Consider the following 54,310-nt stretch of genomic DNA (forward strand, 5'->3'; position numbering starts at 1 on the left):
TGGGCGACCTACCAAAGTCACACCCCAGCCAACGAACGCCTGTAGACAGCCACCGCGATCACATCTCAGCCAACTCGGCCGCCCATGGGCGACCTTCCGAAGTCACTCCGCAGCCAACGAACGCCTGTAGACAGCCACCGCCATCACGTCTCAGCCAACTCAGCCGCCCGTGAGCGACCCACCGAAAATCACGCACGGCCGACGACTGCCCAGGGACGACCCACCAAGGTCACGCCCCCACCGACAACCGCCAGGGGCGACCCAGCAGAATTACACCCCAGCGAGCCCGAGCCCACGTCCCGCGGTCGTGTGTCCTACGTGCAGGTCCCGCGCCACGCGTCGCGCGTGCCACGTCGCGCGTGCCACGTCGTGGGCCCTGCGTCGTGGGCCCTGCGTCGTGGGTCCCGCATCGTGGCTCCCGCCTGGCGGGTCCCCGCGTCGTGGGTCCCGCGTCATGGGCCCTGCGTCGTGCGTCGTGGGTCGTGGGTCGTGCGTCGTGTCGTGCTTCGTGGGTCCCGCGTTGTGGGTCCCGTGTTGTGGGTCTCACGGCGGCGGTCGCCCGGCGTATCGGTCGAGCGTCCCGGTCCGGCGTCCTGCGTCTGGGTCCCGTGTCGCGCGTTCCGCGCCGTGGATCCCACGTCCGAGGTCCCCCGGTCGGGCGTCCTGTGTCCAAGCTCCCGTGTCGCGCGTTCCGCGCCGTGGATCCCACGTCCGAGGTCCCACGGTCGGGCGTCCTGTGTCCAAGCTCCCGTATCGCGCGTTCCGCGTCGTGGGTCCCACGTCCGGGGTCCCCTGTCGGACGTCCCGTCCGGCGCCTGATATCCCTGTCCGGCGTCCCGTCCGGCGCCTGGCGTCCCGTCCGGCGCCCGGTGCCCACGTCCGGCGTCCCGGTCAGGTGTCAGGTGTCAGCGCCTGTGGCGGAGGCGGCGGAGGTAGAGGGCCACGATCGGCTCTCGCGTCACCAGCGCCAGCCCCACATCCCGGAGTTGCCGGGCCCGATGCACCTGCGCTCGCCAGTCGTTGCCGGTGGCCCGATGTGACATCTCGACCTCGACCTCCCTGACCCGAAACTTCCTCCGCAGCAGGTCGATCGTCAGCGCCGTCTCCACCCCGAACCCGTACGCCAACGGCCGCGCCGCCTCGAACGCCCGCCTGGTCAGGCAACGCTGCCCGTTGAGCGGCTGGGTCGCCTCGAACCCGGTCGCCCGGCGGATGCCCTCCTTCGACAGCCGTACCACTAAGCCGTGCCCCCCGAGGCGCACCCTCGTCCTGAAGACGGCGATCGTCATGTCGGCCTGCCCCGCGCGTACCGGCTCGATGAGCGGTGCGGCGGCGTGTGCCGTCTCGCCCAGGTCGGCATCGAGAAAGAGCAGGTGGCGAGGGCTGCCCTCGTCGTCGAGGAGACGTACGGCCTCCGCGCCTGTCTCCATCGCGGCGGCCTTGCCCCGGTTGCTGCTGTGCCGCACCACCCGCGCTCCCGCAGCACGCGCCACCCTGCCGGTCTGGTCCGACGAGCCGTCGTCCACGACCACGACGAGATCCACACCGGGCAGCGCCGCGGCGGACTTGACGGTGGCCGCGATGCGGTCGGCCTCGTTGACGGCCGGAATGATGACCGCCGTGTCACCGCCGCTCACGCAACGTCACCTCCACCAGCAACATCGATGCCCACTGAGCGTCACCTCCGCAAGGAACACAACACCGCCCCCAGAGAGCGGATCTTGTCATGACCCCTCGGTGATGAGGAACTCGGCCGGCACCTCGTCATGCACGGTGAACACCGAGTCCAACCCCGTGACCTGCAGAATCTTGCGTACGGCAGGCCGCGGGGAGGCCACCTCGAGTGTCCCTCCCTGCTCCTTCATGCGTTTGAGTGCCGACAGCAGCACGTTCATCCCCGTGGAGTCGCAGAAATCCACGGCGGACATGTCGATGACCACCCGGCTAGGCCCCTGTTGCAGGAGCCGAGTGAACTCGGCCTGCAGGTGAGGCGCCGTGTACAGGTCGATTTCCCCGGTGATGGCAACGAGTGCGCACCCGGCATGTGATCGAGTCGAGACCTTGAGCTCCACATGGGCAGGCTAGCGGCGCAGAGCCTTCCGGTCACGTTGTCACGCCGATAGGGCAACCACTGGTTTTTGTCCTCCGTTTGGGCTCCATCAAAACGGAGAGTACGCGAAGCTTGACAGCGTGACACCACAACCGGCATCGCTGCGTGGAGGAGGGGCTGGGGCACGGCAGACGGGTCCCGCATCGATGAAAGCCGACAAACCTGAAGACGCCCAGCGCCAAGGACTCCGCGAACGCCTGGAGACCATCCTCATCCGCACGGAGAAGGCCACTCCATGGCATGACGAAGCAGACCGCCTCCGCGGCCTGGTGAACCAAGACGGCTACGTCCCCATCCGCACCCGCCTGGCGGTCGAGGACCTCGACTTCCTCTCCGAGGCCCGGAGCGAGTTGCTCAGGTTCTCGGAGCTCGGGCTGAGGCTGCTCGATCTGCACCAGCCGCGGGACGCGGGGGGCATCACCAGCGACACCGCCCACCCGATCCTGCGCTGCCGGAGCTGCATGTGGCGCTGGCCCTGCCCGACATTTCGGGCAATGTCGGAGTCGTTCGGTGCACCACACGACTCATCCGACACGACACTCTCCGAGAGCGCCTGAACTCCACCACGGAGACCGCGAAGCCACGACGGGCGCGGCAGCCCACGGACAACAACAGCCCGCGGACAACAGCCGAACACGGAGAACAGCCGCCGAGGTCGGGGAACGGCCGTCAGCTGCCGACCAGGGGAAGCCGGATCTCGAACCGGCACCCCGGTCCGTCGTTGACCACCCCGATCATCCCGTCATGCGCCTCCACGATCCCCTGCGCGATGGCCAGCCCGAGCCCCGCCCCGCCGTCGGCGGTAGGAGTACGGGCAGCCTCCCCCCGGAAGGCCACCTCGAACACCCGAGGCAGATCCTCCTCCGGAATCCCTCCACAACAGTCCGTCACCGACAAACACGCCATCCCCGCGTCGTCGTCGACCCCGGCCCGCAGCACCACGGTCCGGTCCGACGGCGTGTGCCGGATGGCGTTGACCACGAGGTTGCCCAGGGCCCGTCCCAGCGCCCCGGCGTCCGCCTCGACCGGCACCGTCGCCGCCGCCTCCGCCGTCAGCACCACCCCCTTGGCCCGGGCCAGCGGCTCGACCCCGGCCATCGTGTCCGCGACGAGGTCGGCCAGCCCGATCCTGGCCCGTGACAGCCGCAACGCCCCCGCGTGGATCCGCGACAGCTCGAACAGGTCGTCCACCATCGCCGACAGCCGCTCCACCTCCAGCTTGATCTGCCCGTGATAGCGCGCGACCGTCTCCCGGTCGGACACCACCCCGTCCTCCAGCGCCTCGGCCATCGCCCGCATCCCGGCCAGCGGCGTCCGCAGATCGTGGCTCACCCAGGCCACCAGCTCCCGCCGCGCCCCCTCCAGGGCCCGCTCGCGCGCGTACGCCTCCTCCAGGGTGTTCGCGATCGTCTGCAACTCCGCGGGCAACCCCTGAGGCGCCACGAACGGCATGTCCCGTACGGCCGCCACCAACCGCCGGCTCTCCCCCACCACCCGCTTCGACAGCACGAACGCGACCCCGAGCCCCACGATCCCGCCCACGGCCACCACACTCAGCACGAAGTCCTTGACCTCGCCCTCAATGATCATCTTCATGATGATGGCCACCACCCCGGCCAGCGTCGCCGCCACCGCGACGACCACGACCACGGCCAGCATCACCCCGATCGACCTGGTACGCAGCCACCACATCACCCCGATGCCCGCCAGCGCCACCAGCACCCCGCACCCCGCCGCCACGGCCACCACCATCGGCAGGTCCCCCATCGCCACCGCCGCGGGCGGCGACAGAGCACCCACCCCAGGCGGCGCAGAAAGGACCCCAGCCGCTCCCGGCACAGAAAGGACCGCAGCCGCCGGCATCACGAGCCGCCGTCCAGCGGCTCATACCGGTATCCGACCCCCCACACCGTCACAATCCTCCGCGGCTCCGTCGGATCCGGCTCCACCTTCTCCCGCAGCCGCCGCACATGCACCGTGACCGTCGAGGAATCCCCGAACGACCACCCCCACACCTGGTTCAGCAGCGCCGACCGGCTGAACGCCTGCCGCGGATTACGCATCAGATAAGCCAGCAGGTCGAACTCCCGGGCCGTCAGCAGCACCTCGTCCCCGCGCAGCCGCACCTCATGGGCCCCCACGTCCACCACCAGGTCCCCGTCACGCAGCACCCCCGTGCCGCCGGTGACCGAGGCCCCCCTGGCCCGCCGCAGCACGGACTGCACCCGCAGCGCCAGCTCACGCGGGCTGAACGGCTTGGTCACGTAGTCGTCGGCCCCGGTCTCCAGGCCCACCACCCGGTCGATCTCCTCGCCCAACGCGGTCAGCATGATCACCGGAACCGGCCACCGCTCCCTGAGCTTCCTGCACACCTGCAGCCCGTCGATCTTGGGCAGCATCAGGTCCAGCACCATGAGGTCCGGCGGATGCGCCAACGCCCTGCGCAGCGCCTCCACGCCGTCGCCGACGCATTCGACCTCATGCCCGTCGCGCTCCAGATATCGCGCCACGACCTCGGAAACGGTCGGATCGTCATCGACGACCAGGATGCGGGTGTTCACCCATTCACGGTACGACCGGGCCACCCACGAGTGACATGGACGTCATTGGTTCGTAAGCCTCGCGGATCACCCTCCGAGGACGTACGGTAACCCCATGGGTAGACTCGTGATGCTCGTGATAGGGGCCCTGCTGGGCCTCTTCGTGCTGTTCAACTTCCTGCTGCCGATGCTGGCAGGCCTGATCAAGATCGCGTTGATCATCGGTGTGGTCGCTCTGGTCGTCTTCATCACGGTCACCGTGGTAGGCAAGTCCCGGTCATAGTGACATCGAAGTGACCAGGTCACCATGACGCTGTTCCTGCTCGATCCGTGGCTGGTCGGGATCACCATGATGGCGATCCTGCTGCTGGCCACGTGGGCGGCCACGCTGCTGCCCATCCTCAGCGGTGAGCCGATGCGCTTCCCGCTGACCTACGCGCGCCGCTCGGCCTTCCAGCGGCAGCGCGACCCCGACGCGGCCGGCCGCGCGCGTCCCAGAGCCCCTTAAAGCGTCCCGCTTCCGGCAGGCGGGACGCGTACCCACCGGTGCCGTCCCGCTCGCATCCGAAGCGGGACGCCTCGCCGTCCCGCTCCCTTCAAGAAGCGGGGACTCCTCGGCCCGAGTGAGCCCGCCATTCATCTCACCCGGAGTAGGGGCTCATGATCGACTCTCTTGTCACGTTCGTCATCACCGTGTCCGGGGGCCACGCGGCGCTCGGCATCGTCCTGTTCACCCTGGCCGTACGCCTGCTGCTGCTACCGCTCAACGTGCGCCAGGCCCGTACCGCCAAGATCCGGGAACGCCTCGCGCCCAAGGTCCTCGAACTACGCAAACGCTACGCACGCAACCCCGAGCGGATGAGCAGGGAGGTGTCCGCCCTCTACGCCAAGGAAGGCACCTCGCCGTTCGCCGGGATCCTGCCGATGCTGGCGCAACTGCCGTTCCTGTGGCTGATGTACCGGGTGGCCACGCACCCGACGGCGCTGGCCGGGCACGGTCTGTTCGGGGCTCCGCTGGGGCAGCAGGTGGCGGGTGTCATCGCCAATTATGGTCTGATCAGTTGGCCGGTTTTGGTCTTCGTTCTGGTCATCGCGCTGGCCATGGCGGTGGCCTGGCTCTCGGCCCGGCTGAGCAAGAAACTGGCGACCCAGATGGGCGAGCAGCCGCCGCTGGTGCAGAAGATCATGCCGCTGCTCCCGTACGGGTCCGTGCTCGCCACGCTGGTGCTGCCGCTGGCCGCCGGCCTGTATCTGCTCGTCTCCACGGCGTGGGCCGTCTCAGAGCGGGCCGTACTCGCCGCCCGGACCGCCTGAAGCCCGGACCACCGAAGGCCCGGGCCACCTCAAGGCCCGGAAGGGCGTTACCCGGCCTCCCTGAGGGCCGCCACCTGCCCATTTACCGAGGCATGCGGGGCGGGCAGGATCGCCCACACCGTCGTCGTGTCCCCATCGTGCCGAACCCCCCAGCTCTCCGCCACGTATTCGACGATCCCGAGCCCCCGGCCCCCGAGCGACGACAGGGTCGGGCGGCCCGCCCGCGGCTCCGTGGCAGAACCCCCGTCGCTCACCGCCACCTCGATGTGATCATCGCTGCGCAGCCAGGCGACCCGGACCATGCCCGACGGCAGCGGATGAGCATGCCGCAGCGCGTTGCTCAGCAACTCGCTCACCACCAGCACGGCATCGTCGATCGCGGCGGTGAAGACCCCACTTTCCTGCAGGTCAGTGCTCAGACGCTGGCGGGCAACGGCGACGCTGGACGGCGCGTACGGCAGCAGCACCACGCTTGACACACCCACCTCCCCGTTACCTGTGCCCCCCGCGGGAACACTCCCCGGTACGACCGAAATGCCCCGTTACCCAACCCCAGAAACCGCATCTCGATCACAGCTTGTACACATTGGACGATAGATCAGCGCAACCGTGACCGCGTCGTTACCGCATCGGTGTGTCGGATCCGATAGTGGAAGCACACCGCAGTACGAGCCGCATCCTGGTGCCGCCTCCCGGTCGCGGATGAGCACTCACATCTCCCCCTTGTGCTCTCGCGAGGCTCCTGACGATGTAGAGTCCGAGCCCCACTCCACCAAACCTTCTTCGATCCCCGCTGTCCACCTGGACAAACCTCTCAAAGATACGCTCTCGGTCGGGAGGGGCTATACCAACCCCCTCATCGTCCACCACGGCTACCACGTTGTCGTCCTCGGGCCAGGCCTCGACCCGGATGAGCCCGCCCTTCGGCGAGTACTTGAAAGCGTTCTCCAGCAACTGCCCCAGCACGATGTCCGTGGCCAGCGCGTCCCCCAGCACCGACGGCAACCCCTCGGGGATGGACACCTCCACCCGGTGCCGGTCCGACAGCACCGGCAGCCCCAGCGTGGCCGCGTTGATCCGCTCGGCCAGGTCGAACGTCTCGATCCGCACCTTCAGCTCGTCCGCCCCCGCCCTGGAGCCCAGCAGCAGGTGGTCCATGAGCTGCCCCAGCGACCGGGAGCGCTCGGCGATCGTGTGCACGGCCGAGCGGCGTTCGAGGTCGCTCAGCTTGTCCCAGCGCGAGTCCAGCGTGCTGGCGAACCCCCGGACGATCGTGATCGGCGTCCGCAGCTCGTGGCTGGTCGTGGCCAGGAACAGGTCCTTGGCCTCCTCCAGCTCCTTGGCCGTGGTCACGTCGCGGAAGTCGATGACCACCTCGCTCGTCTCCTCGATCCGCGCGCTCACCACGTCGAGCCACCGCCCGGTCTCCATCTGGAACGTGAGCTTCTCCCCCGGCTTCGGCAGCGGGAACGGCGGCGGCCCCCCGATGACCGTCTCGGCGGAGAACGCGGTCAGCTCCACGGCGGCCGGGTTCCAGCGCACCACGCGCCCGGCCCCGTCGAGCACCGCGATCCCGTCGGCGCTCGCGTCGAACACGGCCCGCTCGTGCGCCCGCTGGCGTACCGCCTCCTGGTAGGCCACCGCGTTGCCGACCGCGATGCCCGCGTGCCCGGCCAGCAGCTCCAGCAGCTCCAGCTCCAGATGCTCCGGCGTGCGCCGGGAGAACAGCGCATAGAGAGCCCCGTACGGCCGCCCGCCGACCGCCGCCAGCCCCAGCGCGATCGTGTGCAGCCCCGGCAGCCGCGCCCACACCAGGTCGTCCAGCCCCTGCGACTCCAGCAGGACGGTCTTGCCGGTGCGTAACAACTTGTCCACCAGGCTCGTCCGCAGGTCCTTGGTGGTGCCCCTGAGCGTCTCCGGCAGCCGGTACGTGCTCACCAGCCGCAGCCGATCCTCCTCGATCAGCACGAACCCGCCCGCGTCGGCCCCGGTCAGCTCCGTGAGGCTGGCCGAGATCCGGTCGAGCACGGCGGGCAGCTCCAGCTCGGAGTTGATGTCGCCGACCACGTCGGTCAGCCGGCGGACCAGCCTGGCCCGGCGCGCCATCCGGTTCCTGACCACCTCGTCGGCCCTGGCCAGATAGTGCACGCAGACGTATCCGGCCACGGCGCTGCCCAGCCGCAACGCGCTGATGTCGACCCGGACGTCCAGCAGGGTCCCGTCGCTGCGGAAACGCTTGGTGCGCAGGGAGACCTGGCCCCCGGTGCGTACGCGCTCCAGCACGGCGTTGTGCTCGGCCACCAGCTCCTCCGGCACGATCGGCGCCCGGCGCCCGAGCATCTCCTCCGCCGACCAACCGAACAGCCGTTCGGCCTCGGCGTTCCAGACCAGCACGCGTCGGTCCCGGTCGAGCGCCACGACGGCGTTGGGTGAGCTGGCGAGCACCGCGCGAGCGATCTCGTCGTCACTACCGGCCCATTCGTCCCCCACACCTCCATAGTGCCCGTGGCGCGGTGAGTCCGTCGGGCGATCCGTCCGATACGCTGCGGGCACGGTGATTCGCGTGCGCCGCGGGCGCCGCACTACGCGACAGGAGGGTGATGGGAATGTCGAGCGGTGATCTCGATGCCCTGCTGCGCGTGACCTCCAGCACCTACCGAGGTGAGACGCCGCCTGACATCGCGTTCGGCACCTACGACGGCGCCCTGGGCAGGCTGGTGCTGGCCGTGACGGGCAAAGGTGTCGCGGCGTGCAGCTTCGAGCCGGAAAACAGCGTGTTCGAGCTGGTCACCAGGCATGTGGGCATGTTCATCGGGCCCGACCCGAGGCGGCTCGACCCGGTGCGCAGAGAGTTGGACGCCTACTTCTCCGGCCGGCTGCGCGCGTTCACCACGCCCGTGGACCTGACGCTGGCCACGTCCTTCGCCCGCACGGTGCTGCAGAAGACCATGGCCGTCCCCTACGGCACCACCACCACATACGAGGAGATCGGCCAGAGCATCGGCCGGCCGCGCGCGTTGCGGGCGATCGGCAACGCGCTGGCCTCCAATCCCGTCTGCGTGATCGTGCCCTGCCACCGGGCGGTGCGCGGGGACGGCACGCTCGGCGACTACGCCGGCGGCCCGGCCGCCAAGCAGCACCTGCTCAACGTCGAGCAGCGCGCCTCAGCCTGACTCCACCGCCCCGGCGTCGGCCGTGCGGCGCCGCCGGGGCCGGCCGACCGCCAGCGTCACCAGCCCGGCCACCAGGGCCGCGCCCAGGGCGCCGTTCATCCACGGCTGCCGGGTGAACCCGATCGCCTCCCGCACCGAATTCCACAAGGCGTCCCACGCCTCCACGGTGACGCTGGAGGTGGTCAGCCAGTACGCGACGAAGCCGAGCGCCCACGGCACCAGCATCGACCAGCGCGACGGCGCGTCCTCGCCGGTGTTCCAGCGGGAGGCGCCGCCCAGCACGAAATAGTCCACGGCGAGCACCGCGAACATCGGCACGAACACCGCCCCGATCACCGACAGGAAGGCGCCGTACGAGGTGACGTCCACGACCAGCGCGACGGCGACGGTGAGCACGCCGATCCCGGTGGAGAACACCCGCCGGTCCACCCGCGGCATCAGGTTCTGCAACGAGACCGTCGTGGAGTAGACGTTCGCGAAGGACTGGTCGGTCTCCCGCAGCGCCAGGATGCCGAAGAACAACGCGCCCAGCGGCACCGCCACGAACGGCCCGAACACCGCCGTGCTGTCGGCCTGCACCGCCGCCGCCCCGGCGATGGCCACCGCGTACACGCCCAGCCCCAGGCAGGCCACCTGCGCCAGCGTGTAACCGCCGACCACCCCCGCGAACGCGGCCCTGCTCGACCTGGAGTGCCGGGCGAAGTCGGCGGCCATCGGCACCCACGACACCGACAGCGCGATCACGTAGTCCACGGCCGGGGCGAACGCGGTCCACGAGCCGCCCGGGTGCACCGGAGCGTCGGACAGGAAGAACCAGGCGAACCAGAGCATCGACACGATCACCCCGATGGTGACGTACCGGCGCAGCAGCCGGATCGCGCCGAGTGGCCAGATCGTGAGCGCGGTGGTCAGCACCCCCGCCACGATCACCCACACCTGGTACGGCACCCCGCCGAAGATCGCGGTGGCGGCCTTGGCGATCACCCACAGCTCGAACGCCCCCCAGCCGAGCATCTGCACGACGTTCAGCACCGTGGGCACGTACGAGATCCGGGCGCCGAACAGGCCCCGGAGCAGCACCATCGCCGGCTGCCCTGTCCGCGTGCCGGGGATGGCGGACAGGCCCACCATCGCCGTGCCGACCAGGCTGCCGACCACGGCCGCCAGCAGCGCGGCGCCCAGGCCGAGCGGCGCGTTACCGAGTGGGTTGAGCAGGAACAGGGCCCCGGAGAAGCCCAGGAGGCTGACGCCCAGGTTCGCCCAGAGCGCACCCTGGTCCAGCACGCCCAGCGTCTTCGGTGGCCGTCCTTCGAGAGTCAGGGGAACTTCGTCGACGGCATGCGACATCGCACACTCCCTACGCCGGCATTATCCGGACAGGTTCAGGCGGTCGGCAGCAGCGGTATCTGCCCTCTCAGCCTGGTTGCCCCAAGCTCCCGCGACGATCTGTAATTAGCGTCCTCATCATGCCCCAATGACGGCGGAACCGCCATAGTGGGCGTCGTCTCACCTTGAAGCCGCCTCAAGCCAGGAGCCGCGTCACGCGACGCCTCACGCGACGCCTCACGCGACGAAAGGCGGCTGACCGGTCTCGCTGACCATCGGGCGCCGCGCCGACTCCCACGACTGCATGCCGCCCCCGACGTTGACCGCGTCCCGCCCGAGCTGGTTGAGCCAGGCCGCGACCTGCATGGACCGGCCACCCACCCGGCACACGACGTAGACTGTCCGGTCGCCGGGCACCTCGTCCACCCGGCCCTGGATCTGCGTCATGGGGATGTGCACGGCCTCGGGGGCGTGCCCGGCCACCCACTCCTCCTGCTCCCTGACGTCGAGCAGGTAGGCGTCGGCGGGAACGGCACTGGGGTCGATCTCAGGAACGGTCATGACCCCATCATCTCGCGTCCGGCTCCCCGCCTCGCCCATCCCCGTGTGGCCTATTTGAGCAGCCGGGACAGACGGCGGTCGGCCAGCGGCTTCCCGCCCGTCTGGCAGGTGGGGCAGTATTGCAGCGACGAGTCGGCGAAGGACACCTCGCGGATCGTGTCACCGCACACGTCGCACGGCTGCCCGGCCCTGTTGTGCACCCGGAGCCCCGACTTCTTCTCCGCCTTGAGGTCCTTGGCCGCCAGCCCGTGCGCCCGCTCGACCGCCTCCCCCAGCGTGGTGACGATGGCCTCGTGCAGGTCGGCGATCTGCGCGTCGGTCAGCGTCGCCGCGACCTTGAACGGGGACATCTTGGCCGCGTGCAGCACCTCGTCCGAGTACGCGTTGCCGATGCCCGCGATCACCTTCTGGTCGCGCAGCAGCCCCTTGATCTGGGTACGGTTGCCGCCCACGATGCGCTTGAGCGCGGCCACGGTGAACGACTCGTCGAGGGGGTCGGGGCCGAGGGCGGCGATGCCGGGCACATCGTCCGGATTTTTCGTGACATAGACGGCCAGCCGCTTCTGCGTCCCCGCCTCCGTCAACTCGAACCCCGGCGCCAGTCCCTCGTCGTCGGGCGCCAGCCGTACCCGCACCGCGAGCGGGCCCTTGCCGGGGCGGACGGGCTTGGCGCCCGAGAGGTCCTCGCGCCAGCGCAACCACCCCGCCCGCGCCAGGTGGATGACCAGGTGCAGCCCGTCGCAGTCGAGGTCGAGGAACTTGCCGTGCCGCGACACGCCGGTCACGGTGAGCCCGCCGAGCGCGGTGGCCGGCGGGTCGAACGTCTTGAGCGCCTGGAACGCGACCACGTCGACGCCCAGGATCGTACGGCCCACCGCCCGCTCGCGCAGGAAGTGGACCAGAGACTCCACTTCGGGAAGTTCCGGCATGCCACCAGAGTACGGTTCACCTCCGGCCGACCGCCTCTGACCGGCCGCCCCCGGCTGACCGCCCGGCTGTCCACAGCCTGTGGACGACGGGGCGGGAGCGGCTAGGGCACGCTCCAGAAGGCCAGCTCGTGGGCCATGCCTTCGGTGAACAGCGCCTCGGCCCGCGCGGGATCGGGATCGACCTCGTCGATCATCTGGGCGATCCGTACGGTGAGCGCCTCGAACCCGGGGTCCGCGTACGTGTCCACCCAAGCCCGAAATCTCGGCTCATCAGGCGGATTCTTTGCCAATATCTGCCCAAGGTTTGAATATCCCCACATGCACGGATAAAGCGCAGCCAGCCCCTCCCCATAGGACGCCGCCGACTCCAGCAGGAACCCCGTGTACGCCGCACACGCCGGCCCCTTCACCGCACCCTCCAGGTCGGCCCCGAACTCCGCCGACATCCTCCGGTGCAGGCTCAGCTCGTCGTGGTAGGTCGTGTGCGCCAGATCCACCAGGTCGCCGAGGTGCGCGGCGGGCGCCTGCCAGGCCAGCCGGGCGAAGACCCGCACGTAGTCCAGCAGGAACAGGTAGTCCTGCTCCAGCCACGACCTGAACACCGGCTCGGCCAGGTCACCCCGCCCGATCCCGGCCACGGTGGGATGGTCGAGCTGCTCCTGGAGCAGCGGCCGGCCGATCGCGTGCAAACGTTCCGAGACAGTCATGCCTGGGAGGTTAGTGTCAGGGCATGAGCGTGACGATCGCCGAGGAGTTCCTCCTTCTCGCGCATTCCGACCAGGACGGCAAGCAGCTCATCGACTCCATGCACCTCGACCCCGCGGTCGCGGGCGCCCTTCTCGCCGACCTCGCGATCGCCGGCCGCATCGAGCTGGCGGGCAAGAAGCTGCGGGTCGCCGACCCCTCCCCGCTCGGCCACCCCGAGCTGGACGCCACGCTGGCCCGCATCGTCCAGGAGGGCGGGGACCGCAGGCCCGCCTGGTGGGTCCACAAGTTGCAGTCGGGCAAGCTGCGCAATCGCCTGCTCACCGGGCTGGCCGAGGCAGGCGTGCTGGCCGAGCGCCACCGTAAGGTCCTCGGCGTCTTCCCCAGCACGCGCTGGCCCCAGGTGGACCCCGGCGTGCAGGCCGACGTCAGGGAGCGGGTGTCGGCCGTCCTGGCGGGCGCGGACCCCGACGCCCGCACGGCCGCCCTGATCGCGATCACGTACGCGGCCAGGTTCCACCGCAAGGCCTTCCCCGGCGCCGACCGGAAACGAATCAAGGAGATCGCCGAGGGCGTCTGGACGTCGGCGGCCGTGGCCAAGGCCATCGCGGCCATCCAGGCCGGCGTAACGGGCGCCGCCGCCGCGGGCATGGTCGCCGTAGGCGCGTCCGGCTCGTCCTGAAACGGCGCGACGGCCGCACCCCGCGAAGGCACGCGGCCGGACACCGCGAAGGCGCCCGGCCGCGTCCGGCGAAACCGGCTGTCTCAGGCGGCGTCGATGATGTCCTTCGGCACCGGCTGGTCGTTCTTCAGAGCGTTGAACAGCGCCAGCGCCTTGTCCCGCTCCCACTTGACCGCCGTGCCGCCGCTGGGCACCACCTCGTCCCCGCCGAACGGCACCACGGTCGTCACCGGGCTGTCACCCATGGCCAGCCCCAGCGACAGCATGTCGAACACGCCCGTCCCCGAGTCCACCTCGACCGCGTCCGTGGCGCTCATGGCCAGCGGGATCGACGTGAACGGGTTGATGAGCACCCCCGGGCTGGCCGCCTTCTTCACGACCGCCCCCAGGAACTGCCGCTGCCGCTTGGTCCGCTCGAAGTCGGGCAGCGCGCCGCCCTTGCGGGTGCGTACGTAGCCGAGGGCCTGCGACCCGGTGAGCGTCTGGGTGCCCTTCTTCAGCTTGAGCCCCGCCTTCGGGTCGTTCACGGCGGCCCGTACGTTGATCTCGACTCCACCGACGGCGTCCACGATGTCCACGAAGCCGGCGAACCCGATCTCCATGTAGTTGTCCACGTGCACCCCGGTGACCGTCTCCACGGTCCGGACCAGCAGCTTCGGCCCGCCGATCGCGTATGCGGCGTTGAGCTTGTCGCGCCCCCTGCCCGGGATGGTGACGGCCGAGTCGCGCGGCAGGCTGACCAGCGTCGGCTTGTCGCTGCCCTCGGGGATGTGCAGCAACATCATCGAGTCCGTACGCTGGCCGGCGGCCCGCCCCGTGGCCAGCTTCTTGCGCTCGGCGGCCGTCAGGCCCTTGCGGCTGTCGGACCCGACGAGCAGCCAGTTGGTGCCCGGGGTGTCGGCGACGCGGCCGTCGTAGTCGTCGAGCACGCCGTCGATCCCCGCCAGCCGCGAATCGATCCAGAAGAGCATGCCCACCGCCGCCACTAAGAGCACGACCAGGAATCCGGCGACGATCTTCAGGATCGTCCCGCCGGACATCCGCCGGCGCGACCCCCCGGGCGGCCGCTGGGACGGCTCCTCCGGCGACCGCAGCGGCCTGACCGGGCTCTTGCCCGAGCGCACCTTGCCGTAGACCCGTGAACCGCCCTTGGGCGGCTGCCCCTGCTGACTCCCCGGCGGCGGCTCGGGGTATTGCGGAGCGGCGGGAAGCTTGTGCGTGGGCGCCCCCGGCCCTCCGGACGGCACGCGATGGGCGGGCGCGCCTCCAGAACGCTGGCCGTCACCCGGCCGTGGAGGCAGCGGGCGGCCGTCGCCTGGCGAGCGCATGGCCCGCGTCCGGTCGTCCTCAGACACTTCGCCTTCTTCCCTTCGGTTTGCCATAAACGCTACGTCCAACCCCCCGGCAGTGAAGTCCATCCGCCAAGGTTTTCCCAGGGAAAAGTACGCGGAAGCAGCGAAGGGTCACTCCGGAAACATAGAGACCACCCGTTGTCGTTACCGTTAGAACGACCTCTATCGAAGGGATGATCGTGTCCGCTCAGGACCCGTGGAGTCCTCGCCCGTGCTCGGGCACGGGTTCCACCAAGGGCTCACTCCGGTGAGCGCCTATCTCGGCCTACTGGCCCTCATCCTCCTCACCGCCGCGACGGGCTATTTCGTCGCCCAGGAATTCGCGTTCGTCGCCGCCGACCGGGGCCTCCTCCGGGAGCAGGCCGCCGCCGGCGACACCTCCGCCGAGAAGGCGTTGCAGGTGACCTCGCGGCTGTCCTTCATGCTCTCGGGCGCCCAGCTCGGCATCACGGTCACGGCGCTGCTGGTCGGCTTCCTGGCCGAGCCCGCGATCGCCGTCATCGTACGGCCGTGGCTGGCCGACACCGGGCTGTCCGACACCATGATCACCGGGCTGTCCGTGGCCATCGGCGTGTTCGTGGCGACCGTGGTCCAGATGGTGCTCGGCGAGCTGGCGCCGAAGAACCTCGGCATCGCCCGGCCGGAGCCGGTGGCCAAGTTCCTGGCCGGTTCCACGCTCGTCTACCTGGCGGTGGCCGGGCCGGTGGTCCGGCTGTTCGACGCGGCCGCCACGGGGCTGCTCAGGCGTGTCGGCATCGAGCCGGTCGAGGAGGTCGAGCACGGCGCGACCCCCGAGGAGCTGTCCCGCATCATCGCGGAGTCCACCCAGGCGGGCGAGCTGCCGGCGAGGCTGTCGGAGCTGCTCGAACGCGCGCTGGAGTTCGGCGACCGGACGGCGGAGGAGATCATGGTGCCGCGCCCCCGCGTGGTCGTGCTGCGCTCCGCGCAGCCCATCTCCGACCTGGTCGACGTCATGCGCGAGTGCGGCCACTCCCGTTACCCGGTGCTCGGCCCCGACGGCGACGTGGTGGGCGTGACGGGCGTGCGCGAGTTGCTCTCCTCGGGCCTGGAGGAGGGCCGTATCGCCGAGATCACCCGCCCGCCCCTGCTGGTGCCCGACTCGGTGCCGCTCCCCGCGGTGCTGGACAGGATGCGGGCGGCCGGCGACGACATCGCCCTGGTCATGGACGAGTACGGCGGCCTGGCGGGCGTGATCACGGTGGAAGACCTGGCCGAGGAGCTGGTCGGCGAGCTGGTCGACGAGAACGACCCGGAGCCGCCGGAGGTGGTCGAGCGACCCGACGGCGTCTGGGAGATCCCCGGGCACCTCCGGCTTGACGAGGTGGAAAGAGCGACGGGCATGTCCCTGCCGGAGAGCGACGACTACGACACCCTCGCCGGGCTGGTCCTGGCCAAGCTGGGCAGAATGCCCGAACCGGGCGACTCGGTGACGGTCAGCGTCACCACGGACACCGACCCGTTCGCCGACGACGCCCCGGACGACCTGGCGGAGCTGACGGTCATGTCACTCAACCGCCGGGTCCCCGAATGGGTCCGCCTGGCCCCGGTCCAGCACGCGGAGGCGACCCGATGACCCTGATCGTCGTCAGCCTCGCCCTGCTGGTCTTCAACGCGCTCTTCGTGGCGGCGGAGTTCGCCTTCGTCTCGGCCAAGCGCCACCGCCTGGAGGAGATGGCCACGGGCGGCAACCGCCTCGTCAGGTTCACCGCCAAGTCGGCCGTGGGCGGCGGGCGCCAGCTCTCTCTCATGCTGGCGGGCGCCCAGCTGGGCATCACCCTGTGCACCCTCGGCCTGGGCCAGGTGACGGAGCCCGCCATCGAGCACTTCCTGACCCCGGTCTTCGCCGCGGCGGGCGTCCCGGAGGCGCTGCGCCTGCCCATCGCCCTGACCTTCGCCCTGGCCCTGGTCACGTTCTTGCACATGGTGGTCGGCGAGATGGCCCCGAAATCCTGGGCCCTGACCCATCCGGAGCGCGCGGCCCTGATCCTGACCCTCCCGTTCCGGGCGTTCACCTCGCTCATGCGCCCCCTCCTGTCGGCCCTGAACGGCCTGACCAACGCCATTCTCAAGCTCTTCGGCGTGCAGGCCAGGGACGAGCTGGCCACCACCCGCACCCCTCGCCAGCTCGCCATGCTGGTGGGCGAGTCGGGCCGGATGGGCCTGCTGGACCGGCAGGAGCACGACCTCCTCACCCGGGCCCTGCGCCTGGACGACGAGGGCATCGAACGCCTGATGATCCCCATGGACCAGGCGGTCAAGGTGCCCCGGACGGCGACCGCCGCCGAGATCAAGGAAGCGGCGGCGAAGAGCGGTCACCTCAGGCTCCTGGTCGAGGGCCCGACAGGCGTGGAGGCCGCCCTGCACGCCAGGGACGCCCTGCTGAGGCCCACCGGCACCGCCGCGGACCTGAGCCGCCCCCTGCCCCGGCTCCGCTGCACCACCCAGGTCCCCGAAGCGGTCACCAGCCTCCAGGAGGCCAGAGCCCACCTGGCCCTGGTGACGGACCAGCAAGACTCGGTAATCGGAATGGTGAGCCTGACGGATCTGCTCGGCGAACTCCTGGACACCAGACTGTGACCTAAAACACACCGCAAGCGCCCGGAAAGTCCCCTGCAAGCGTCAAGAACTATCTTCCGTAGGCGGCCCCAGCCGTTACCAACCGGTTCTCGAAAAGAAAGACCCACGACCCTTGCGATCCAAGTCGCACTTCGTCAATGTGGGTCTGCGCAACAGCACCCCAACCAAGACCAACTTGAAGGGGGCCACGCCTCAGAGGGGTAGTACCCGAAGAGCTAAGCCCCCCAAAAGGCCCGGCAATCCGTACGGCCTCTTAAAGGGGGGCACGGGGGGCAAAGCCCCCCGAAAACCCCTGGGGGTCCGGGGGTTACCCCCCGGGCAGACATGACGAGGGGCCCCGAGGGAGCATCCACCAAAGGTGAGATGCGACCAGGGGACCCCAGTCACCGAGTGGGCGAGGAGGGATTTGAACCCTCACGTCCTTTCGGACACACGGACCTGAACCGTGCGCGTCTGCCGTTCCGCCACCCGCCCTTTTGGGTGCGGAAGAACATTAGCACGGAACAGCCACTGGTACTGAACCCGGATACGATCGCATAAGACACGGGAGCGGAGGAGCTGGGCGCGACAGCCGACGAGCGCCTGGCACCGTGACGTGGAACGAGCGGAAACCGGGCGCCGGAAGCGTCTGGGGGCCGCGATCATATGCACGGAGGAAGGGAGGTACCCGGTGGGAGTCCTTCAGCGCTTCGAGCGAAGGCTCGAAGGCTTGGTTGAGGGGGCCTTTGCGCGGGCGTTCAAATCTGACCTTCAGCCGGTCGAGGTCGCCAGCGCGGTTCAGCGGGAGATGGATGAGCGTGCGGCGATCGTCGCGCAAGGTCGCACGCTCGTGCCCAACGACTTCGTGGTTGAGCTGTCCACGACCGACAGCGAACGGCTTGAGGTCTACGCCGACAGCATCAGCCATGAGCTGGCCAACCTCGCCAGGGAGTACGCCAAGGAGCAGGGCTACTCCTTCGTGGGACCGGTCCGGGTCCGATTCGAGACCGCCGGCGACCTGGCCGTGGGGCTGTTCCGCATCCGCTCGGGCGTCATCCGCGGCGCGACCGTCGAGCAGGACGAGATCCGCCAGCCGGCGAGCGACCTGCCCCCGTCACGTCCGAACGCGTTCAACGGGCGGCCCCGGCTGCTCGTCTCCACCCAGGACGATCCGCAGGGCGACCGCTCCTACGAGCTCACCACTCCGGTGACCTTGCTAGGCAGGGGCACCGACTGCGATCTTCGTCTAGTCGATCCGGGCGTCTCGCGTCACCACGCGGAACTACGCGTCGAGGGCCAGCTCGTGGTCCTCGTCGATCTCGGATCGACGAACGGCACTTTCGTCAATGGCCAGCCGGTACGCAGGATCGAGCTCCAGAACGGCACGCGAGTGACTTTGGGGCGCACGACTCTGGTGTTCCGGCGCGATTAGGGGTAGACAAACGGTCCATGTCCGAGCTCACGCTGCTGCTGATCCGGCTAGCCTTCCTGGCGGTGCTGTGGTTTTTCGTCATTGCCGCAGTCGGCGTGATCCGGACTGACTTGTTCGGTTCACGCACGGCTCCGGCAAGCCCGCGCAAGGCAGGGAAACTGGCCAAACCGGTGGCCAAGCCCAAGCCCAAGAAGGGCGAGCCACGCCAGCTCATCGTTACCGGTGGCCCCTTGCAGGGCACCACCATTAACCTCACGGAGACGCCCATCACCATTGGCCGGGCCAATGACGCCACGCTGGTAGTCACCGACGACTACGCTTCCAGCCGGCATGCCCGGCTCTTCCCCCAGGACGGTCAGTGGATCGTGGAAGATCTCGGTTCGACCAACGGCACGTATCTCGACCGCTCGAAAGTCACCCGTCCGACCCCGGTGCCGCTCGGTGTTCCGATCCGCGTCGGCAAGACAGTCATTGAATTGCGCAAATGACCATCGCACTCCGCTACGCCGCCCGCTCGGACGTCGGCCTCCTCCGCGAAGGAAACGAGGACTCGGCGTACGCTAGCGGTCGCCTGCTGGCCGTCGCAGACGGCATGGGCGGGCACGCACACGGCGAGGTGGCGAGCTCTGTCGCCATCGCCGCCATGGCCTCTCTGGAAGAGGCCCAACAGGGGGGTGACCTGCTCAACGCCATCGAGGCAGCAGTACGCGACGCCAACCGCAAGCTGCACGAAATGGTGGGGCGGGATCCCAGCCTCAAAGGCATGGGCACGACTCTCACGGCCATGCTCTGGAACGGCACCCAGGTCGCCCTGGTGCACGTCGGCGACTCGCGCGCCTACCTGCTCAGGCGCGGGGAGCTCTACCAGATCACCCATGACCACACGCTGGTGCAGCAGCTCGTCGACGACGGGCGCATCACACCGGAAGAGGCGGCCACGCATCCGCAGCGCTCGATCCTGCTGCGCGCGCTCGACGGCAGCGGTGAGGTCGATCCCGACCTGACGCTGCGCGAGGCGCAGGTGGGCGACCGCTACCTGCTGTGTTCCGACGGCCTGTCGGGGGTGGTGAGCGCGGAGACGTTGCATGCCACGCTCACCAACATCGACGACCCGGAAGAGGTCGTCCGCCAGCTCATCGACCTGGCGAACCGAGGCGGCGGGCCCGACAACATCACCTGCGTGCTGGCCGACGTGCTCGAGCTCACCGAAGGGCAGCAGGTGCCCACCGAGGCCGCCGTCGTCGGCGCCGCGGGCATGAACCGGCTGCACGGCGGCCCCCCGACAGGTGAGCAGGACGCCCCGCCGGGGCGATCCAACGCGGTGACCGCACCCCAGCCGGTGATCACCGACGACGACCCTGATGAGCCGGTCGCCAAGGCGTCCCGGCGCCAGGGCAGGCGTCGTCGCGTGTGGCCCGTGCTGGTCACCGTACTCGGCGTGGGCATGGTCGTCGTCCTCGGCGGCGGCTACTTTGGATATCGGTGGACTCAGGACCAGTTCTTCGTCGGCGCAAGGGGCGACGAGGTGGTCGTGTTCCAGGGGATCCAGAAGGAGTTGGGCCCGATCTCGCTCTTCCACGTCTCCGAGTCCACCGGCAGGCAGCTCTCCCAGCTCTCGGAGGCGGATCAGGCATTGATCAAGAGCGGGATTCCCGTGACCACCGTGGCCGAGGGCATCACGAAGATCAACGCACTGGAGTTCGCCAAGGATCAGCCGACCGACGAGGCCCAGGCGGAGACGACCGAGTCGCCCACCCCGACCGCAACCGCGACCGCGACGAGGACGAAACGGCAGCAATGAGCGAAGTCGCCGCAGAACCGGTCCCGATGCCGGCCAAACGCCGCGGGGCCCAGTTGATCATGCTCGCCCTCGCGGTGCTGATCGTCCTGGGCGCCTACGCCAACGTGGGCCTGGCGCTCGACGGCACGATTCCGGCGGGCATGCTGACGTACGGTCTGGGCCTGGGCGGCCTGGTGCTGGCCGCCTACCTGGTGCTGGCCAAGTTCGCCCCCTGGGCGGACCCGCTGATCCTGCCGCTGGTGACCCTGGTCAACGGCCTGGGCCTGGTGATGATCTACCGGCTCTCCGAGTCCGACTCGGGACTGCCCTCGGCCGAGCTCGCCTCGCCCAGCTCGCAGCTTCTGTGGACGTTCGTCGGCATCGCGTTCTTCAGCGTCACCCTGATCTTCCTGCGGGACCATCGCGCCCTGCAGCGGCTGACCTACACCGCCGGAGCACTGGGCCTGTTCCTGCTCGTCTCGCCGTTGATCCCGTTCCTCGGCCAGGAGATCAACGGCGCCCGCATCTGGATCGGCATCCCCGGGGTGGGGCAGCTCCAGCCGGCCGAGTTCGCCAAGCTCGCGCTGGTCGTCTTCTTCGCCGGCTACCTGGTGGCCAAGCGGGACGTGCTCGCCCTCGCCGGTCGGCGGCTGCTCTTCATCGACCTGCCACGGGCCCGTGACCTCGGCCCGGTGCTCATCACCTGGGGCGTCAGCCTGGGCGTCCTGGTGATGCAGAAGGACCTGGGCTCCTCGCTGCTGCTGTTCGGCACGTTCATCGCGATGTTGTACATCGCCACCCAGCGCAGCTCCTGGGTGATCATCGGCATTCTGCTCTTCGCGGGCGGCGCCATCCTGGCAGGCATGGTCTTCGACCACGTCCAGCAGCGCTTCGAGGTCTACCTCGACCCCGCCGACCCCAAGCTGTTCGACCAGGTCGGCGGCAGCGCGCAGCTCATGCAGGGCCTGTTCGCGCTGGGCTCGGGCGGCGTTCTCGGCACGGGGCTCGGCCAGGGCAACCCCGACCTGATCCCGCTGGCCTTCTCCGACTTCATCTTCAACGCCACCGGCGAGGAGATCGGGCTGACCGGCCTGATGGCGCTGCTGATGGTCTACGCGCTGATCGTCGAGCGCGGCCTGCGCACTTCGCTGGCGGCCCGCGACCCGTTCTCCAAGCTGCTGGCGGGCGGCCTGTCGTTCATCCTGGCCTGGCAGGTGTTCATCATCGTCGGCGGCGTGACCAACCTCATCCCCCTGACCGGCCTGGTCACCCCGTTCATGTCACAGGGTGGCTCAGCACTGCTGGCTAACTGGATCCTTATCGCACTCTTGGTACGCATGTCAGACGCGGCGCGGCGGCCCCCGCCCCAGGCGATCCAGAACGAAGGACTGACGCAGGTGTTCCAGCGATGAACAGCACTCTGAAGCGCGCGGCGGTGGCCTGCCTGGCCATGTTCGCGCTTCTGATGATCAATGTGAACTACCGGCAGGCGATCGCCGCCGACGAGCTGCGCAACGACGCCCGCAACCAGCGCAACTTCTACGAGCGTTACGCGATCGAGCGCGGCCGCATCACCGCCGGCGGCAAGGTGATCGCCCAGTCCGTCGAGACCAAGGACAAAAACTTCCGGTTCGTCCGTCAGTACCCGGACGGCAAGCTCTACGCGCACGTCGTCGGCTTCTTCTCGCCCGAGAGCGCGGGCGCGATCGAGGCCAGCGAGAACAAGCTGCTCGACGGCTCCAGCGCGGACCTGCTGCTGCGGCGGAGCATCGACCTGTTCACCGGCGAGCCGGCCAAGGGCGCCAACGTCGACCTCACCATCAACCCGCAGGCTCAGAAGGCGGCCTACGACGGGCTGCGGCAGACCGGCAACCGGGGCGCCGTCATCGCGCTCGACCCGAAGACGGGCGCCATCCTGGCCATGGTCTCGCTGCCCACCTACGACCCCAACGAGCTGTCGGGCACCGACCGGGGCAAGGTCTTCCCGCGCTACGACGAGCTGGCCAAGGACAAGGGCCAGCCGCTGCTCAACCGTACGATCAACCAGACCTACCCGCCGGGCTCCACGTTCAAGGTGGTGACCACGGCCGCCTTCCTGGAGGACGACTCCTCGCGCGGGCCGGAGACCACCGTGCCGGCGCCGCAGCGGCTGCCGCTGCCCAACACCACCATCAGCCTGCCCAACTACGGCGGCTCGGCCTGCGGCAGCGGCCAGGTGACGCTGGTGTTCGCGCTGGAGCAGTCGTGCAACACGCCGTTCGCCAAGATCGGCATGGACCTGGGCTACGACAAGCTGCAGGAGCAGGCGGCCAAGTTCGGCATGGGTACGCAGGTCGGCATCCCGATGGACGTGTCCAAGAGCAGCTTCGGCGCGCGCGAGGACGACGCGGCGCTCGCCATGGCCTCCATCGGGCAGCGCAGCAACCAGATGACGCCGCTGCAGATGGCCATGATCGCCGCGGGCATCGCCAATGACGGCAAGGTGATGAAGCCGTACCTGGTCAACAAGATCACCGACGCCAAGGGCGACACGGTGGAGGACGCCTCGCCCGAGGAGCTGTCGGAGGCGATCAGCTCCGACTCGTCGCGCAAGCTGCGCGACATGATGGTGAGCGTCGTCCAGAACGGCACGGCGAACCTGGCGCAGGTTCCGGGCGTCCAAGTAGGTGGTAAGACGGGCACCGCGGAGACCGCAGACGGCCGGCCGCCGCACGCCTGGTTCATCTCCTTCGCACCGGCGGACGACCCGAAGGTGGCCCTGGCGATCATCGTCGAGTCGGGCGCCGCCAAAGTCGGCGCGGAGGCCACCGGCGGGCACACCGCCGCGCCGATCGCCAAGGCCGTGCTGGAGGCGGTGCTGAAGTGAGTGACGGTACCCTGCTGGACCATGCGGCTTCGTAACCGCTACCTTCTGCTCGCCCGCATCGCCACCGGCGGTATGGGCGAGGTGTGGCGTGCCCAGGACGAGCTGCTCGGCCGCGAGGTCGCGGTGAAGATCCTGCGCAGCCACATCCACGCCGACCCCACGTTCCTGGAGCGGTTCCGCAACGAGGCCAGGCTCACGGCGGCGCTGGCCGATCCCGGGATCGCACAGGTCTTCGACTACGGCGAAGAGAACGACCTCGCCTATCTGGTGATGGAGCTGGTGCACGGCGAGCCGCTGTCGGCGATCCTGGCCCGCAACGGCCTGCTCGGGCCCGAGGTGGCGCTCGACGTGGTCTATCAGACGGCCAAGGCTCTGCACGTCGCCCACTCCGCCGGGATCATCCACCGCGACGTCAAGCCCGGCAACCTGCTGGTCACGCCCGAGGGCACGATCAAGGTGACGGACTTCGGCATCGCGCGGGCCCTGGAGGCGGCGCCGGTGACGCAGACCGGGACGGTGCTGGGCACGGCCCAGTACGTCAGCCCCGAGCAGGCCCAGGGTTTCCAGCTCACGCCGTCGACCGACCTCTACTCGCTCGGTGTGGTGGCCTACGAGTGCCTGGCGGGGCGCACGCCGTTCCAGGGCGACAGCCAGGTGGCCATCGCGCTGCAGCACCTCAACCAGGTGCCGCCGCCGCTCGGCGTGGACGTGCCGGCTCCGGTGCGCGACCTCGTCATGGCGCTGCTGGGCAAGGAGCCCGCGCAGCGGCCTGGCACGGCGCTGGAGGTGGCCGACCGGGCCTACGTGCTGCGCGAATCGCTCGCCGGTGCCGAGCACGTTCCCGAGCTCAGCATGTTCACCGACCCCGGCGGCTTCCGCGTACGCGAGCCGTCGCCGGAGGACGAGCGGACCACCGACAGCCTCGCCCCGGAGACCGCGCTGCAGTCGAGGGCGGCCAGGGGCCGGCGGGGCGCCAGGACGCTGGCCCTGGTCGCCACGGCCGGCTGTGTGGCCGCGGTGGGGTTGAGCGCGATGACGTTCGCCAACCGCGATCAGCAGCCCACGCCACCGCCCCGGGTGGCCGAGCCCAGCGATTCGCCGACGCTGACGCCCGAGCAGCTCAGGCCGTCGAAGACGAGAACGCACACCCGGCGGCCGTCGGCCGTTCCGGTGAAGTCGCCAAAGCCAATACCCTCCCAACCGTCGCGGTCGGCTACGGTAAGCAAGTCGGCAACTCCTACCAACAAGCCGACACCGAAACCCACCCCGACCACCCGAACCCCAACACCCACGCCAACCCCAACGCCCACTGATACACCGACAACTCCGACACCCGCCTCGCCGGACCCGGGTGAGACAAACCCGCCGAAGGAGGAGACGTGATGCGCTACGGGGTCGATGATGGACACCGGCGGCCCCCCGAGCAGGCCGGTACCCAAGATGAACGGTAAGGGACAGTGCAGGAAATGACTCAGCCTCGGCTACTCGGAGGTCGCTACGAGCTCGACGGTGTCGCCGGGCGTGGCGGCATGGCCGAGGTGTATCGTGCCCGAGACATCCGGCTGGACCGCGTAGTCGCGATCAAGACCCTCCGGTCCGACCTGGCGCGTGACCACACCTTCCAGGCCAGGTTCCGCCGTGAGGCGCAATCGGCGGCCTCCCTGAACCACCCGGCGATCGTCGCTGTCTACGACACCGGCGAAGACGTCACCGACGGTGTTCCCGTGCCGTACATCGTGATGGAATATGTCGACGGCAGGACCCTGCGTGACCTGCTGCGCCAGGATCGGCGGTTGCTGCCCGAGCGCGCGGTCGAGTTGGTGGACGGCATTTTGCGGGCCCTCGACTACAGCCATCGTGGCGGCATCGTGCACCGCGACATCAAGCCGGCCAACGTGATGATCACGCGGGCGGGCGACGTCAAAGTGATGGACTTCGGCATCGCTCGCGCGATGGCCGGCTCCGAGGCCACGATGACGCAGACGGCCCAGGTGATCGGCACCGCCCAATACCTGTCGCCGGAGCAGGCGCGGGGCGAGCGGGTGGACGCGCGTAGCGACATCTACTCCACCGGCTGCCTCCTGTACGAGCTGCTGACCGGTCAACCACCGTTCACCGGCGACTCCCCCGTCGCCATCGCCTACCAGCACGTCCGGGAAGACCCGATCCCGCCGTCCCAGATCGACCGGGAGATCCCGGCGTGGGCGGACGCGATCGTGCTCAAGGCCATGGCCAAGGACCCGGCCCACCGCTACCAGAGCGCGGGCGAGATGCGGGCCGACATCCAGCGGGCGATGTCCGGCATGCCGGTCGACGCCCAGACGATGGCGATGACCGGCAACTACAGCCAGGGCACCCGCATGATGACGGCCACCCAGGCGGCCCAGGGCCCGGCCACGCAGCGCACCGGCGCCGTCCCGCCCTACGAATACGGTGACGGGTCCGGCGGAGGCCGCGGCGGGCGGCGCAGGGCGAACAGCGGTGGCGGCAACGGGCTCAAGACCGCGCTGTGGATCATCATCCCGCTGCTGATCATCGGTGCGTTCGTGACGGTCGGCTACGTGGTGTTCGGCTCCAAGGGCGCCACGACCGACACGCAGATCGCGATTCCGTCCCTGGAGACACAGGAGCGGAAATACGCCGAGGATCAGCTCAAGGCGCAGGGACTCAGCGTCCAGGTGGTGGAGGAGCCCAGCTCCGACGTCAAGAAGGGCATCGTCATCAGGACGGAGCCCGAGGCGGGCACCAAGGTGGACAAGGGCTCCGCCGTCAAGCTGGTCGTGTCCAAGGGCCCGGAGAAGGTCACGGTGCCCGACGGCCTCATCGGCCTCTCCCAGGCGGAAGCCCTGAAGGCGCTGGAGGACGCGGAGCTGCAGGGGACCGTCAAGACCCGAAGCTCCACCAAGGAACAGGGCACGGTCATCGCGACCGACCCCAAGTCCGGCGAGTCGATCGAGAAGGGCGGCACCGTCACGCTCTTCGTGCCCAAGGAGCTGGGCGAGGTGCCCAACCTGGTCGGGCTGACCCAGGAGGACGCCACCGCGCAGATCAAGGCCGCCAACTTCAGGGTCAAGGTCTCCGAGGCGCCGAGCGACCAGCCGGCCGGCACGGTCATCCAGCAGAACCCGCCCGAGGGTTCCACGCAGCCGCCCAACACCACCATCACGATCGTGGTGTCCACCGGGCCTGAGCAGTCGTTCCCGTCGCCGACCGAGGACTTCCCGACGGAGGACGTGCCGACGGACCAGCAAACGGAATTCCCGTCCGACGAGCCGACGGAGGACAACCCGCTCGACGGCGGGTCCGACCGCGGCGACAACGGGGACTTCGGAGGCTGACGATCCGGCGAAGGGCCGCCCGGCGGGCGGCCCTTCCGCATGTGCGGGCACAGCCGTACAAAAAGGAACGCCCCCGCCGCTCGGGGGCAACGGCGGGGACGCTCACATGTAAGTCGCCGTACGCCGGACGTTCGTTACACGATTCCGCGGAGCCAATTCTCCAGCAGCCGGTGGCCGTGCTCCGACAGGACGGACTCGGGATGGAACTGGATGCCTTCGACGGGTGCCCGGCGGTGGCGCAGGCCCATGATGACGCCGTCCTCGGTGCGGGCGGTCACGTCGAGGACGTCGGGCACGGTCTCCGGCAGCACGGCGAGCGAGTGGTAGCGGGTCATCCGCACCGGTGACGGCAGCGCCTCGAACACGCCCTTGCCGTCGTGGCGGACGGCGCTGGTCCTGCCGTGTACGAGCTCCGGCGCGCGGGACACGGTGGCACCGCAGGCGACGGCGATGGCCTGGTGGCCCAGGCAGACGCCGAGCAGCGGCCGGTGGTGCTCGACCGCGTGGTGGACCAGGGGCACGCTCACACCGGCCGCCTCCGGGGTGCCGGGCCCCGGGCTTACGAGCACGGCGTCGAAGCCGTCGGCGTCGCGCACGCGTACGTCGTCGCGCGGCCGCACGTCGCAGTCGGCGCCCAGCCGGCGCAGGTACTGGACGATGGTGTGGACGAAGCTGTCATGGTTGTCCACGACCAGCACGCGGCTCATTTCCTTACGGTCACCTCGTCAACCGGCACCATGGGTTCGAAGAGCGGGAACACGGCATACCAGAGTACGGCCACCACGGCGATGACCAGCACCGCGGCCGTCAGCACCCTGATGGGCAGGCTGCCGGGCAGCTTGCGCCAGAGCCAGGCGTACATGGTCATGCCTCCCCAGGGTCGGTCTCTTTCGGTTCGGTCTCCTTGAGGACGCCGTAGACGATGAGGCGCTCGGCGGCCGAGTATTCCGGGTGGCAGGTGGACAGCGTGATGACGGCGCGGATGGGGCGGATGTCGGGCTTGCCGGGCACGGGGGCCAGCACGTCCACCTCGTCGGGCTCCACGATGTCCTGGGCGGTGACCCGGTAGGTGTAGCGGGCCTCGCGGGCCTCCACGACGATCTCGTCGTCGCGTTCGAGCTCGTCGATCTCGTTGAACGGGGCCGCGTACGTGGTCCGGTGGCCGGACAGCACGAAGTTGCCGATCTGGCCGGGCATGGCGGTGCCCGGATAGTGGCCAGGGCCCTTCCTCAGGTGCTCGGCGTCGACGCCTTCGACCACCGCGTACTGGTAGTCGCGGCCCAGCCGGGGGATGCGCAGCAGCGCGAGGGCCTGGCCGGGCCGCGGTCGGATCGGTTTCTCGGCCTCGAGCTCGCGCTGGAGCAGCCGCTGCTGGCCCTGGGTGTAGGAGCCGGTGCCCCAGAGCAGATAGGCGCAGAACAGCATGAGGATCAGGCCCGCGGTGATGCTCGTCTCCCCCGCGGTCCGGAGCGTGGCCCGCATGCGGTCAGCGTATTCGGCAGAGAAGCGGCAACTGGGGATCGCCATGACATGCGCGTGGCGACTATCCTTGGCAAGCTTCAACTACGCTTACCGAAGAGCCTGTGGACGATCCGGATGCCCAGGCCCTCAGCAGGAGTTATCCAGTGCCCAAGCCCAAGGCTCGCAAGAAGGCGGTCTACACCCCGCCGCAGAGGTCCCAGCAGGTCAAGGTCAGCCCGCGCTGGCTGGCACCCACGATGGTCGTCGCATGGATCATCGGCATCCTGTGGATCGCGATCTATTACGTCGCCCCACAGGCGCCCTTCTTCAGCGACCTCCAGAACTGGAACCTGCTGATCGGGTTTGTTTTCATCATCTTCGGTGTGGTGCTTTCCACCCGCTGGCGTTAGTTCTTTCCACAGTCTTTTCCACAGCCTGGGGAAGCTCAGCGCAGCATGCTGAGGATCGCCGGGACGCGCACCAGCACGAGCGCCACCAGCACGACCAGCGTTCCGGCGATGGCCAGCGCGTGCCACAGCGCCCTGTTCCTCGCCGGGGCGTAGGCCAGCGCCGCGGCCAGGAGCGTGCCGGTGACCAGGCCGCCGACGTGGCCGGTCCAGCTGATGCGGGCGCTGCTGATCAGCGGGAACACGAAGGTGATCGCCAGGTTGAGCGCGATGATCACGGTGATGCCGCGTACGTCGAGGTTGAGCCTGCGGCCCACCACGAACACGGCGCCGAACATCCCGAAGACGGCTCCCGAGGCGCCGACCGTCGCCGTGTTCTCCGGGTCCATCCACATGCCGAGCACCGAGCCGCCCAGCGCGCTGAGCACGTAGAGGGCCGCGAAACGGGTGTGCCCGAACGCTCGCTCCAGGTACGGGCCGATCACGAAGATGGCCCAGCCGTTGAAGAGGATGTGGATGAGGTCGGAGTGCACGAGGGCCACGGTGACCAGCCGGTAGTAATCACCGATGGCCACTCCGATGGGCCACATCTGCAGCACGCTGGTGACGAGGCCGCCCGCGAGCAGCTGGCCGGCGAAGGCCAGGGCGGTGAGACCCAGGATCGTCCAGGTGACGTAGGGGGTGCGGACGAGGTTGCCGCCGAAGGTGGACTTGGCCTGGCGGATGCCTCGGTTGCCCTCGCTCACGCACTCGGGGCACTGGAAGCCGACGGCGGCGTCACGCATGCAGTCGGGGCAGATGGGCCGCTCGCAACGCTGGCAGCGGACCCACGTCTCCTTGGCGGGATGCCGGTAGCAGGTGGGGACCGCCTCAGCAGGCTGCTCTGGCTGAGGGGGCGGGCTGGGCGGCTGGCTGGTCATGACCGAAGCCTATGGTGTGCGCGAGGGCGCCGCGTCGGCACACGAACGGCCGTTCCCGCGGACACCAGCACCCGCTGACCCACGCGGGACACCCGCACCCGGTGACCCACGGGGAACGCGCCCGGACCCGGTCACCCCACCGGCGGGACGCCCGCACTCCGGGACCCACCGCAGGGCGCCCGTTCAAGGGGGCGGCACCCTACCGGGCTGTGGACGCGCGTAACACGCCTGTGTGGGGCGCTGACGGCTTGTGGGAGGTTGTGTAATGCCTCGGGGGCTTTGCGGTTGTCACGGGCGCTCTGGTGAGCGCCGGGCGTGAGCCGCGGGCGGGCGGTCCCCACCGGCCGGAGGGACGGGTCGTGATCCGTCCCCGCGGGGCAGGACCGCCCAGGCCCGATCGGTCCGCGAGTCAGGACTGGACGCGGTCGATGGTGACCGACTCCAGGACGACCTCCTCCACCGGGCGGTCGCGACGGTCGGTGCTGGTCTTGGCGATGGCGTCCACCACGTCCTGGCCCTCGATCACCTCACCGAAGATCGAGTGCTTGCCGTTGAGGTGCGGCGTCGGCACGACCGTGATGAAGAACTGCGACCCGTTGGTGCCCTTGCCGAAGCGGATGCCCGCATTGGCCATGGCCAGCAGGTACGGGCGGTTGAAGTAGAGCTCCGGGTGGATCTCGTCGTCGAACTCGTAGCCGGGACCGCCAGTGCCCTGGCCCAGGGGGTCGCCGCCCTGGATCATGAAGCCGGAGATGACCCGGTGGAAGATCGTGCCGTCGTAGTAGCGGCCGGTGCCCTTCTCACCGGTGGCCGGGTCCGTCCATTCGCGGCTGCCCTCGGCCAGCTCGACGAAGTTCCGTACGGTCTTGGGAGCTCGGTTGGGGAAGAGCTCGACCTTGATATTTCCGCGATTCGTCTGCAGATTCGCGATCAGCTTCTCAGCCACGAGACAGCTGCCCCCCTCATGCACAGGATTGGATTTGTCGTGTTTTGAGAACTATGGCCGTTCGGCCTCCTGGGCCATCCTCCCACGGTTGGCCATGATTGAGCCGCCTTGTCCAGGGAAGGTCAGGCTCGGGGCCCCAAGGACAGGGGAGGTTGTCGTGTCCCTGACACAGAGAAAACGCCGTGTGGTCATGGAAATCCCGGCCACATGGATGGGCCGGGCAAAGGCCCGGGCCGTAAGAACCGGTTATCGGATGGCGCCGATGGCGGACCAGGCCAAGGTGGTCGCCGCCCAGCGCATCGAAGACGCCCGCTACTGGGCTGCGCCGCGGCTGGAGTCCGCGGCTCAAGGGTTCGAAGCACAGGTCGCGCCCAAGGTCAGCTCGATGCTGTCCGCGGCGGCCAGGCGGATCGACCCCACGCCGGCACGCTCGCGGCGGTGGCCGATGCTCATGCTGCTGACAGGCGTCGCGGTGGGCGCCATGGGTTACATGTTCTACCGCCGTAACGCGCAGCAGTGGACCGAGCACATGAAGGACTCCGCCTCCGACGCGTCACGCTGGGTCGGCGAGAAGGCCGACAGGACCGCCGAGTCCGCCAATCGGATGGCGACCGAGGTGTCGAACAAGGCGGAAAACACGTCTCGCAAGATGTCGTGATTTTCGGCTAAGGATCGACGAAAGGCGCGCCCTCGTACCGAACGGGGGCGCGCCTTCCGTCGTTGCCTGAATTCTTCAGGTCGGCCTTACGCGGGCTAGGGCACGCTGGGCGATGTGCGAGTGCTACTGGTGGAAGACGAGGAACGGCTGGCCGACCTGGTCAAGGGTGGGCTGGCCGGCGAGGGCTTCGCGGTGGACGTGGCGCACGACGGCCGTGACGGCCTGTGGATGGCCACCGAGAACACGTACGACGTGATCGTCCTGGACGTGATGCTGCCCAGGCTGAACGGGTACGCGATCTGCGCCAGGCTGCGCGAGTCGGGCGACTGGACGCCGATCATGATGCTCACCGCCAAGGACGGCGCCTACGACGAGGCCGAGGCGCTCGACAACGGCGCCGACGACTACCTGGCCAAGCCGTTCTCGTACGTGGTGCTGCTGGCGAGGTTGCGGGCGCTGGTACGGCGGGGCGGGCGGGAGCGCCCGGTGGCGATCGCCGTGGGTGACCTGGTGATCGACCCGGCCGGGTTGCGGTGCCGCCGGGGTGAGGCGGAGATCGGGCTGACGCCGAAGGAGTTCGCGGTGCTGCACGCGCTGGCACGCCGGCCCGGCGAGGTGGTCTCCAAGAGCGAGCTGCTGGCCCAGGCGTGGGACTTCTCCTACGACGGCGACCCGAACATCGTCGAGGTCTACATCAGCGCGTTACGCCGCAAGATCGACCTGCCCTTCGGCAGGACCAGCCTCCTGACGGTCCGCGGGGCCGGCTACCGGCTGGAGGCGACGTGACGGCCCGGTGGCCGGGGGCGGCGGTGCTGTCGTCCGTACGGCTGCGGGCGACGGCGGCGGCCACGCTCGTGGTGGCCCTGGCGCTGGGAGGCGTGGCCCTGGCGCTGGTCACGGCGCTGCGCGGCACCCTGGAGAGCAGCGCGGACGCCGAGGCGGCCAAGAAGGCCGCGGCCGCGGCGCCGTACGTGGAGACACGGAAGGTCGGGCCGGGCCAGGTCAAGCCCCCTCAGGAGGAGGGCAAGCTGATCATGCGGCACGACGGCACGGTGACCAAGGTCGCCGATCCGGACGTGCTGCTGACCAAGGGCAGGACCGCTGTGACCAAACCCCTGCCCGACGACGGGATCGGCGGATGGGCGAAGCCGGACGAGTATGCCGTGGCCGCGCGCAAGGTGAGCACGGCGACCGGGCCCGCCGTGCTGTGGTCACGGGTCTCGCTGGAAGGGGTGGCGCAGGCACTACAGACGCTGTACGCCGCGCTGCTGCCCGGCGTGCCCGCCGTGCTGCTCGTGGTGGCGGGGATGACCTGGCTCTCGATGGGCCGCGCGCTGGCCCCGGTGGCCGCGATCAGGGCCAAGCTCGCCCACATCACCGCCCGCGACCTGCACCAGCGGGTGCCCGTACCGGACTCGAAGGACGAGATCGCGGCGCTGGCCACCACCGTCAACGGCACGCTCGACCGGCTGGAGACGGCCGTGGAGCGGCACAAGAGGTTCGTCGCGGACGCGGCGCACGAGCTGCGCAGCCCCATCGCCACCCTGCGCGCCCGCCTGGAGCTGGCCGAGCCCAGCGAGCTCACCCAGGAGGCGCTGGCCGACGTCGAACGCCTGCAGCACCTGGCCGCCGACCTCCTCCTGCTGGCCAAGCTGGACGCGGGCGAGCCGCTGCGGGCCGCCGAGCTGGACCTGGGCCAGGTGGCCGCCGAGGAGGCACTGCGCCGGGGCTCGGCCCGGCGGCGGCCCGAGGTCCGGATGGAGCTGGACATCGAGCCGGACGTGGTGATGCGGGGCTCACGTGCGCACCTCGACCGGCTGGTGACGAACCTGACCGACAACGCGGTCCGGCACGCCGCCTCCACCGTGCGCGTACGTGTGCGCGCCGAGCACCACCAGGCGGTGCTGGAGGTGCTCGACGACGGCCCCGGCATCCCGCCCGAGCAGCGCGAGGCGGTGTTCGACCGCTTCACCAGGCTGGACGAGGCCCGCGCCAGGGACGCGGGCGGCGCGGGCCTCGGGCTGCCGATCGCGCGGGACATCGCGGTCCTGCACGACGGATCGCTGGTGTACGGCGGGTCGGGATTCGTCGCGAAATTTCCGTTGAAGCCCGCCTGAGACTACGGAAGGAGCCGCGACGGGCAGCCCAGCCGTTCCCCGAGCGCGGTCAAGCCCTCGGCGAACGTCTGCCGGGTGCGTGCCCCGAACCCGACGAAGAACCGGTTGGCCAGCGGCACCCCCCAGCCCAACCGGTCGGCCACGTTGTAGACGCGCAGGACCACCCGCGCGCCCTCGGGGTGCGCGGTGACCGACCATTCGCCGCGATACCACCATCCGCCCTGGTAGGCCACGGTGTGGTCACCGAGCTCGGTGGTCATCTCGTAGGCCGGCCGGTCGTCCAGCAGGGCCCGCCACACCCGCTCGACCGGCGCCGCGACCACGCCCTCCACCTCCGTGAGGAGCCGCTTCCTCATGGCCGGCTCACCCGGGTGTTCTGGAAGGAGGCGAAGCGCCAGCCGTCCGGGGTGCGTACCGCGGTGAAGGTGACGATGGAGTCGCGGCCGGGGTCGGGGCGGCCGTCGACCGTCGAGCCGCCGCCCGAGACCACCAGGGCCACGTCGTCGGACAGGGCCCTGATCTGCGGCTCCGGCCCGCCCTCGGTCAGCTTGATCGGGGTCCTGAACAGCTCCTTGTGCACGTCCTCGATGGCCTGCCTGCCCTTGAGGTGCAGGCCGAAGAACGTGATGTAGTCGGCGTCCGGCGTGAACAGCTCGGCGTAGGCCCTGGCGTCCCCGGCGTTCCAGGTTTCCCCCAGCCGCGCGAGCAGGCGGACGATCTCTGTGGACATGGCACAGCTCCCTCTGTCGCGGCGCCTATCCTGTGAGTGCGAACCCGGGCAGGGCAGGCGCCTTGTTCGGTTGTTCGGCCGCCGGGGTGTTGGCGCACCCCGGCGGCCTCTTCTTTCACATTTCGGTCCCTGGTGGCTGGACGGTGGTCGCCCAGTCGAGCTCCCCCCGGTCCAGTCGGTCGAGCACACTCTGGATCCAGCCCAGCTCGGCGGTGTAGAGCGCCTGCTCGCACTCCACCTCAAGCATGAGGATCGCGGGCAGGCCGCTCTCGGCGGTCGCCCGCAGGTGGGCCCGCATCCCGGCGAGCAGGCCCTCGATCGTGGCCGCCCGGGCGCGCAACGCGCTCCGCGCCTCCGCCGGCGGCAGGCAGCCGAGCAGCGAGACGGCCGCCACGAGCGCGCGCCGGTCGGGCTCGGGCTGCTCCAGCAGCCGGCGCAGCCGGGTGACCAGCTCTCCGCGGCCCTCGTCGGTGATCTCGTAGACCGTGCGCTCCGGCCTGCGGCCCTCGCGGTCGGTCTTGGCGGGCACGATCAGCTCGTCCCTGGCCAGCCGCTCGACCGCGTGGTAGAGGCTGCGCGGCAGGCCGGTGATGTAGTCCTTGTGCGTGTCGAGGATGAATCGGTGCAGCTCGTAGGGGTGGCTGGGGCGCACGGTGAGCATGGCCAGCACGGTCAGGCCGACCAGGTCGTGGCCACGCGCCATGTTGCCCCCTTCCATATTGCAATTTGCAATATAGCCTGGCGCTCGGCTAGCCGTCGAGTTGTGTGAACGCCCTGGCGATCGCCTGCCTGGTCACGTCCTCCTCGTAGGGGAAGAGCTTGATCAGGTCGCGCAGCCCCTCCACGTGCGCCCGCTTGGCCAGCTCCGCCACCAGGGTCAGCTCGTCGTGCTGCGCCCACGCGAACTCCCGGCCCACCACCGCGCCGTGCCCCGGCACGATCACCTGCCCGGGCAGCTCGTCCAGCATCGCCGCCGTCGTCACCGGCCAGTCCAGCGGGTACGAGTCCCCGAACGCCGGCGGCGCCCCCTCCTCCACCAGGTCACCGGCGAAGACCACCCCCGCGTCGGGAACGTAGGCGACCACGTCGTTGCTGCTGTGCCCGAGCCCGAAATGCCGCAGGCGCACGGTACGGCCGCCGATGTCGAGATCGGCCGCGGCGGTGAACGTGTGGTCCGGCGGCACGATCGTGACCTCCTCGAACTCCTCCCGCCGCTCGGGCCGGGACTCGACCATGCCGGCGCGATGCCGCTCGCCCCACTCCGCGATCTCCTCGGCGCACCTCACGTGGCCCCAGATCTCGGCGGGACGGAAGAGGGCGTTGCCGAAGTAGTGGTCGAAGTGGGAGTGGCTGTTGACGACCGTCCACGGGCTGGGCGTGATCCGCCTGATCGAATCGACCAGGTCGGCCGCCTCGCGGTGCGAACCGCGCGTGTCGACCACCAGACAGTGGCCCTCGCCCACGACCAGGCCCACGTTCAGGTCGAACGACTCATGGCGCCGGACGTAGACCCGGTCGCCGACTTCCTGCCACTCGTTCATGCCAACGAACCCTACTTTTAGGATCAGGCTATGGCATATGACTTCCAGGTCGTCATCGACACCAGCGACCCGCACGCGCTGGCGGACTGGTGGGCCGACGCGCTCGGATGGCAGGTGGAGCCGCAGGACGAGGCGTTCATCCGCCAGATGATCGAGAAGGGCCATGCCACCGGTGACGACACGACCCGGCACAACGGGGCGCTGGTATGGAAGTCGGGCGCGGCCATCCGGCACCCCGCCGGTCTCGAACGCGCGCCGCGCGTGCTGTTCCAGCTCGTGCCCGAGCCGAAGACGGTCAAGAACCGCGTGCACCTCGACGTCCGGGTGGGCGCCAACAACATCGAGCCCGTGGTCGAGCGGCTCACCGCCAGGGGCGCCAAGGTCCTGCACCGCGGCCGGCAGGGGCCGCTCTGGTGGATCACCATCGCCGACCCCGAGGGCAACGAACTCTGCATCACCTGATCAGCTCGGACACCACCGTGGCGGCCATCGGTTCATGGGGCCGCGCGGCGGAACTCCAGGCCCTCGAACGTGCTCGACGTACGCCACCGGTCCAGGTAGGCGAAATAAGCCGTCGCCCCGTGCGGGTAACCGGCGTTCAGCCGCCAGCGCGGCCCGAGCTCCTGGCCCTCGTTGTTGTAGTAGCCCGGCGTGCAGTCCGGCGACCCCAGCAGCGGGCCCGTGCCCGACAGCAGCAGCTCGATCCAGGCGTCCTCGGCCTCCTTGGTGACCTCGATCTCGTCGAACCCGTGGTCGAGCGCGTGCTTGATCATCACGGCGATCGTCCTGCCCGCCTCGGTCAGGTTGTGCGGGATGTTGGAGATGAGGTTCGCGCCCTGGGTCGGCTGGACGAAGAAGGCGTTCGGGAATCCGTGCACGTGGATGCCGTGCAGCGTGCGCATGCCCTCCGCCCAGCGCTCCGACAGCCTGACCCCGTCACGGCCGGTCAGGTCGTAGTTCGCCCGGCGGGTGTAGTCGGTGCCCACCTCGAAGCCGGAGGCGTAGATGACGCAGTCGACCTCGTACTCCCGGCCGGCCGCGACCACTCCGCGCTCCGTGATCCGCTCCACGCCCCGGCCGTCGGTGTCCACGAGGTGCGTGCCCGGCACGTTGTAGGACTGCAGGTATTCGTCGTGGAAGCAGGGGCGCTTGCACAGCTGGCGATACCACGCCTTCAGCCGCCGCGCGGTCTCCGGGTCCGCGACGATGGCGTCGACGCGACCGCGGATCTCCTCCATCTTCTCGTGGTCGGACTCCTCGTAGGCGGCCTGCATCCTGGCCATGGTGCGGTCCTCCGGGGCCAGGGCGTCGATCCTGGCGCGCACCCGGCGGGAGAGGTCGGTCCAGCCGTCCATGACCAGGTCCTCGTCGGCCGGGCCGCCGCTCTGGTTGGCGGTGAAGTTCTCCAGCCAGCGCTGCTGCCAGCCCGGCGTCGCCATCTGCGCGAACCAGGCGGGGTCGGTCGGGCGGTTGTCCCGTACGTCCACCGACGAGGGCGTGCGCTGGAACACGTACAGCTCGGCGCACGCCCACGCCAGATGCGGCACGCACTGGACGGCCGTCGCGCCGGTCCCGATGATGGCCACCCGCTTGTCGGCCAGCCGGTCCATGGGCGCGCCCGCAGGGTCGCCGCCCGTGTAGGCGTAGTCCCAGCGGCTCGTGTGGAACGAATGTCCCTGGAAGGAGTGGATGCCCGGGATGCCGGGGAGTTTCGGCACGTGCAGCGGGCCGATGCCCATGGCGACGAACTGGGCGGTGAAGTCGTCGCCGCGGTTGGTGCGGATGTGCCAGCGGGAGCGAGCTCCGTCCCATTCGAGGCTCAGCACCTCGGTGTGGAAGAGCGCGTTGTCGTACAGGCCGAACTGCTTGCCGATGCGGCGGCAGTGCTCCAGGATCTCGGGGGCGTGCGCGTACTTCTCGGTGGGCATGTGGCCGGTCTCTTCGAGCAGCGGCATGTACACGAACGAGGCCGTGTCGCACTGCGCGCCCGGGTAGCGGTTCCAGTACCAGGTGCCGCCGAAGTCGCCGCCCTTCTCGACGACGCGCACATCCTCGACGCCGGCCTCCTTCAGCCGCGCGCCGGTGACGAGTCCGGCGAAGCCGCCGCCGACGACCGCGACCGTCACGTGGTCGGTCCTGGGCTCGCGCTCGGTCACCGGGGTGTACGGGTCGTCGAGGTAGTGCGCGAAGCGGCCGGTCAGGCGCTGGTACTGGTCGTTGCCGTCCGGCCGCAGCCGCTTGTCGCGCTCTTCGCGATATTTCTGGCGAAGAGCCTCAATGTCGAGGGCGGGGCGATCGGCGACGGTCATGCATCCTCCGAGTGCCGGGACACTGGGTTCCTGAGCTCAATTTCAGAATGTCATTCGGTATCGGAGTGAGGCAAGTACCACAACCCGGCGCCCGGAGAGCCACTATGGTGGGATTTCGGACACACGAGGAAGCTGATCTACCTTGGCCCATCGCGCGCTGGTCATCGCCATGCTGCCGGCGATCGGGCTGCGGGTGCTCGTGATCCTCGGCTTCCCGCCGGCGCTGCTCTTCTACGGCGACTCCTTCGCCTTCCTGAGCGAGGACCTCGCACCCGGCACGGCCCGGCCGTCCGGATACTCCCTGCTGCTGGCCCTGCTGCGGCCCGCGCACAGCCTCACGCTCGTGACGGTCCTGCAGCACCTGCTGATGCTGGCGCTCGCGGTGGCGGTCTACGCGCTGCTGCGGCGCCGCGGGCTGCCCGGCTGGGGCGCGGCCCTGCTGGTCACCCCGATCCTGTACGACGAGTTCAATCTGCTGCTGGAGCACATGATCATGGCGGACGCCGTGTTCATCGTGCTGGTCGGAGCCGCCGTCGTGCTCCTGGTGTGGCGGGTCTCGCCGGCCACCGCGGCCGTGGGCGGGCTGCTGCTCGGGCTCGCCGGGATCACCAGGACGGTCGGCCTGCCGCTGCTCATCCTGGCGGCCGCTTACCTGCTGGTCAGGAGATACGGCTGGCGCCCGCTGCTGGCGTTGCTGGTGGCCGGGGCGATCCCGCTGGGCGCGTACGCCACCTGGATGAAGGTGGAGAAGGGCAAGTTCGGTCTCACCGAGGCCGACGGGAACTTCCTGTGGTCCAGGACCATGAGCTTCGCCGACTGCGGGGTGATCAAACCGCCGGAGCGGCTGGCCGTGCTCTGCCCGACGATGCCGGTCGAGCAGCGGCCCTACCCGCCGCACTGGTTGTGGGAGAGCTTCTCGCCGCTGCTCAAGGTGCCGGGGACGGCCCATCGCAACGAGCTCGCCGGGCAGTTCGCGCAGCGGGCCATCCTGGCGCAGCCGGGTGACTATCTGGCGGCCGTGGCGACCGATCTCACGCAGTTGCTGCGCTGGGAGCGTACGGCGGTGGAGGAGAAGACGCCGTACAAGCTGCCCAGGTCCGAGCGCCCGATCAACGAGTCGGTGCGTGGCGTCGCCGAGTCGTACGAGGCGGGGCCGGCCGCCACCCGGGTCGTGGAGCCGTTCGCCGGCTGGTTGCGCGCCTACCAGCGCTTCGGCTACGTGCCCTTCCCGCTGCTCGTGGTGGCCCTGGTCGGCGCGCTGGTGGCGGCGCTGGTGCGGCGGCGCTGGGACGCGCTGCTGCCCGGGCTCGCGGCGCTCGCGCTGGTCGCCTCGCCGCCGTTCCTGGCCGCCTATGACGTGCGGTACGTGATCCCGGCGATCCCGCTGGTCTGCCTGGCGGTGGGGCTGGTGCTCGGCGGCCGGTCGCGACCGGCGAGCGGGTCCGCCGCGTCCCACCGGGCGACCGCCGAGGCGAGCCGCTCGGCCCCTGCCTAGGCGCCCCCGAGCTGTCGGAGGACCCAAGGCATGGAATATTACGAGGTCAGCTACTTCGACCTGCATTTCAACCGCTTATCAGAGGATCACCATGACCGACCGGGCAGCACAGACGATCAAGGAATTGCGCGCCGAGCTCGACGAACTCAGCGCGCTGGTACGGGGATTCGGCGACGAGGACCTGGCGCGCACGTCCGGCGCCGCCGAGTGGGACGTGTCGCAGGTGCTGAGCCACCTGGGCAGCGGCGCCGAGATCACCCTCGCGGCGTTCGACGGAGCCGTGAACGGCACCGGTTCCCCGACCATGGAGGTCATCCGGGGCATCTGGGCGCGCTGGGACGGGATGTCGCGCGGCGAGCGGGCGGAGGCGTTCGTCACCGCCAACGAGGCGTTGCTGCGCCGCTTGGAGGAGCTGGACGCGGGGACGCGCGAGGAGCTGCGCATCGAGCTGTGGTTCCCGGGCGAGCCGGCCAGCGTGGCCAGGTTGACCGGCATGCGGCTCAGTGAGTTCGCCCACCACTCCTGGGACGTCAAGGTCGCCTTCGATCCCGCCGCGACGCTCGCCCCCGGGGCCGTTGAGCTGCTGCTCGACCAGGTGGGTGGCATGTTCGGCTATGTCGGCAAGCCGGAGGCGCTCGGCGGCCGGCAGGTGGCCGTCGCCGTCCACACCACCGCTCCGGCCCGGTCCTTCGGGCTGGACCTCGGCCCGGCGATGGCGATCACCGGCGTTCCCGCCGAGGCCGACGTCGTGCTCACCACGCCCGCCGAGTTCTGGCTGCGGCTGGTCTACGGCCGCCACGCCCCCGAGCACACGCCGTCCACGGTCGACCTCTCCGGCGACGCCGTCACCCTGGACGACCTGCGCCGCGTCTTCCCCGGCTTCTGACGCGCCGGACCACTGGAAGCGGGCGCACCGTCAGACCGCTGCTAGAGGAGGGCGCGCGTCAGGGCGTTGTCCTCGCCTGGCACGACCGGCGTGGTCAGGAACACCGGTCCCTGGGACATGAAGCGCGGTCGCGTCCCCCGGTGCTCGTCGGCGGCGTGCACGGTCAGCGGGTGCACCAGGTACATGTCGCCCGGCTGCCCGGTCGCGTACGCCACCGGCCGGCCCTCCGAAGCCGCACCCAGCAGCGGCCCGGCCTGGAACGGGTCGAGCACCTGATCGCCCAGCGCCCCGAGGGCGTCGCGCTGAGAACCCACTCTGATACGGGTCGGCGCGTCGTCCTCGCCCACCTCCGAGAGCAGCACGAGCAGCAGCATCGTCTCCGGCCGCCCCGACACGGCCCACGAGCCGTCGGGGTTGGCCACGGAGCTGTCGACGTGCCAGCCCCGATCGTCGGCCGACCCCACGCCGGGGAAGCGGATCGGCATGTTGCCGAGGGACCCCCGCGGCACCCACCCGCCGGGCCCGGCCAGCTCGTCCAACGCCTGGCGCAACCGCGGGCTGCTCACGAGCTCCCCGAAGGGCCCGTGGCCGGTCAGGTCGGCGGCCCACACCACGGGCTGCCGCCAGCCGGCGGGATCGTCGGGCGACAGGCCGATCTGCTGCCACACCAGCGCCCTGGCCGCGTCCCCCACCTCCCGGGGCACGGCCGCCTCCAGCTTGACGAACCCATCGGCGACAAAGCGGTCAACGTCTACCACGGACATACGAGCACCCTAACGACGCCGTCCACCGGTTTTCCGCCCTGCCGATCATCCGAGCCGGGGTGCCCGGCGAATGACGGGAAGGCGGCAGGATGCTGGATAAGTCCCGACAGTTGGAAGAAACGCGTACTCGGGGGTGGCTGTGACGGCGATGTCCTTAGGGCCGGCGTACAACCGTCTGTGGTTGGCGACGGCGCTGTCCAATCTCGGCGACGGAATTCGCGCGGGAGCCCTGCCCCTGCTGGCGATCTCCATCACCTCGGACCCGATCCTGGTGAGCGGGGTGGCCGTCGCCGGGCAGAGTCCGTGGTTGATGTTCGGGTTGTTCGCGGGGGCCGTCGTCGACCGTTACGACCGGCGCCGGTTGACGGTTCTCGTCGACGTGACACGCGTACTGCTGCTGCTCATCCTCGTCGTCGGGCTCGCTCTCGGCGTGGCCGGCATCGCCCTGGTGTACGCGGTCGCGTTCGCGTGCGGCGTCGGCGAGACCTTGCGCGACACGGCGACGGCCACCCTCCTCCCGCCCCTGGTCAGCGATGCCGACCTGGATCGGGCCAACGGTGGGCTGGTCAACGCGGAGGTCGCGGGCAACGAGATGGTGGGTCCGCAGGTCGGCGCGTACCTGTTCGGTGTCGCGATGGTGCTGCCGTTCGCGGTGAACGGCGGCGCGCTGGCGGTGGCGGCGGCGCTGATCTTCAGCCTGCCGAACGTGTTCGCGCCGAAAGCCGCTCCCCCGGCCGGAAAGGGGCGGATCTGGGCTGACACCCGCGCGGGCCTGCGATGGCTGGCGCGTCAACGGCGGTTGCGCACCCTCGTCATCCTCGGTGGCACCTTCACGCTGCTGGACAGCGCCTGGTTTCCCATTCTCGCGCTCTACGTCGGCCAGGTGCTCGGACTGCCGGGATGGGCCTACGGCACGCTGCTGGCGGCCGGCGCCGTCGGCGGGCTGGCCGGGGGCTTCTTCGCCGCCCGCGTCACCCGCCTGATCGGCTCCACGGCGGCTCTGACCGGCTGTCTCGGGTGTGCCGCCGCGGGACAGCTGATGCTCGCGCTCACGACCTCGGTCCCCGTCGCGGTGGCCGGGTTGGTGATCACGAGCGGCGCGTTCGGGGTGTGGGCGGTCGCGGCCCGGACACTCCGCCAGCGGCTCACTCCGCCCGAACTGCTGGGCCGGGTCAGCAGCGCGTGGATGACCATCGTGATGGGTGCGGTGCCCCTGGGGGCCGGCCTGGGTGGGCTGATCGCGAGCGGCTGGGGGCTGACCGCGCCCATCCTCGTCGGCGTGCCCCTCCTCGCGATCTCCGGACTTGTCTGCTATCTCACGTTCCGCGGGCGCGACGAGCCCGCATGACAGCACGACCGTGATGTGGCGCTCGGATCGATCATGCGAGCCGGGCGGCGATGGCGCGGGCGCACTCCATGGCCTCGGTGTGGGTCGTGTCCACCTCCACGTCGTAGTGGACGCCGTGGTGGACCAGGTCCGCCTGGGACTCGGCCATCCCGTTCACCCGGTCGCCCCGCGCGACCTCGCGGCCCGCGGCGACCGCGCCCTCGCATCGGACCGCGACCCACACGACGTGCAGCCCGTCAGCGGCCCGCTGCCACCGTTTCTGGGACGCCGCCCCGCCGAGGAAGACCTCGTCCACGATGACCCTGGCACCCGCGTGGACCATCGCGACGACTCCGTGGATCCAGGCCGCGTCCAGGGTCATGTACTCCGGCCCGACGATCACCTCGCCGCTCGGGCCGAACTTGATGCCGGCGTCCGAGTCCCGCATCGCCGCCGGCATCGCCTCGATCATGGTGTCCACTCCCAGGGTCAGCCACGCATCCGGCAGGATCGCCTGCAAGCAGCGGGCGATTCCGGACTTTCCCGAGCTGGAGCCACCGTTGAGGACGATCAGCTGAGTCATCACCGGTGTCACCCTAAGGTCGCCATGGCGATGGCCGAAACGCATTATCCGTGCGGCCCGCCGCCCCGGAAGCCGGGTCGAGGTCGCATCAGGTCGAGATCCTCGCCCCACGCGTCCAGCACCGCGCCGTGCCCGGCGCGCCGGGCCGCCGCCTCGACCTGGGCGAAGAGGCGCCGCTGCAGGGTGACGTCGCCCGTTGCCGAGATGCGGTCCGCGGCCTCCAGCAGCATCCCGGTGTCCCAGCCGGGCAGCGGGTGCCGGACGAGCTCCCATTCCAGGTACTTGTTGTACGGGCGGGGGCGGCGGTCGAGGGCGAAGAGCAGCTCCAGCAGGAACCGGACGCTGTCGGCGGCGTCGAGCCGGGCGGCGAGCGGGTGCCCGTCACGGGCGTTCTTGACGGAGCGGTAGAGGGAGTTGGCATAGGCGTCGAGCCACTCCCCGCAATCCCGGAAGGCCTCGTCGGCGTTGAGGCGTGCCTTGGCGGCCACGAGCTCGGCGATGCCCCCGTCGAGCCGGTCGAGCACCACTCTGGCGCGAGCGAGGGCGTAACGCTCGAAGCCCGGCATCCCGGCCCTGCGGAACTCGGCGAGGGTGAGGAGGACGAGGTCGAGTTCGGAGGTGCGGTGGCCGGCGAAGCGGGCGAGCTCCGTGGTCGCGCCGTCGGCGAGGACGACGTACAGATCGTGGTCGGAGTGCTCGGTGGTCATGCCGTCGTGGGCGCGGGAGCCCTTGAGCACGAGGCCGACGACAGCGGGGTCGGCGGCGGCGAGCTCGACGAACGCCTGGTAGGTGAGGGGCTCCTGTGACATGGGCTGTCCACCCTATGCCGCTCGTGACCGATTCGGGCCGCGAACGGCAGGGCGGCGCCGGTCAGGCCGTGACGGCCTTGGTCCATTCGTCGATCGTGATGACGTCCGCCTGCCGCGGGAACACCTTCTCGGTGAGCACCCGGTGCACCTCGGCGTCGCCGTCCAGGCAACCGTCCGACAGCACGGTCAGTCCGAAGTCGAGGTCGGCGGCCTGCCGCAGGGTGGACAGCACCACGCCGCTGGTCGCGATCCCGGTCAGCACCAGCGAGTCGATCTCGGCGGCGCGCAGCAGCATGTCGAGGTCGCTGCCCGCGAAGGCGCTGACGCGCTTCTTGGTGACGATCACGTCATCGGGGCCCGGTGCCACGTCGGGGTGGACCTCGGTGGCCGGTCCGCCGGCGAACCCGCCACCGGCCGAGGCCCGCGCGGCGATCTCGCCGAACGCCTTGTTGCGCGGGCTGACCTCCGGATAGCCCTTGCGGAACCCGACGACCACGTAGATCACCGCAATCCCGGCGGCGCGGGCCGCGTCGATCGCCCGGTTCAGCCTGGGCAGGTAGTCCGGGTCGTCGCCGAACCGCTCGACGATGACCCGCTGCACGTCCATCACGAGGAGCGCGCTCTTCGCCATTCTTGCTTTCCTTTCGGAGTGGGGACGGGCACCTCGCCCGCCCGCTGGTGCCGGCCCCGCAGTGCCGAGGCCAGCGCCGAGACCAGGGCCATGCCCGTGGCCACGCTGAACACGATCACCAGGCCGTGGTGGAACGGGCCGGAGACCAGGTTCGGGAAGAAGCCGAAGCCGGTCAGCGTGTCGCGTTGCGCCGGCGACAGCTGGGCCAGCGTCCCGGCGCCGAGCAGGTGCTCGACGGGGTTGTCGCCGAGGAACGTGGCGAACAGTGTGCTCACCGGCGGCAGCGAGGCCAGTCGGTGCGCGGTGTCCGCCGGCACGCCGTTCGCCCGGAGTCCGCTGGTCAACGCCGGCGGTAGCGACGACGCCAGTCCGGAGATCATCAGCGAGAAGAACACGCCGATGGACAGGGCCGTACCGGAGTTCTGGAAGGTGGAGCGCATGCCCGAGGCCGCGCCGCGATATTGCGGCGGCACGCTGCCCATGATCGACGAGGTGTTGGGCGAGGAGAACATCCCCTGCCCGAGGCCGCTGAGCAGCAGCAACAGCGCGAACACCGGGTAGGCGAAGTTCACCGGGAGCAGGAGCAGGCCGACGAACGCCCCCGCCATCACGATCAGCCCGGTCGTGGAGAACAACCGGGCGCCGAAGCGGTCGGACATGTACCCGGAGAGCGGTCCGGCGACGAGGAAGCCGGCGGTCAGCGGCAGCATGTAGATGCCGGCCCACAGCGGCGTGTCCTCGAAGTCGTAGCCGTGCAGGGGCAGCCAGACGCCCTGCAACCAGATGATCAGCATGAACTGCAGGCCGCCGCGGGCGATCGCGGTCAGCAGGGCCGCGAGGTTGCCCGCCGCGAACGCCTGGATCCGGAACAGCGAGAGCCGGAACATCGGCTCCTTGACCTTGGTCTCGATCAGGCAGAACAGCACCAGCAGGACGACGCCGCCGATGAGCCCGGCGAGCACCATGGGGTTGCCCCAGCCGGTGGCGCTGCCGCCGTACGGCTGGAGGCCGTACGTGATGCCCGCCAGCAGGATGCCCGCGCCCGCCGCGAACGTGACGTTGCCCAGCCAGTCGATCCGGCCGCGCCCGCCGGAGGCGGTCTCCCGCAGGCTGCGGTACGACCAGATCGTGCCTGCCACGCTGATCGGCACGCTGACCCAGAACACCGCGCGCCAGTCGACGACGGCCAGCAGGCCGCCCGCGAGCAGGCCGAGGAACTGCCCGGCGAGCGCGGTGATCTGGTTGATGCCGAGCGCCATGCCGCGCTGGCGGGCCGGGAAGGCGTCGGTGAGGATGGCGGCCGAGTTGGCGGTGAGCATGGAGCCGCCGAACGCCTGGACGATCCGCCACAGGATCAGCCACAGCGCTCCCCCGCCGCCGCTGAACGGGTCGAGCGACAGCGCGACCGACGCGCAGGCGAAGATGAGGAAGCCCAGGTTGTAGATCCTGACCCGGCCGAACATGTCGCCGAGCCGGCCGAGGACGACGACGAGTACGGCCGAGACCAGCAGGTAGCCGAGGATCATCCAGAGCAGGTAGCCGATGTTGCCGGGCGCGAGCGGGTCGAGTCCGATGCCGCGGAAGATCGCGGGCAGCGAGATGATCACGATGGAGGCGTCCATCGTGGCGATCAGCACGCCGAGGGTGGTGTTGGACAGGGCGACCCACTTGTAGTTCACAGCCGGTCCGCCAGCCGGTCGAGCAGGGGCATGACGGAGGCCAGCGTGCGCCGCTCGGCGGGGGTGAACTCCTGGTCGAGCACGTCGGCGAGGCGCCGTACCGACTCCGAGCGCCGTTCGAGCACGACCCTGCGGCCTTCCTCGGTGATCGTCATGACGACCCGCCGCCCGTCGGCGGCGTCCTGGCCGCGCCGGACGAGGCCGCGTTCCTCCAGCGCGGCGAGGGTGGCCCCCATGGCCTGCGGACGTACGCGCTCCATCTCGGCCAGTGATCCCGGCGAGTCGGGGCCGTCGCCGGCGAGCCGGGCGAGCACCGAGACGCCCGACAGCGTCACGTCGCCGACGGCGTGGGTCTGCCGCAACCGCCGCGCCATGCGGGAGACGGCGAGCCGCAGGGCGGAGCCGAGCCGGGCCGCGTCACCGGGAAGCTCGGGAACCCCCGTAGATGTTTCGACCGGTTTGTCCACTTCCATGGATAGTAACCATAGACTTCTTAGTTGTGCTAACTAACGACCGGGGGTCCCCTGACGCTGTGGGAACCCCCGGCCGGCAGGCGTCAGCAGGTCACCGCTTCGTCAGGCTGCCCACGCTGAGCAGGAAGTTCCCGCCGCGTTCGTCGGTACCGGCCATGACCGTCGACTGACGCCGGCCGTCGCTGGCGATCGCCCAGAACGTGAGCGTGGCGGTGCCCTGCGCGGTCCGGCAGGTCTGGACGGGCGGGTCGAGTTCGGCGGTGTTGCCGCGGGCGGTCAGCGTCCAGGCGCAGCCGTTCTCGGTCCGGGCGGTCATGGTCTTCCCGCGGCCGGGCGCGAACGTGACGAGGCCCTGCTGCGGGGTCTGAACCGTGCGGACCTGGCCGTCGGGGTCGGTGTAGCGGGTGGTGAGCACGTTCACGCGGGACTGCGGGTCGGACGCGTCGTACCGCCAGGTGCCGGGGAAGACCTCGCGCGCCCCCGCCCAGGCGCCGCCGGTCACCTTGGTACGGCTCCCCAGGTCGAGGCGGAACTCGTAGTCACCGGTCGGCTGGTGGCTGATGGCCACGACGCTCTCCCGCTCGTGGTTCCCGGACACGGCGACCGACCATTTCGTGATGGTGTACGCCGAGTTGATGACCCGGTTGAAGCAGTACTGGGCCGGGGAGTCCAGCTCCAGCGAGGTGGCGCCGACCGCGAACGTCCACGTGCAGCCCTGGTCCGTCCGGCCCACGATCCGGCCGCCGGCCTCCTTCGAGAACACGATGGTCCCGATCTGCGGAATCTGGAGCTCCGGGCTGGGAGAGCAGGTCGAGCTCAGTTCGGGACACCTGATGACCGCGACGTTCCGCATGCTCGCGCGGTCCGGCTGGTCGTAGTTCCACGTGCCCACGTACTCGTGCCCGCGCGGACTCCCGGCCTGCGCCATGGCGGGCCGTGGTGCGGCGAGCGCGCCCCAGATCGCCAGGCTCAGCAGCAGAACGAGCGCGGGCAGGTGCCGGCGCCGGGTCAAGGCATGCGTGTCCAGCATGAAAAGCCTCCTGTACGGGTGTTCGAGCCGCGACTACGGCGGCACCGGACGGCGGCTCGCGTCCGGTGCGATCACCAGCACGGTACGAACCCACCGGGCACCCGCACATCCGCGCCCTGTCCCATTCCGGGGCTACATCCCCGGTGGTAGATCGGCCGATCCTTCTCCCGGCGCCGTACGGACGGCGTCACCCCGAGAGGGATCGCTGATCTCTATTGCCGCGCGCCAGAGCGAGTGATACGCATTTTTGGAGCATGTTGAACAGTAAGCGTCCCTCGTCCCTTTTACCCCCCGAAGGGCAGATCACCTCATGAACCACATAGTGAACGCGCACCACGAAGGACTGACCAGGCGCCGCGTCCTGGGCGGAGCCGCCGGATTGGCCGCCGGGGCCGCCGCCGTCGCGGTGGGCCTGCCCTCCGGCACCGCGTCCGCCGCTTCCGTACTGACCGCGCCCGATCTCGTACGCTGGCGCCGGCAGGCGGCGGACGTGACGATCACCCGCGACGACTGGGGCATCCCGCACGTGGTGGGCAGGACCGACGCCGACGCGGTGTTCGGGATGATCTACGCCCAGGCCGAGGACGACTTCAACCGGATCGAGAACAACTACCTGGTCAGCCTGGGCCGCATGGCCGAGGCCGAGGGCGAGACCGCGATCTGGCAGGACCTGCGCCAGCGGCTGTTCATCGACCCCGAGGAGCTGAAGCGCGACTACGCGAAGTGCCCGGGCTGGCTGCGCCGGCTGATGCAGTCCTGGGCCGACGGGCTCAACTACTATCTCGCGACGCACCCCGAGGTACGCCCGCGCGTGATCACGCGCTTCGAGCCGTGGATGCCGCTCAGTTTCTCCGAGGGCAGCATCGGCGGCGACATCGAACGGGTGCCGCTCAGCCAGCTCGAATCCTTCTACGGCGACCGTACGGTGGCGATGACCGACGAGGAACTGGACCAGCTGTTGAAGGAGCCCACGGGCTCGAACGGCATGGCGATCGCGCCCAGCCACACGAAGAACGGCCACGCGCTGCTGCTGATCAACCCGCACACCAGCTTCTTCTTCCGCTCCGAGCAGCACGTGACCAGCGGTGAAGGGCTCAACGTCTACGGCGCGGCCACCTGGGGCCAGTTCTTCATCTACCAGGGCTTCAACGCGAACACGGGCTGGATGCACACCTCCAGCGGCGTCGACAACGTCGACGAGTTCGCCGAGACGATCGTGACCGGGCCGCACGGTCGCCGCTCGTACCGCTACGGCGACGAGCTGCGGCCCGTGACGACGAAGCGGATCACGCTGTCCTACCGCACCGCGGACGGCGGGCGGGCGCAGCGCACCTTCACCACCTACAGCACCCACCACGGCCCGATCGTGCGCGAGGCGGACGGCAAGTGGATCGCGTTCGCTCTGATGAACAAGCCCGTCGAGGCGCTGCAACAGAGCTTCCTGCGTACCAAGACTCGTGACTACCAGGGATACCTCAAGGTGGCCGCCTTCAAGGCCAACAGCTCGAACAACACGCTGTTCGCCGACTCGAAGGGCGACATCGCCTTCCTGGTGCCGCAGTTCATGCCGGTCCGCGACAACCGCTTCGACTACCGCAGGCCCGTGGACGGCAGCGATCCGGCGACCGACTGGCGCGGCCTGCACAGCCTCGCCGGCCTGCCACAGGTCGTGAACCCGAAGAACGGCTGGACGTTCAACACCAACAACTGGCCCTGGACGGCCGCCGGCGCGGACAGCCCCAAGGCCGCGGACTTTCCCCGCTATTTCGACCAGGCCGGCGAGAACCCGCGCGGGCCGCAGGCGATCCGGGTGCTGAGCGCGCGCCGCGACTTCACCCCGGAGACGCTGATCGCCGCCGCCTTCGATCGCCACCTCACCGCCTTCGCCCGGCTCGTGCCGGGGTTGGTCGCGGCGTGGGACGCGCTGCCCGCGGACGACCAGCGGAAGGCGGGACTCAGCGGTCCGATCGGCCTGCTGCGCGGCTGGGACTACCGCTGGGGCGCGGATTCGACCGCGACGTCGGTGGCCGTGTTCTGGGGCGAGGCGCTCTGGACGGCCACGTCCCAGGCGGCCGGCGCGGCGGGCATGTCGGTGTGGGACTACATGGCCGAGCGCGCCACCGCCGATCAGCGGCTCGCGGCGCTGGTGGAGGCCAAGGACCGGCTGACGCAGGACTTCGGCGGCTGGGAGGTGCCCTGGGGCGAGATCAACCGTTTCCAGCGCAACGACGGCGCGATCGTCCAGCAGTTCGACGACGCCAAGCCGAGCATCCCGGTGCCGTTCACCTCCTCGCGCTGGGGCTCGCTCGCCTCGTTCGGGGCCAGGCGCTACCCGGGGACCAAGCGCTGGTACGGCACCAGCGGCAACAGCTTCGTGGCGGTCGTGGAGTTCGGGCCGAGGCTGCGCGCCTGGGCGGTGACGGCGGGGGGCGCCAGCGGGCACCCCGACTCGCCGCACTTCAACGACCAGGCCGAACGGTACGCGAGCGGCAACCTCCGGCCCGTCTACTTCTATCCCGAAGACCTCAAGGGCCATGTCGAGCGCACCTACCGGCCAGGCAGGTGATCACTCGTCCACGGGGAGCCGGTCGCGCATGAGCAGGTGATCACCCCTCCGCCGGGAGCCCGCTGCGCATGAGCAGGTGATCACCCCTCCGCCGGGAGCCCGCTGCGCATGAGCAGGTGGCCCCGGCGGAACCGCTCGCCCTCCTGGGGCTCGCGCAACATCCTGCCGACCTCCTCGAACCCGGCCGCGCCCGCCAGCGCGGCCAGCTCGTCGATCGGCCAGCGGTACGCCTGGGTCACCCTGTGGTCGAACGCCTCCACCGGCCCGCCCTCGGACTCGAAGAAGCCCAGCAGCAGGTGACCGCCCGGGGCCAGCACCCGGCGGAACTCGGTGAAGTACGACGGCAACTGCCGGGCCGGGGTGTGGATGATCGAATACCAGGACACGATGCCGCTCAGCCCGCCGTCCGGCAGGTCGAGGGCGTCCATCGAACCGATCTCGAACCGCAGGCCGGGGTAGGTCCGCCGGGCAAGGTCGATCATCACCGGTGACAGGTCCACGCCGAAGACGTCGAGTCCCAGGTCCCTGAGGTACGCCGTGGTCTGCCCGGGGCCGCAGCCGAGCTCGGCGACCGGTCCGGGGGCGCGTACGTATCCGGCGAACGCGGCCAGGATCGCGCGGTCCAAGGGGAGGTGGTCGAGCGCGTCCCGGGCGAAGTCGGCGTACGTGACGGCGATGGCGTCGTACGCCTCCGCGGTCGTGGTGAGGTAGGAGGGCGATTCGGTCATAGCGGGGGATGCTAGCCCGACCCGGAGCGCGCTCCGACGGCGACTCGCGGACCGGAGGGTGTTGCGAGGGAGGCGTTGCGGTCGGCCTTTCACGGGTGAAGGATGCTCTTCCATGATCAGAGACCCGCAGATCCTGGCCTGTTCAGGGGTGCTGTATCCACCTGAGGGCTTCCGGCACCCCGGCGTCCAGATCTGGCAGGCCAGGCAGCTGGCCGGCGTGCGCAGGCCGCGCATGTGCCTCATCGCGACAGCGGTGGGCGACTCCCGTGGGCACATCGACGGCTGGACCGGGCTGGCCGCCTCCTTCGGTGACGCGGAGCTGTCCCATCTGCGGTTGTTCACCCAGCCGAACGTGTCCGACGTGCGGGCCCACCTCCTTTCCCAGGACGTGATCTTCGTGTCCGGCGGCAGCGTGGTGAACCTGCTGGCGGTCTGGCGCGCACACCGCCTGGACGAGATCTTGCGCGAGTGCTGGGAGCAGGGGGTCGTCCTGGCCGGGCAGAGCGCGGGGAGCCTGTGCTGGCATCTGGGCGGGGTGACCGACTCGTTCGGCGATGACCTCGATGCCGTCCCGGACGGCCTGGGATTCCTGCCTTACAGCAACGGCGTCCACGACGACCTGGGCGACCAGCCCCGGCGGGCCCGGTTCCGCGAGTCCGTGGCGCGGGGGGTGCTGCCGGCGGGGTACGCGACCGAGGACGGCGTCGCCCTGCATTACGTGGGCACCGACCTGCACGAGGTCGTGAGCGTACTGCCTGGCCGGAACGCCTGGTTCGTCGAGGCGGGGAACAAGGAGACGGCCCTTCCCGCCCGCCACTGGGTCCCCTGAAACGCTCACGCGGCCGGTGTTCACCGAGGAAAGGGAACTCCGAGTGCCATGAGCAGGGCTTCACGGCCTTCCTCTAGAGTGCTTGCGTCCCCCGTACGCGCCTGTGGCCCGTCCCTGCGGCGCGTGCCCGACCCGCCCCCGGGCCCTATCGAGGAGCAACCGTGACCGACCTGGTCTCCACGTCCGTGCAGCAGGAGATCGCCCAGGATCTCCAGGTGAGCGCGTCCTTCGACGTACAGCAGGAGATCGAGCGCCGGGTGGCCTTCCTCGCCGACCAGCTGACCTCCACGGGCGTGCGCTCGTTGGTGCTGGGCATCAGCGGCGGTGTGGACTCCATGACCGCGGGCCGGCTGTGCCAGCTCGCGGTCGAGCGGGTCCGTGCCGACGGGCGGGAGGCGACGTTCTTCGCGATGCGGCTGCCGTACGGCACCCAGGCCGACGAGCACGACGCGCAGCTGGCGCTGGAGTTCATCCGGCCGGACCGGATCCTGACCGTCGACGTGCGGCCCGCCAGCGATGCCGCGCTGGAGACGGTGCTGGCCTGCGGCACGGTGTTCCGCGACGCCCACCACCAGGACTTCGTGCACGGCAACATCAAGGCCCGGCAGCGCATGATCGCCCAGTACGCGGTGGCGAACGCCCACGGCGGCCTGGTGGTGGGCACCGACCACGCCGCCGAGGCGGTCTCCGGCTTCTTCACCAAGTACGGCGACGGCGCGGCCGACGTGGTCCCGCTCACCGGGCTCACCAAGCGGCGCGTACGGGCCGTCGCGCAGGCCCTGGGCGCACCGGCCGCGCTGGTCACGAAGATCCCGACCGCGGACCTGGAGACGCTCAACCCCGGCCGGCCCGACGAGGAGGCACTCGGCGTCACCTACGACGACATCGACGACCTCCTGGAAGGCAAGCCGGTCGCCGAGCCCGCCTTCGAGGCCATCATCCGCCGCTACCGTCTCACCGAGCACAAGCGCCGCCCACCGATCGCCCCCTGAACCCCCGGCCTCGCCGAAAACGCCGGCGCTTCCCTCCTATTTAGGGCAGCCGGTCGTGGTCGTGACCCAGACGGCCAATCGGCGTTCGCTACGGCTCGCCGTCCGCCTCGGCTTCCGCCAGGTCGGCACCTTCGAGGAGTTCGGCGCTGAGCAGGCTCTCTACACCGCCGGCCTGCACTCCTTCACCACCTGAATCAAAGGCCGAACACCGGCCGGCAAGCCGCCATCCCGTCAACCCTTACCGGGGGCCGGTTCTGCTCGCTCCACCTCTGCTTCGTGAGCCGTAGCCGGTCCGACACGACGGCCTCGTCACCGCGCGCGTCGACCGAGACGCCGTCGTGCTCGTAGCCGAGCTTGCGGGACACGCCCTGAGAGGCGTGGTTGTCCTGGAACACCTCGGTCCGCGCGGCGCGGGCGTCGAGATGATCGAAGGCCAGGCCGAGCAGGCCGGCCCGCGCCTCGGTCCCGTACCCCTTGCCCTGGTGTTCGAGGCCCAGCCACGAGGAGGTCGTGACCTCGCGGACGACCGCGAAATCGCGCGCCCGCAGCGTGACCACGCCGAGCGGCCGGCCCTCGCGGAAGACCCCGAGTCCGAGCCGCCAGTCCGCCACGTTCCAGTCCGCGAGCCCGCTCCAGTGCTCCCGGAGCACGATCCGCGCCCGGTCCTCGGGAGCGCCGTCGGTCCACGGGGTCAGGAACGGACGCTCGTCCGGCCGGTGCACGCCCTTGCCGGCGAGATCCGCCAGTGCCGCCAGCTCCTCCTCACGCGGCAGGCGAAGCTCAAGTCGTGGCGTGAAGATGGTCAGGCCGTACTGGGGCCACAGGTCGGTCAGCACGCCTCGGATCATGACGACCCGATCGCCGGCGCCGCAACCGGATTACCGCGTCCCTCAGCCACCGTTGAACGGGCAGCGGCGGCGGAAGTCCCGGGCGGCCTCCTCCATCGTGACGAACCGGACGCCCTCGTGGCCGCGCCAGTAGTCGATCAGGCGCTCCAGCATGAGCAGCACCTGAGGCCGGCCGGACACGTCGGGGTGCAAGGTGACCGGGAACACCCCGTAGTCCATCTCGCGGTACACCCAGTCGAACTGGTCGCGCCACATCGTCTCGATGTCACGCGGGTTGACGAAGCCGTGGCTGTTCGGGGACTTGCTTGACGAACATCATCGGCGGCAGGTCGTCGACGTACCAGTTGCCACAGAACTCCACCAGGTCGACCTCGCGGCCACGGACCAGGGGCCGCATCCACTCCGCCGCGTCCTTCCGGTAGTCGATCTTCGTCCAGGAGTCGCCGACCCTGGCGTAGAAGGGGGTGAAGTCGTTGTAGTTCTGCGAGTGGTCGTAGCTGAACCCGTTCTCCAGCAGCAACGACGCGGTGTTCTCGCTCAGCTCCCACCACGGCGCCACATAGCCCCGTGGCCGCCGGCCGCTGAGCTCCTCGATCAGCTCGATGCTCTTGGCGAGCACGTCCCGCTCCTGCTTCGGGCTCATCGCGATCGGGTTCTCGTGGGAATAGCCGTGGGCGCCGATCTCGTGCCCGGCGTCCGCGACCTCGCGTATCTGGTCGGGGAAGGTCTCGATGGAATGGCCGGGAACGAACCAGCTCGTACGCAGCTCGTACCTCTCGAACAGGCGCAGCAGGCGGGGCGCGCCCACCTCGCCCGCGAACACGCCACGCTGGATGTCGTTGGGCGAGTCCTCGCCACCGTAGGAGCCGAGCCAGCCGGCCACCGCATCGACGTCG

The 54,310-nt window shown here is 69.9% G+C and carries 59 protein-coding genes, 1 tRNA gene and 1 riboswitch (1 of these 61 cut by a window edge); of the genes, 27 read left to right on the forward strand and 33 right to left on the reverse strand.

Annotation, left to right across the window (positions count from 1 at the left end; genetic code table 11):
- Positions 1-905: 905 nt before the first annotated feature.
- Together BLS95_RS46830 and BLS95_RS46835 are read right to left on the reverse strand one after the other, a co-directional pair.
- Entirely contained in the window at positions 906-1,637 is a 732-nt protein-coding gene (locus tag BLS95_RS46830) for a glycosyltransferase family 2 protein (RefSeq protein ID WP_090946097.1), read from the reverse strand.
- An 87-nt stretch (positions 1,638-1,724) separates the two neighbouring features.
- Positions 1,725-2,072, reverse strand: coding sequence for an STAS domain-containing protein (locus BLS95_RS46835; RefSeq protein WP_090946098.1), 348 nt, complete (start codon positions 2,070-2,072; stop codon positions 1,725-1,727).
- A 184-nt stretch (positions 2,073-2,256) separates the two neighbouring features.
- On the opposite strand from BLS95_RS46835, the gene BLS95_RS46840 reads away from it, so the two are divergent.
- Positions 2,257-2,667 (forward strand): hypothetical protein, encoded by a 411-nt coding sequence (locus BLS95_RS46840; RefSeq protein ID WP_090946099.1) that lies wholly within the window; start codon positions 2,257-2,259, stop codon positions 2,665-2,667.
- A gap of 112 nt (positions 2,668-2,779) precedes the next feature.
- Here the strand turns inward: BLS95_RS46840 and BLS95_RS59390 are convergent, their stop codons facing one another.
- Together BLS95_RS59390 and BLS95_RS59395 are read right to left on the reverse strand one after the other, a co-directional pair.
- On the reverse strand, positions 2,780-3,910 hold the full coding sequence (locus tag BLS95_RS59390) for a sensor histidine kinase (protein WP_281250123.1): 1,131 nt from the start codon (positions 3,908-3,910) through the stop codon (positions 2,780-2,782).
- Between the two features lie 62 nt (positions 3,911-3,972).
- Positions 3,973-4,671, reverse strand: a complete 699-nt coding sequence (locus tag BLS95_RS59395; protein WP_090946184.1) for a response regulator transcription factor — start codon at positions 4,669-4,671, stop codon at positions 3,973-3,975.
- A gap of 94 nt (positions 4,672-4,765) precedes the next feature.
- Here BLS95_RS59395 and BLS95_RS56385 point away from each other — a divergent pair, with 94 nt between their 5' ends.
- The 3 genes from BLS95_RS56385 (at position 4,766) to BLS95_RS46860 (ending at position 5,964) form a co-directional block, all read left to right on the forward strand.
- Positions 4,766-4,933 carry a hypothetical protein gene (locus tag BLS95_RS56385; RefSeq protein ID WP_176993766.1) on the forward strand — a complete coding sequence of 56 codons (168 nt, stop codon included), beginning with the start codon at positions 4,766-4,768 and terminating at the stop codon, positions 4,931-4,933.
- Between the two features lie 24 nt (positions 4,934-4,957).
- On the forward strand, positions 4,958-5,158 hold the full coding sequence (locus BLS95_RS46855; RefSeq protein WP_090946100.1) for a DUF6412 domain-containing protein: 201 nt from the start codon (positions 4,958-4,960) through the stop codon (positions 5,156-5,158).
- Between the two features lie 152 nt (positions 5,159-5,310).
- The gene (locus tag BLS95_RS46860; protein ID WP_090946101.1) at positions 5,311-5,964 is read left to right on the forward strand and encodes a YidC/Oxa1 family membrane protein insertase; all 654 of its coding nucleotides are present in this window, start codon (positions 5,311-5,313) and stop codon (positions 5,962-5,964) included.
- 47 nt (positions 5,965-6,011) lie between these two features.
- Here BLS95_RS46860 and BLS95_RS46865 read toward each other — a convergent pair whose 3' ends face one another.
- Together BLS95_RS46865 and BLS95_RS46870 are read right to left on the reverse strand one after the other, a co-directional pair.
- Entirely contained in the window at positions 6,012-6,443 is a 432-nt protein-coding gene (locus BLS95_RS46865) for an ATP-binding protein (RefSeq protein WP_245765709.1), read from the reverse strand.
- 142 nt (positions 6,444-6,585) lie between these two features.
- Entirely contained in the window at positions 6,586-8,454 is a 1,869-nt protein-coding gene (locus tag BLS95_RS46870) for a PAS domain-containing sensor histidine kinase (RefSeq protein ID WP_090946103.1), read from the reverse strand.
- A gap of 116 nt (positions 8,455-8,570) precedes the next feature.
- Here BLS95_RS46870 and BLS95_RS46875 point away from each other — a divergent pair, with 116 nt between their 5' ends.
- A complete protein-coding gene (locus BLS95_RS46875) occupies positions 8,571-9,137 on the forward strand; it encodes a methylated-DNA--[protein]-cysteine S-methyltransferase (protein ID WP_090946104.1) in 567 nt (188 codons plus the stop codon).
- On the opposite strand, the gene BLS95_RS46880 is transcribed toward BLS95_RS46875, so the two are convergent.
- The 4 genes from BLS95_RS46880 to BLS95_RS46895 form a co-directional block, all read right to left on the reverse strand.
- Positions 9,129-10,484, reverse strand: a complete 1,356-nt coding sequence (locus BLS95_RS46880) for a purine-cytosine permease family protein (RefSeq protein WP_090946105.1) — start codon at positions 10,482-10,484, stop codon at positions 9,129-9,131. The two genes, BLS95_RS46875 and BLS95_RS46880, sit on opposite strands and share 9 nt — an antisense overlap.
- Positions 10,475-10,587, reverse strand: a riboswitch (TPP riboswitch). (Overlaps the previous gene by 10 nt.)
- A gap of 113 nt (positions 10,588-10,700) precedes the next feature.
- Positions 10,701-11,024, reverse strand: a complete 324-nt coding sequence (locus BLS95_RS46885) for a rhodanese-like domain-containing protein (RefSeq protein WP_090946106.1) — start codon at positions 11,022-11,024, stop codon at positions 10,701-10,703.
- 50 nt (positions 11,025-11,074) lie between these two features.
- Positions 11,075-11,953 (reverse strand): Fpg/Nei family DNA glycosylase, encoded by an 879-nt coding sequence (locus tag BLS95_RS46890; RefSeq protein WP_090946107.1) that lies wholly within the window; start codon positions 11,951-11,953, stop codon positions 11,075-11,077.
- Between the two features lie 101 nt (positions 11,954-12,054).
- Positions 12,055-12,660, reverse strand: a complete 606-nt coding sequence (locus tag BLS95_RS46895) for a TenA family protein (protein ID WP_090946108.1) — start codon at positions 12,658-12,660, stop codon at positions 12,055-12,057.
- A gap of 23 nt (positions 12,661-12,683) precedes the next feature.
- On the opposite strand from BLS95_RS46895, the gene BLS95_RS46900 reads away from it, so the two are divergent.
- Positions 12,684-13,340, forward strand: a complete 657-nt coding sequence (locus BLS95_RS46900; protein WP_090946109.1) for a GOLPH3/VPS74 family protein — start codon at positions 12,684-12,686, stop codon at positions 13,338-13,340.
- A gap of 83 nt (positions 13,341-13,423) precedes the next feature.
- Here BLS95_RS46900 and BLS95_RS46905 read toward each other — a convergent pair whose 3' ends face one another.
- Positions 13,424-14,695, reverse strand: a complete 1,272-nt coding sequence (locus BLS95_RS46905; RefSeq protein ID WP_245765710.1) for an LCP family protein — start codon at positions 14,693-14,695, stop codon at positions 13,424-13,426.
- 193 nt (positions 14,696-14,888) lie between these two features.
- On the opposite strand from BLS95_RS46905, the gene BLS95_RS46910 reads away from it, so the two are divergent.
- Positions 14,889-16,286: a hemolysin family protein gene (locus BLS95_RS46910; protein ID WP_425434797.1), complete on the forward strand. Its 1,398-nt coding sequence runs from the start codon at positions 14,889-14,891 to the stop codon at positions 16,284-16,286.
- Positions 16,283-17,290: a hemolysin family protein gene (locus BLS95_RS46915; protein ID WP_090946110.1), complete on the forward strand. Its 1,008-nt coding sequence runs from the start codon at positions 16,283-16,285 to the stop codon at positions 17,288-17,290. The genes BLS95_RS46910 and BLS95_RS46915 overlap by 4 nt, the downstream gene beginning before the upstream one ends.
- Positions 17,291-17,681: 391 nt before the next feature.
- On the opposite strand, the gene BLS95_RS46920 is transcribed toward BLS95_RS46915, so the two are convergent.
- Positions 17,682-17,764, reverse strand: a tRNA-Leu gene (locus BLS95_RS46920).
- A 196-nt stretch (positions 17,765-17,960) separates the two neighbouring features.
- Here BLS95_RS46920 and BLS95_RS46925 point away from each other — a divergent pair.
- The 7 genes from BLS95_RS46925 (at position 17,961) to pknB (ending at position 26,685) form a co-directional block, all read left to right on the forward strand.
- Positions 17,961-18,701: an FHA domain-containing protein gene (locus BLS95_RS46925; RefSeq protein ID WP_090946111.1), complete on the forward strand. Its 741-nt coding sequence runs from the start codon at positions 17,961-17,963 to the stop codon at positions 18,699-18,701.
- A gap of 17 nt (positions 18,702-18,718) precedes the next feature.
- Entirely contained in the window at positions 18,719-19,189 is a 471-nt protein-coding gene (locus BLS95_RS46930; protein WP_090946112.1) for an FHA domain-containing protein FhaB/FipA, read from the forward strand.
- Positions 19,186-20,502 carry a Stp1/IreP family PP2C-type Ser/Thr phosphatase gene (locus tag BLS95_RS46935; protein ID WP_090946113.1) on the forward strand — a complete coding sequence of 439 codons (1,317 nt, stop codon included), beginning with the start codon at positions 19,186-19,188 and terminating at the stop codon, positions 20,500-20,502. Before BLS95_RS46930 ends, BLS95_RS46935 begins: the two co-directional genes overlap by 4 nt.
- On the forward strand, positions 20,499-21,893 hold the full coding sequence (locus tag BLS95_RS46940) for an FtsW/RodA/SpoVE family cell cycle protein (protein WP_090946114.1): 1,395 nt from the start codon (positions 20,499-20,501) through the stop codon (positions 21,891-21,893). The genes BLS95_RS46935 and BLS95_RS46940 overlap by 4 nt, the downstream gene beginning before the upstream one ends.
- On the forward strand, positions 21,890-23,347 hold the full coding sequence (locus tag BLS95_RS46945; RefSeq protein WP_090946115.1) for a peptidoglycan D,D-transpeptidase FtsI family protein: 1,458 nt from the start codon (positions 21,890-21,892) through the stop codon (positions 23,345-23,347). The genes BLS95_RS46940 and BLS95_RS46945 overlap by 4 nt, the downstream gene beginning before the upstream one ends.
- A 21-nt stretch (positions 23,348-23,368) precedes the next feature.
- Positions 23,369-24,730, forward strand: coding sequence for a serine/threonine-protein kinase (locus tag BLS95_RS46950; RefSeq protein ID WP_090946187.1), 1,362 nt, complete (start codon positions 23,369-23,371; stop codon positions 24,728-24,730).
- A gap of 83 nt (positions 24,731-24,813) precedes the next feature.
- Entirely contained in the window at positions 24,814-26,685 is a 1,872-nt protein-coding gene (gene pknB, locus BLS95_RS46955; RefSeq protein ID WP_090946116.1) for a Stk1 family PASTA domain-containing Ser/Thr kinase, read from the forward strand.
- Positions 26,686-26,819: 134 nt separating this feature from the next.
- Here the strand turns inward: pknB and BLS95_RS46960 are convergent, their stop codons facing one another.
- Genes BLS95_RS46960 through BLS95_RS46970 form a run of 3 tightly spaced genes read right to left on the reverse strand, consistent with a single transcriptional unit; the run spans position 26,820 to position 28,167 of the window.
- Positions 26,820-27,392, reverse strand: a complete 573-nt coding sequence (locus BLS95_RS46960) for an anthranilate synthase component II (RefSeq protein ID WP_090946117.1) — start codon at positions 27,390-27,392, stop codon at positions 26,820-26,822.
- Positions 27,389-27,553 carry a hypothetical protein gene (locus BLS95_RS56390; protein ID WP_176993767.1) on the reverse strand — a complete coding sequence of 55 codons (165 nt, stop codon included), beginning with the start codon at positions 27,551-27,553 and terminating at the stop codon, positions 27,389-27,391. The genes BLS95_RS46960 and BLS95_RS56390 overlap by 4 nt, the downstream gene beginning before the upstream one ends.
- The gene (locus tag BLS95_RS46970; protein WP_090946189.1) at positions 27,550-28,167 is read right to left on the reverse strand and encodes a class E sortase; all 618 of its coding nucleotides are present in this window, start codon (positions 28,165-28,167) and stop codon (positions 27,550-27,552) included. Before BLS95_RS46970 ends, BLS95_RS56390 begins: the two co-directional genes overlap by 4 nt.
- Before the next feature lie 143 nt (positions 28,168-28,310).
- Here BLS95_RS46970 and BLS95_RS46975 point away from each other — a divergent pair, with 143 nt between their 5' ends.
- Positions 28,311-28,556 carry a cell division protein CrgA gene (locus tag BLS95_RS46975; protein WP_090946118.1) on the forward strand — a complete coding sequence of 82 codons (246 nt, stop codon included), beginning with the start codon at positions 28,311-28,313 and terminating at the stop codon, positions 28,554-28,556.
- Positions 28,557-28,591: 35 nt separating this feature from the next.
- On the opposite strand, the gene BLS95_RS46980 is transcribed toward BLS95_RS46975, so the two are convergent.
- On the reverse strand, positions 28,592-29,473 hold the full coding sequence (locus BLS95_RS46980) for a rhomboid family intramembrane serine protease (RefSeq protein WP_090946119.1): 882 nt from the start codon (positions 29,471-29,473) through the stop codon (positions 28,592-28,594).
- Positions 29,474-29,882: 409 nt separating this feature from the next.
- Complete coding sequence (locus tag BLS95_RS46985) at positions 29,883-30,419, reverse strand: peptidylprolyl isomerase (RefSeq protein ID WP_090946120.1); 537 nt, start codon at positions 30,417-30,419, stop codon at positions 29,883-29,885.
- Positions 30,420-30,681: 262 nt separating this feature from the next.
- Between BLS95_RS46985 and BLS95_RS46990 the strand changes: the two genes are divergently transcribed.
- The 3 genes from BLS95_RS46990 (at position 30,682) to BLS95_RS47000 (ending at position 33,194) form a co-directional block, all read left to right on the forward strand.
- Positions 30,682-31,077: a YtxH domain-containing protein gene (locus tag BLS95_RS46990; protein ID WP_090946121.1), complete on the forward strand. Its 396-nt coding sequence runs from the start codon at positions 30,682-30,684 to the stop codon at positions 31,075-31,077.
- A 114-nt stretch (positions 31,078-31,191) separates the two neighbouring features.
- Positions 31,192-31,863 carry a response regulator transcription factor gene (locus tag BLS95_RS46995; RefSeq protein WP_090946122.1) on the forward strand — a complete coding sequence of 224 codons (672 nt, stop codon included), beginning with the start codon at positions 31,192-31,194 and terminating at the stop codon, positions 31,861-31,863.
- Positions 31,860-33,194 (forward strand): sensor histidine kinase, encoded by a 1,335-nt coding sequence (locus tag BLS95_RS47000; protein WP_245765711.1) that lies wholly within the window; start codon positions 31,860-31,862, stop codon positions 33,192-33,194. Before BLS95_RS46995 ends, BLS95_RS47000 begins: the two co-directional genes overlap by 4 nt.
- A 2-nt stretch (positions 33,195-33,196) precedes the next feature.
- On the opposite strand, the gene BLS95_RS55025 is transcribed toward BLS95_RS47000, so the two are convergent.
- From BLS95_RS55025 to BLS95_RS47020, 4 genes are all read right to left on the reverse strand, one after another.
- Positions 33,197-33,550, reverse strand: a complete 354-nt coding sequence (locus BLS95_RS55025; protein WP_143044195.1) for a hypothetical protein — start codon at positions 33,548-33,550, stop codon at positions 33,197-33,199.
- Entirely contained in the window at positions 33,547-33,924 is a 378-nt protein-coding gene (locus tag BLS95_RS47010; protein ID WP_090946123.1) for an SgcJ/EcaC family oxidoreductase, read from the reverse strand. The genes BLS95_RS55025 and BLS95_RS47010 overlap by 4 nt, the downstream gene beginning before the upstream one ends.
- A gap of 115 nt (positions 33,925-34,039) precedes the next feature.
- The gene (locus BLS95_RS47015) at positions 34,040-34,627 is read right to left on the reverse strand and encodes a PadR family transcriptional regulator (RefSeq protein ID WP_090946124.1); all 588 of its coding nucleotides are present in this window, start codon (positions 34,625-34,627) and stop codon (positions 34,040-34,042) included.
- Positions 34,628-34,673: 46 nt separating this feature from the next.
- Positions 34,674-35,465, reverse strand: coding sequence for an MBL fold metallo-hydrolase (locus tag BLS95_RS47020; RefSeq protein WP_090946125.1), 792 nt, complete (start codon positions 35,463-35,465; stop codon positions 34,674-34,676).
- A gap of 30 nt (positions 35,466-35,495) precedes the next feature.
- On the opposite strand from BLS95_RS47020, the gene BLS95_RS47025 reads away from it, so the two are divergent.
- Positions 35,496-35,927, forward strand: coding sequence for a VOC family protein (locus BLS95_RS47025; RefSeq protein ID WP_090946126.1), 432 nt, complete (start codon positions 35,496-35,498; stop codon positions 35,925-35,927).
- 32 nt (positions 35,928-35,959) lie between these two features.
- Here the strand turns inward: BLS95_RS47025 and BLS95_RS47030 are convergent, their stop codons facing one another.
- Positions 35,960-37,774 carry a flavin-containing monooxygenase gene (locus tag BLS95_RS47030; RefSeq protein WP_090946127.1) on the reverse strand — a complete coding sequence of 605 codons (1,815 nt, stop codon included), beginning with the start codon at positions 37,772-37,774 and terminating at the stop codon, positions 35,960-35,962.
- Positions 37,775-37,916: 142 nt separating this feature from the next.
- Here BLS95_RS47030 and BLS95_RS47035 point away from each other — a divergent pair, with 142 nt between their 5' ends.
- Entirely contained in the window at positions 37,917-39,269 is a 1,353-nt protein-coding gene (locus BLS95_RS47035) for a hypothetical protein (RefSeq protein ID WP_090946128.1), read from the forward strand.
- A 91-nt stretch (positions 39,270-39,360) separates the two neighbouring features.
- The gene (locus BLS95_RS47040) at positions 39,361-40,155 is read left to right on the forward strand and encodes a maleylpyruvate isomerase family mycothiol-dependent enzyme (protein ID WP_090946129.1); all 795 of its coding nucleotides are present in this window, start codon (positions 39,361-39,363) and stop codon (positions 40,153-40,155) included.
- A 41-nt stretch (positions 40,156-40,196) separates the two neighbouring features.
- On the opposite strand, the gene BLS95_RS47045 is transcribed toward BLS95_RS47040, so the two are convergent.
- Positions 40,197-40,919 carry a phytanoyl-CoA dioxygenase family protein gene (locus BLS95_RS47045; RefSeq protein ID WP_143044196.1) on the reverse strand — a complete coding sequence of 241 codons (723 nt, stop codon included), beginning with the start codon at positions 40,917-40,919 and terminating at the stop codon, positions 40,197-40,199.
- A gap of 148 nt (positions 40,920-41,067) precedes the next feature.
- Here BLS95_RS47045 and BLS95_RS47050 point away from each other — a divergent pair, with 148 nt between their 5' ends.
- A complete protein-coding gene (locus tag BLS95_RS47050; protein ID WP_090946130.1) occupies positions 41,068-42,267 on the forward strand; it encodes an MFS transporter in 1,200 nt (399 codons plus the stop codon).
- 31 nt (positions 42,268-42,298) lie between these two features.
- On the opposite strand, the gene cpt is transcribed toward BLS95_RS47050, so the two are convergent.
- The 6 genes from cpt to BLS95_RS47080 form a co-directional block, all read right to left on the reverse strand.
- Positions 42,299-42,829, reverse strand: a complete 531-nt coding sequence (gene cpt / locus BLS95_RS47055; protein ID WP_090946131.1) for a chloramphenicol phosphotransferase CPT — start codon at positions 42,827-42,829, stop codon at positions 42,299-42,301.
- Between the two features lie 44 nt (positions 42,830-42,873).
- Positions 42,874-43,638 (reverse strand): hypothetical protein, encoded by a 765-nt coding sequence (locus BLS95_RS47060; protein WP_090946132.1) that lies wholly within the window; start codon positions 43,636-43,638, stop codon positions 42,874-42,876.
- Between the two features lie 61 nt (positions 43,639-43,699).
- A complete protein-coding gene (locus BLS95_RS47065; protein WP_090946133.1) occupies positions 43,700-44,269 on the reverse strand; it encodes a cysteine hydrolase family protein in 570 nt (189 codons plus the stop codon).
- Positions 44,245-45,948 (reverse strand): MFS transporter, encoded by a 1,704-nt coding sequence (locus tag BLS95_RS47070; protein WP_090946134.1) that lies wholly within the window; start codon positions 45,946-45,948, stop codon positions 44,245-44,247. Before BLS95_RS47070 ends, BLS95_RS47065 begins: the two co-directional genes overlap by 25 nt.
- A complete protein-coding gene (locus BLS95_RS47075) occupies positions 45,945-46,421 on the reverse strand; it encodes a MarR family winged helix-turn-helix transcriptional regulator (protein WP_090946135.1) in 477 nt (158 codons plus the stop codon). Before BLS95_RS47075 ends, BLS95_RS47070 begins: the two co-directional genes overlap by 4 nt.
- Before the next feature lie 91 nt (positions 46,422-46,512).
- Positions 46,513-47,451, reverse strand: coding sequence for a hypothetical protein (locus BLS95_RS47080; RefSeq protein ID WP_090946136.1), 939 nt, complete (start codon positions 47,449-47,451; stop codon positions 46,513-46,515).
- A gap of 310 nt (positions 47,452-47,761) precedes the next feature.
- On the opposite strand from BLS95_RS47080, the gene BLS95_RS47085 reads away from it, so the two are divergent.
- The gene (locus BLS95_RS47085; RefSeq protein ID WP_090946137.1) at positions 47,762-50,017 is read left to right on the forward strand and encodes a penicillin acylase family protein; all 2,256 of its coding nucleotides are present in this window, start codon (positions 47,762-47,764) and stop codon (positions 50,015-50,017) included.
- Positions 50,018-50,097: 80 nt separating this feature from the next.
- Here BLS95_RS47085 and BLS95_RS47090 read toward each other — a convergent pair whose 3' ends face one another.
- On the reverse strand, positions 50,098-50,745 hold the full coding sequence (locus BLS95_RS47090; protein WP_090946138.1) for a class I SAM-dependent methyltransferase: 648 nt from the start codon (positions 50,743-50,745) through the stop codon (positions 50,098-50,100).
- 112 nt (positions 50,746-50,857) lie between these two features.
- Here BLS95_RS47090 and BLS95_RS47095 point away from each other — a divergent pair, with 112 nt between their 5' ends.
- From BLS95_RS47095 to BLS95_RS55030, 3 genes are all read left to right on the forward strand, one after another.
- Positions 50,858-51,574, forward strand: coding sequence for a Type 1 glutamine amidotransferase-like domain-containing protein (locus BLS95_RS47095; protein ID WP_090946139.1), 717 nt, complete (start codon positions 50,858-50,860; stop codon positions 51,572-51,574).
- A gap of 161 nt (positions 51,575-51,735) precedes the next feature.
- A complete protein-coding gene (nadE, locus tag BLS95_RS47100; protein ID WP_090946140.1) occupies positions 51,736-52,566 on the forward strand; it encodes an ammonia-dependent NAD(+) synthetase in 831 nt (276 codons plus the stop codon).
- Positions 52,567-52,621: 55 nt separating this feature from the next.
- Positions 52,622-52,759 (forward strand): acetyltransferase, encoded by a 138-nt coding sequence (locus BLS95_RS55030; protein WP_143044197.1) that lies wholly within the window; start codon positions 52,622-52,624, stop codon positions 52,757-52,759.
- Position 52,760: 1 nt separating this feature from the next.
- On the opposite strand, the gene BLS95_RS47105 is transcribed toward BLS95_RS55030, so the two are convergent.
- The 3 genes in view from BLS95_RS47105 to BLS95_RS47110 are tightly spaced (at most 54 nt apart) and all read right to left on the reverse strand, a layout consistent with a single transcriptional unit that may run on beyond the window.
- The gene (locus BLS95_RS47105; protein WP_090946141.1) at positions 52,761-53,402 is read right to left on the reverse strand and encodes a GNAT family N-acetyltransferase; all 642 of its coding nucleotides are present in this window, start codon (positions 53,400-53,402) and stop codon (positions 52,761-52,763) included.
- Positions 53,403-53,456: 54 nt separating this feature from the next.
- Positions 53,457-53,669: a polysaccharide deacetylase family protein gene (locus tag BLS95_RS58655; RefSeq protein WP_245765712.1), complete on the reverse strand. Its 213-nt coding sequence runs from the start codon at positions 53,667-53,669 to the stop codon at positions 53,457-53,459.
- 10 nt (positions 53,670-53,679) lie between these two features.
- Positions 53,680-54,310 carry the 3' portion of a polysaccharide deacetylase family protein gene (locus tag BLS95_RS47110; protein WP_245765713.1) on the reverse strand. The gene runs 32 nt beyond the window's last position, so only the last 631 of its 663 coding nucleotides appear in the window; its start codon lies off the right edge, out of view — the gene reads right to left on this strand; its stop codon occupies positions 53,680-53,682.

This window comes from Nonomuraea jiangxiensis, assembly GCF_900099965.1.
Lineage (GTDB): Bacteria > Actinomycetota > Actinomycetes > Streptosporangiales > Streptosporangiaceae > Nonomuraea > Nonomuraea jiangxiensis.

Excerpts from the sequence above, each read along its gene's own strand:
- BLS95_RS58655 (WP_245765712.1), bottom strand. The coding sequence starts at position 53,669 with ATGTGGCGCGACCAGTTCGACTGGGTGTACCGCGAGATGGACTACGGG.
- BLS95_RS56385 (WP_176993766.1), top strand. The coding sequence starts at position 4,766 with ATGGGTAGACTCGTGATGCTCGTGATAGGGGCCCTGCTGGGCCTCTTC.
- BLS95_RS46880 (WP_090946105.1), bottom strand. The coding sequence starts at position 10,484 with ATGTCGCATGCCGTCGACGAAGTTCCCCTGACTCTCGAAGGACGGCCA.
- BLS95_RS47065 (WP_090946133.1), bottom strand. The coding sequence starts at position 44,269 with ATGGCGAAGAGCGCGCTCCTCGTGATGGACGTGCAGCGGGTCATCGTC.
- BLS95_RS46930 (WP_090946112.1), top strand. The coding sequence starts at position 18,719 with ATGTCCGAGCTCACGCTGCTGCTGATCCGGCTAGCCTTCCTGGCGGTG.
- BLS95_RS56390 (WP_176993767.1), bottom strand. The coding sequence starts at position 27,553 with ATGACCATGTACGCCTGGCTCTGGCGCAAGCTGCCCGGCAGCCTGCCC.
- BLS95_RS46860 (WP_090946101.1), top strand. The coding sequence starts at position 5,311 with ATGATCGACTCTCTTGTCACGTTCGTCATCACCGTGTCCGGGGGCCAC.
- BLS95_RS46940 (WP_090946114.1), top strand. The coding sequence starts at position 20,499 with ATGAGCGAAGTCGCCGCAGAACCGGTCCCGATGCCGGCCAAACGCCGC.
- BLS95_RS46900 (WP_090946109.1), top strand. The coding sequence starts at position 12,684 with ATGAGCGTGACGATCGCCGAGGAGTTCCTCCTTCTCGCGCATTCCGAC.
- BLS95_RS47060 (WP_090946132.1), bottom strand. The coding sequence starts at position 43,638 with ATGTCACAGGAGCCCCTCACCTACCAGGCGTTCGTCGAGCTCGCCGCC.
- BLS95_RS46915 (WP_090946110.1), top strand. The coding sequence starts at position 16,283 with ATGACCCTGATCGTCGTCAGCCTCGCCCTGCTGGTCTTCAACGCGCTC.
- BLS95_RS47045 (WP_143044196.1), bottom strand. The coding sequence starts at position 40,919 with ATGTCCGTGGTAGACGTTGACCGCTTTGTCGCCGATGGGTTCGTCAAG.
- BLS95_RS47020 (WP_090946125.1), bottom strand. The coding sequence starts at position 35,465 with ATGAACGAGTGGCAGGAAGTCGGCGACCGGGTCTACGTCCGGCGCCAT.
- BLS95_RS46990 (WP_090946121.1), top strand. The coding sequence starts at position 30,682 with ATGGCGGACCAGGCCAAGGTGGTCGCCGCCCAGCGCATCGAAGACGCC.
- BLS95_RS55025 (WP_143044195.1), bottom strand. The coding sequence starts at position 33,550 with ATGAGGAAGCGGCTCCTCACGGAGGTGGAGGGCGTGGTCGCGGCGCCG.
- BLS95_RS47080 (WP_090946136.1), bottom strand. The coding sequence starts at position 47,451 with ATGCTGGACACGCATGCCTTGACCCGGCGCCGGCACCTGCCCGCGCTC.
- BLS95_RS47075 (WP_090946135.1), bottom strand. The coding sequence starts at position 46,421 with ATGGAAGTGGACAAACCGGTCGAAACATCTACGGGGGTTCCCGAGCTT.
- BLS95_RS47015 (WP_090946124.1), bottom strand. The coding sequence starts at position 34,627 with ATGGCGCGTGGCCACGACCTGGTCGGCCTGACCGTGCTGGCCATGCTC.
- BLS95_RS46950 (WP_090946187.1), top strand. The coding sequence starts at position 23,369 with ATGCGGCTTCGTAACCGCTACCTTCTGCTCGCCCGCATCGCCACCGGC.
- BLS95_RS47030 (WP_090946127.1), bottom strand. The coding sequence starts at position 37,774 with ATGACCGTCGCCGATCGCCCCGCCCTCGACATTGAGGCTCTTCGCCAG.
- BLS95_RS46895 (WP_090946108.1), bottom strand. The coding sequence starts at position 12,660 with ATGACTGTCTCGGAACGTTTGCACGCGATCGGCCGGCCGCTGCTCCAG.
- BLS95_RS46885 (WP_090946106.1), bottom strand. The coding sequence starts at position 11,024 with ATGACCGTTCCTGAGATCGACCCCAGTGCCGTTCCCGCCGACGCCTAC.
- BLS95_RS46890 (WP_090946107.1), bottom strand. The coding sequence starts at position 11,953 with ATGCCGGAACTTCCCGAAGTGGAGTCTCTGGTCCACTTCCTGCGCGAG.
- BLS95_RS46970 (WP_090946189.1), bottom strand. The coding sequence starts at position 28,167 with ATGCGGGCCACGCTCCGGACCGCGGGGGAGACGAGCATCACCGCGGGC.
- BLS95_RS47085 (WP_090946137.1), top strand. The coding sequence starts at position 47,762 with ATGAACCACATAGTGAACGCGCACCACGAAGGACTGACCAGGCGCCGC.
- BLS95_RS47050 (WP_090946130.1), top strand. The coding sequence starts at position 41,068 with ATGTCCTTAGGGCCGGCGTACAACCGTCTGTGGTTGGCGACGGCGCTG.
- BLS95_RS46840 (WP_090946099.1), top strand. The coding sequence starts at position 2,257 with ATGAAAGCCGACAAACCTGAAGACGCCCAGCGCCAAGGACTCCGCGAA.
- BLS95_RS46875 (WP_090946104.1), top strand. The coding sequence starts at position 8,571 with ATGTCGAGCGGTGATCTCGATGCCCTGCTGCGCGTGACCTCCAGCACC.
- BLS95_RS47010 (WP_090946123.1), bottom strand. The coding sequence starts at position 33,924 with ATGTCCACAGAGATCGTCCGCCTGCTCGCGCGGCTGGGGGAAACCTGG.
- pknB (WP_090946116.1), top strand. The coding sequence starts at position 24,814 with ATGACTCAGCCTCGGCTACTCGGAGGTCGCTACGAGCTCGACGGTGTC.
- BLS95_RS46960 (WP_090946117.1), bottom strand. The coding sequence starts at position 27,392 with ATGAGCCGCGTGCTGGTCGTGGACAACCATGACAGCTTCGTCCACACC.
- BLS95_RS47090 (WP_090946138.1), bottom strand. The coding sequence starts at position 50,745 with ATGACCGAATCGCCCTCCTACCTCACCACGACCGCGGAGGCGTACGAC.
- BLS95_RS47040 (WP_090946129.1), top strand. The coding sequence starts at position 39,361 with ATGACCGACCGGGCAGCACAGACGATCAAGGAATTGCGCGCCGAGCTC.
- BLS95_RS46855 (WP_090946100.1), top strand. The coding sequence starts at position 4,958 with ATGACGCTGTTCCTGCTCGATCCGTGGCTGGTCGGGATCACCATGATG.
- BLS95_RS47025 (WP_090946126.1), top strand. The coding sequence starts at position 35,496 with ATGGCATATGACTTCCAGGTCGTCATCGACACCAGCGACCCGCACGCG.
- BLS95_RS46980 (WP_090946119.1), bottom strand. The coding sequence starts at position 29,473 with ATGACCAGCCAGCCGCCCAGCCCGCCCCCTCAGCCAGAGCAGCCTGCT.
- cpt (WP_090946131.1), bottom strand. The coding sequence starts at position 42,829 with ATGACTCAGCTGATCGTCCTCAACGGTGGCTCCAGCTCGGGAAAGTCC.
- BLS95_RS46945 (WP_090946115.1), top strand. The coding sequence starts at position 21,890 with ATGAACAGCACTCTGAAGCGCGCGGCGGTGGCCTGCCTGGCCATGTTC.
- BLS95_RS46935 (WP_090946113.1), top strand. The coding sequence starts at position 19,186 with ATGACCATCGCACTCCGCTACGCCGCCCGCTCGGACGTCGGCCTCCTC.
- BLS95_RS47095 (WP_090946139.1), top strand. The coding sequence starts at position 50,858 with ATGATCAGAGACCCGCAGATCCTGGCCTGTTCAGGGGTGCTGTATCCA.